This window comes from Pseudomonas sp. SDT291_1_S447 (assembly GCF_054070155.1).
Genome location: NZ_JBSVXS010000003.1, coordinates 1 through 57,671, shown reverse-complemented (window position 1 = coordinate 57,671; position 57,671 = coordinate 1). Strand labels below are relative to the sequence as shown.

The window sequence follows — 57,671 nt, the reverse complement described above, 5'->3', positions numbered from 1 at the left end:
TTGAACGGGGAGAGGACCTGTTGCGCCAGCTGCGCCGGGACACTTTCGACCTGCTGATCCTCGACTGGCAACTGCCCGACCTGACCGGCTTGGCGCTACTGCGCTGGACCCGCGAACACATGGAGTCGCCGCCCGCCGCGATCATGCTGACCAGCCGCGACGGCGAAAGCGACATCGTCCAGGCCCTCAATGCCGGTGCCGACGATTACGTCAGCAAACCGTTCCGCCCCAATGAGCTGAAAGCCCGAGTCGCCGCCGTGCTGCGCCGGCACAGCCAGCCACGTAGTGCCGCCGCCGAAGTGTTGAGTTTCAATGACCTGATCTTCGATGACGCCGAACTGACCGTCACCCGCGACCTTAAACCCATCGTCATGACCGAGCGCGAATACCGCCTCGCTCGCTGCCTGTTCAGTAATCTGGGGCGGCCGTTGTCGCGTGAATACCTATATGAGCGGTTCTGGCCCCACGAAGAGGCGGTCTCTTCGCGACCGCTGGATACGCACATCTACCGTCTGCGCAACAAACTTGGGCTGACGGCGGAGCGGGGCTGGCAACTGCTGACCATTTACGGGTATGGATATCGGCTGGAGAGTGTCACGGCAACGAGCGAGTGAAGAGGGCAGGCCAACGGCATTGCGTTGGCCCTGGCTGGCACCAGTGATCAATGAAAGGTCAATGCCAGCAATCCAATCGCCAGTTTGCGGATGTCTTCTCCCCAGCCGAGATCATGCGGACTGACTGCCAGCGGAAAATGCAGCTGGATACGCAGCACACCTTGTTGCGCGACGAGGGCCTGCACCTCGGCAGGCAGGTTGATATTGATTGTGTTGCTGGTGGCGTTGGTCAGGCTGGCAGAGATTACCGGCACGTTATTGATGCTGATATCCACCGTTTGGCGCGGCGTTCTCTCAGACAGGAACGCGTTGGTTTCAAGCGTCAGTGAACTCACGCCAGCCTTGGGGCGCAGGATGATCTCGGCATCCGGCCCGACCGATCCGGTGCCCCAGGCCTCGGCAAACCACCAGCCTTTTCCAAGTGCAGCCGTGCCCCGACTCCCCTCCACAAACTGCAGCTTTTCGCCGGCGTCGAATGAAGGGATCAAATCCCGGGGGGCACCGGCCATGAGTGGCAGACAGTCAGTGCAGCGCTTCCAGCCCGGGGCCAGCACATGGAAGCCGTCAATCCTGGCCAGCATATCGCTGTCGTCATCCACGTTGAGCGCCGCTTGCAGCGCTGACCGCTGCTCAAGCACGTAGAGGGTATCGCGCTCATACTTGCCGGAGTCGATGGTTCTGGCGGCAGTACGCTGCAGATCCTCCTGCGCTTGCGCACTCACTCGGCCCAGGTACACCGCATCGGTGGCGAGATGATTCCGGCCCGCGTAATCGGAGAGGGTCATCCAATGAGTCGTCAGGTTCTGCGGAATCACGTAGCGGACCTTCTGATAGTGCGCTGCCGCGCTTTGCCAGAACGGATTGACCATCGGGGTTTTCCAGGTCGCAGCAGGTGTGACCATCTGCTGCCGGCGTATGCCTGCCCAACCGGCACGGGTGTCGAAGACCTGTACCAGAAGGGCTGTCACCAGCAGCAACAGCGCAGTCCGTGGCGCCGCGTTACGCGCGATCAGGAACACCACCGCAAAGATCGCCGCGTACATGACCGGCCAGATCATCCGCCCCGAAGCGCGGAAAATACCGGCCATGGAAATGACGGGGTCAGGCAACCAGTAGACGAACTCGAGCGGTCCGACGCCGATCCTGTTGGAGAACGCAAAAAGCATCAGTCCAAACAGTGCCAGCAGCAATAACCAGCGTTTGCGCATCGTTGCAACGATCTGGCCTTCGCCGGAGCAAATGAACCACAGCGCGCAAACGAGCAGAAACATCACCCCCAGCCCCGGGAAAGCCATGCCGGCCGAATCCCCAGGTACGCCAGGTATATCGCCGAGGACGCGAGACCATCCAGCGGGGTCGAAAAACGTCAGCACGTTGGCGCGAAACAATCCGAATCCGAATGAAGCCAGTCCCTCACCTTCAACGGTGAAATAGCCTGCTTGCCAGCAACACACCCCGGTCAGCAACAGCAGGCCAACCAGCTCGACAAACGCCTTTTTCAGCAGCAGCTGCCGCCTCAATGATTGGGCCAGCAAGTCGGCGAGCCAGATCAAGCCAACCATTGCCAACAGATAAGCGTGTATCAAGGCCGCGACCGCCAGCAACGTGCCCCAGGCCGGACAACGCCGCTCGACATGAGGGCGCAGGGCCAGATACAGGGCGGCCAGGATCAGGAAGTGCCCGGCGAGGGATAAATGCTCTGCCATCCGCGAAATCAGCGCCGGGTTGAACAGAAACAGTGCCGCCCCCAGCAAACGCAGCGCAATGTTGGCGGTGGCCAGGCCCATCAGCTTCCAGGCAAACCAGCCCTGCAACACAAAACACAACAACAGCCACAGGCCAAAGTACTGGAAAGGCTCGGGAAGCCATGCGGCAAAGGGTTTGAAGATCAACGCCAGCAGCGGGTTCGAATCCGAGTAGATGATCGCGCTGCTCAGCTCCAATCCATACGAAGGATTGAGCCCCAGCGGCAACGACCAGGGCGAATGCCTGAAAAACACCCAGCCAAGGTAGTGTGTTGCCGGATCACCGCTGCCCAGCCACGCAATGTTTTGCGGGTTTAGCGCCCTTGGACCGATGACGATAAAAAAGGCCAGAACCCCCAACAGCAGGGGCAGCACACTGACCGATAGACGTGTGACGGAATCCTTCCTTACGCATTGATGAGTCAATTGATTGCTCTTTTTTTAGTTGTTTTTCTACAATCTGGCCGCCGCCTGTCTGCGACGAAAGAGCCGCATCGTATCGCGCTTCAAGACGAAATTGAACGCAAAAAAAAGCCCGCTTGCGCGGGCCTTTCCTGTGCGGAGTCGGCAACCTAGAAGTCCAGATTGGATACCGCGAGAGCATTGCTCTCGATGAAGTCACGACGAGGTTCGACCGCATCACCCATCAGGGTGTTGAAGATCTGGTCTGCGCCAATGGCGTCTTCGATAGTGACTTTCAGCATGCGGCGCACGCTTGGGTCCATGGTGGTTTCCCACAGCTGATCCGGGTTCATTTCGCCCAGACCTTTGTATCGCTGGATGGTGTGGCGCTTGGTGCTTTCCGCCATCAGCCAGTCCAGTGCTTCCTTGAACTCGGTGACCGCTTTCTTGCGCTCGCCACGCTGGATGTACGCACCTTCGTCGAGCAGGGTGCTCAGTTGAGCGCCGAGGGTGACGACGGTTTTGTAGTCGTTGCTGCCGAAGAAGTCGCGGTTGAAGGTGACGTAGTTCGACAGACCGTGGGAGATCAGTTCGACCTCTGGCAGCCAGACGCCACGTTCACGGTCTTCACGCAGGCTGGCCTTGTAGACCAGACCGGATTTTTCAACGGTGCGCAGACGCGCTTCGTACTGGGCCAGCCACTCTTGCATTGCTGCGTGGTCGCCAAGCTTTTCCAGGCTCACGGCCGGCAGGTAGATGAAGTGCTCGGTCAGCTCCTGCGGGTACAGGCGCGACAGACGCTTGAGGGTCTTCATCACCATGCGGAAGTCGTTCACCAGACGCTCGAGCGCTTCACCGGAAATGCCCGGGGCTTCTTCGTTCAGGTGCAGGCTCGCATCTTCCAGGGCCGACTGCGTCATGTACTCTTCCATGGCGTCGTCGTCTTTGATGTATTGCTCTTGCTTGCCTTTCTTGACCTTGTACAGCGGTGGCTGAGCGATGTAGATGTAGCCACGCTCGATCAGCTCCGGCAACTGACGGAAGAAGAAGGTCAGCAGCAGGGTACGGATGTGCGAACCGTCAACGTCAGCATCGGTCATGATGATGATGTTGTGATAACGCAGCTTGTCGATGTTGTACTCGTCGCGACCGATACCGCAGCCCAGTGCGGTGATCAAGGTGCCCACTTCCTGGGAAGAGATCATCTTGTCGAAACGCGCTTTCTCGACGTTGAGGATCTTGCCCTTCAACGGCAGGATGGCCTGGGTCTTGCGGTTACGTCCCTGCTTGGCAGAGCCGCCCGCAGAGTCACCTTCCACGAGGTACAGTTCGGACAGCGCCGGATCTTTTTCCTGGCAGTCAGCGAGCTTGCCCGGCAGGCCGGCGATGTCCAGCGCGCCTTTGCGGCGGGTCATCTCACGGGCCTTGCGCGCAGCTTCACGGGCACGCGCAGCGTCGATCATCTTGCCGACGACCAGCTTGGCTTCGTTCGGGTTTTCCAGGAGGAAGTCGGAGAAGTACTTGCCCATCTCCTGCTCGACCGCGGTCTTCACTTCGGAAGACACCAGCTTGTCTTTGGTCTGCGAGCTGAACTTCGGATCCGGCACTTTCACCGAGATGATCGCGGTCAGACCTTCACGGGCATCGTCACCGGTGGTGGCGACTTTGTGCTTCTTCGCCAGACCTTCCTGCTCGATGTAGTTGTTCAGGTTACGCGTCAGTGCAGAACGGAAACCCACCAGGTGAGTACCGCCGTCGCGCTGCGGAATGTTGTTGGTGAAGCACAACAGGTTCTCGTTGAAGCTGTCGTTCCACTGCAGGGCGATTTCCACGCCGATGCCGTCTTCACGCTGGATGTTGAAGTGGAACACCTGGTTGACCGCAGTCTTGTTGGTGTTCAGGTATTCAACGAACGCACGCAGGCCGCCTTCGTACTTGAACAGCTCTTCCTTGCCACTGCGCTCGTCCTTGAGGACGATGCCGACACCGGAGTTGAGGAAGGACAGTTCACGAATACGCTTGGCGAGGATGTCCCAGCTGAAGTGAATGTTCTTGAAGGTTTCGCTGGAAGCCTTGAAGTGGATCTGGGTACCGGTGGTTTCACTATCGCCAACGATGGCCATCGGCGCCTGAGGTACGCCGTGGACGTAGGTCTGTTCCCAGATCTTGCCGCTGCGGCGAACAGTCAGTACCAGCTCTTCGGACAGCGCGTTCACTACCGACACACCTACACCGTGCAGACCGCCGGAAACTTTGTAGGAGTTGTCGTCGAACTTACCGCCAGCGTGGAGGACGGTCATGATGACCTCGGCGGCGGAAACGCCTTCCTCTTTGTGCACGTCTACCGGGATGCCACGGCCGTTGTCTTTAACGGTGATGGACTCATCCGGGTGGATGATGATGCTGATGTCGTCGCAGTGGCCGGCGAGGGCTTCGTCGATCGAGTTGTCGACCACCTCGAACACCATGTGGTGCAGACCGCTGCCATCGTCGGTGTCACCAATGTACATACCGGGACGTTTGCGTACGGCATCCAGGCCTTTCAGCACTTTAATGCTCGTTGAGTCGTACGTATTTTCTTCGCTCAATGCCTTCACTCCCGATGGTCGTGGGTCTGGGTGATACGGCCCTGTTCCACGTGGAACAAAGCGACTGGCGTTTCCGTCTGCCAGCCTTCCCTCAATAATTCGTGATCTACACAGGTGATAAACACCTGGCAGCGTAAGTCTTCCAGCAAGCGGCACAGCGCGCGACGATGGCTCTCGTCCAGCTCGGACGGCAAGTCATCCACCAGATAAATACACTGACCGCGTCGGGCCTGGCTGACCAGATGCCCTTGGGCAATCCGCAGTGCACAGACCACCAACTTCTGCTGACCCCGGGACAAAATGTCCGCGGCGTTGTGTGCGCCCAATCTAAGACGCAAATCAGCCCGTTGTGGTCCTGCCTGGGTATGACCCATTTGCTGGTCCCGTTGCACGGAACCGGCGAGTACGGCGCTCAACTCCCGGTCTTTGTCCCAGCCTCGGTAATAGCTGAGCGTCAAACCTTCGAGCTCAACCAGTTCGCTCAAGGTTTGTTCAAAGACTGGTTTCAAGGCTTTGATGTAAGCGCGGCGGTATTCATCGATTTCAGCGCTGGCCTGGCACAGTTCCCTGTCCCAAACCGCTTGCGAAACGGCGTCAAGTGTACCATGCCGCAGCCATGAGTTTCTCTGGCGCAAGGCCTTCTGCAAACGCTGCCAAGTGGCCATGAAGCGCGGCTCAACGTGGAACACGCCCCAGTCGAGAAACTGCCGGCGAATCTTCGGCGCGCCTTCGAGCAGGCGGAAGCTGTCGGGGTTGATCAACTGCAGCGGCAGGATCTCCGCCAGTTGCGCAGCGCTGCGGGCGTTCTGGCCGTCGATGCGGATCTGGAACTCACCCTGACGATCGCGCGAGATGCCCAAAGCGCTATGCCCACCCTCGGCCAGTTCGACCTGACCGAACACGGTACAGGCGAGCTGCTCATACTGGATGACCGGCAAAAGCCGCGTGCTACGAAACGAACGGGCAAGCCCCAGCAGATGAATGGCTTCCAGAACACTGGTTTTGCCGCTGCCGTTGGCGCCGTAAAGGATGTTGATGCGGGGGGAGGGGGAGAAGGTCACCGGGTGCAGATTGCGCACCGCGGTGACCGAAACACGACTTAAGGACATCCAGGGTCAGCTGATTACAGACGCATCGGCATGACAACGTAAGCCGAATCGTCGTTGTCGGACTCTTGCACCAGCGCACTGCTGTTGGAGTCGGACAAAATCAGGCGAACCTGCTCGGTGGTCATCACGCCCAGCACGTCAAGCAAATAGCTCACGTTGAAGCCGATTTCCAGCGAACCGCCGTTGTATTCAACGCCTACTTCTTCTTCCGCTTCTTCCTGCTCCGGGTTGTTGGCCTGGATCTTCAACTGACCGCTGGCCAGTTGCAGACGGATACCACGGTACTTCTCGTTGGACAGAATAGCGGTACGGCTGAACGCTTCACGCAGAGCCTGGCGATCGCCCAGTACCAGCTTGTCGCCGCCCTTCGGCAGAACTCGCTCGTAGTCCGGGAACTTGCCGTCAACCAGTTTCGAGGTGAAGGTGAATTCACCGGTGGTCGCACGGATGTGATGTTGACCCAGGACGATGCTGACATTACCGTCCGGCTCGGTGAGCAGACGTGCCAGTTCAAGGATACCTTTGCGCGGCACGATCACCTGATGGCGATCAGGCTGGCCGATATCGGCTTTCATCGAGCACATGGCCAGACGGTGACCGTCGGTGGCCACGGCGCGGATGATGCCTTCGGACACTTCCAGCAGCATACCGTTGAGGTAGTAACGCACGTCCTGCTGGGCCATTGCGAAGCTGGTGCGTTCGATCAGGCGACGCAGTTTGCTTTGCTCAAGGCTGCAGGTCAGCGAGCCCGGACCTTCTTCAACGGTCGGGAAATCGTTGGCTGGCAGGGTCGACAGGGTGAAACGGCTACGGCCAGCCTTCACCACCAGCTTCTGCTCGTCGACCTTGATGTCGATCAGCGCATCGTTGGGCAGGCTTTTGCAGATATCCATCAGCTTGCGCGCAGGCACGGTGATGGAACCTGTTTCCGCCGGCTCCTCAAGTTGCACACGACCGACCAGCTCGACTTCCAGGTCGGTACCGGTCAGCGACAGTTGCTGGCCTTCGACTACCAACAGCACGTTGGACAGTACCGGCAAGGTCTGTCGACGCTCGACGACGCCTGCGACCAGTTGCAGGGGTTTCAACAGGGCTTCGCGTTGAATGGTGAAATGCATGGTCTAGTCCCTTGCCTTAATAAGCTGCGCTGGTGTTCATCAAGTGGTCAGTGTACGCAGCAGGTTCTTGTAGTCCTCGCGGATGTCCGCGTCGGATTCCTTAAGTTCGTTGATCTTGCGGCAGGCGTGCAACACGGTGGTGTGGTCACGGCCGCCAAACACATCGCCGATTTCCGGCAGGCTGTGGTTGGTCAGTTCCTTGGACAACGCCATGGCCACCTGACGCGGACGCGCTACCGAGCGCGAACGGCGCTTGGACAACAAGTCCGAGATCTTGATCTTGTAGTACTCGGCGACGGTGCGCTGAATGTTATCCACAGAGACCAGTTTGTCTTGCAGCGCCAACAGGTCTTTCAGGGATTCGCGAATCAGCTCGATAGTGATGTCGCGGCCCATGAAGTGCGAGTGGGCAATCACGCGTTTCAGCGCGCCTTCCAGCTCTCGGACGTTGGAGCGAATACGCTGGGCAATGAAGAACGCAGCGTCATGCGGCAACTCGACTTTGGCCTGGTCGGCCTTCTTCATCAAGATCGCGACGCGGGTTTCCAGTTCCGGCGGCTCGACGGCTACCGTCAGGCCCCAACCGAAGCGGGATTTGAGGCGCTCTTCAAGGCCTTCGATTTCTTTCGGGTAGCGGTCACTGGTGAGAATGACCTGCTGGCCACCTTCAAGCAGGGCGTTGAAGGTGTGGAAAAACTCTTCCTGCGAGCGCTCCTTGCGAGCAAAGAACTGAATGTCGTCGATCAGCAAAGCATCCACCGAACGGTAGAAACGCTTGAACTCGTTGATCGCGTTCAGTTGCAGCGCCTTGACCATGTCGGCGACGAAACGCTCGGAATGCAGGTACACGACCTTGGCATTCGGGTTCTTCTTTAATAGGTGGTTACCCACCGCGTGCATCAAGTGGGTTTTACCCAGGCCGACACCACCATAAAGGAACAGTGGGTTGTAGCCGTGCTTGGGGTTGTCCGCCACTTGCCAGGCCGCCGCGCGGGCGAGCTGGTTGGATTTACCTTCGACGAAGTTTTCAAAGGTAAAGGTGCGGTTCAGATAGCTCGTGTGCTTGAGCGCACCTTCGACCTGCACGGTGCGCTGTTCGGCACGGACCGGGGCCTGTTGCGAAGCAGCCCCGGACATCGGGTCGAAACTGTCGCGAGACGGTTCATCGCTGACTTCAGGGCTTTTCTGCGTTGAACGCTTGGCTGCCGGGGCTGACGTCTGGGTGGGTGCCGGCGTACTCACAGGCGTGGCATTTGCCTGGGCCTGCTGGGAAACCTGCGCGGCTGCAAGCGGCGCGTTCGGTGCGGCACGCGGAGCGGAACTGCGTTTGCTGCCTATCAATAAGGAAAGCGCAGGCGCCATGCCGTTGCCGTGCTCATCCAGCAGTTCAAGGACGCGGCCCAGATACTTTTCGTTGACCCAGTCCAGCACAAAACGGTTCGGTGCGTAGACGCGCAACTCGTCGCCTTCGGCTTCGACCTGTAGTGGACGGATCCAGGTGTTGAATTGTTGGGCAGGCAGCTCCTCGCGCAAAAGCTCCACGCACTGCTGCCAAAGTTCCACTGACACGGATATCCCCTAAGTTGAAAGCCGGTGAGGCAAAAACAAGCGGCCATTGTAGCGGCGAGCCGTCCACTTATCCACATGCAGGTTGCCGGGTGAGCATGATTTATCAATGCGTTAAATCAGAAAAAGGCGACCAACGGTGTGTGAATAAGCTCTGTGGATAACCGCCTCTAAGGGCACTGGACAAGTAGGGGTTGAACTCGGTGGATAACCTGCCTGTGGATAACAGCCCATTCCACGCACAGGTTATCCGATGGCGCAGCACAGGCTGAACACGGTTTTCCACTGTAGTTGTCATTCTCTGTACATCAGGTAAAACATGGGCCGGTGTCACTTATCCACAGAAGAAGGTTTGCCTAGCTTTTATAAGCTTTACAGAAAAGCTTTAAATAATTCCCTTCTTTATTTTTATGTATGGAGAGCAGGTGATCAGGCAAAGAACACCTCGAGATCTATTTATAAGGAAACGTTGGTTGGAAATTGACCTGAAGGCTTGCTTTCTCTAGAATCCCCGGTCTCTTAAAACGGGGGCCATTCCGGCCCGTTGTGGACGAACCAGGTAACACGACAATGAAACGTACTTTCCAACCAAGCACTATCAAACGCGCTCGTACCCACGGTTTCCGTGCTCGCATGGCTACCAAGAACGGCCGCGCAGTCCTGTCGCGTCGTCGCGCCAAAGGTCGTGCGCGTCTGGCAGTTTGATAATCCGGTACTGGAGGTGAGTCAGGACTTCAGTCGGGAAAAGCGTCTGCTTACCCCCCGGCATTTCAAGGCAGTCTTTGACTCCCCTACCGGCAAGGTTCCGGGGAAAAATCTCCTGCTCCTTGCACGCAACAACGATCTTGATCACCCCCGTCTCGGGCTGGTTATCGGGAAAAAGAGCGTAAAGCTCTCCGTTGAGCGCAATCGCCTCAAGCGTTTGATGCGCGAATCGTTCCGTCTGCACCAGGATTCACTGGTCGGCTGGGATATCGTTATCGTCGCGCGCAAAGGTCTGGGCGATGTAGAAAACCCCGAATTGATTCAGCATTTCGGCAAGCTCTGGAAACGCCTGGCACGCAGCAAGCCGGTTCCGGAAGTCAAAACCGAAGCTGTAGGGGTAGACAGTACCGATGCGTAAACTGGCCCTCGTTCCGATCCAGTTTTATCGCTATGCCATTAGTCCTTTGATGGCCAGCCACTGTCGCTTCTACCCCAGTTGTTCCTGCTACGCGTATGAAGCCATTGAAAATCATGGCCTTCTGCGCGGTGGCTGGCTGACCTTTCGTCGTTTAGGTCGCTGTCATCCGTGGAATCCCGGTGGTTATGACCCGGTTCCACCTATCCCTACCTCCCGTTCTTCTTCGATGGCCGAGTAATCATGGATATCAAACGCACGATCCTGATCGTCGCCCTGGCAATCGTGTCCTACGTTATGGTTCTTAAATGGAACCAGGACTATGGCCAGGCTGCCCTGCCGACTCAGAATGTTGCTTCCAGTACGACTACATCCGGTTTGCCGGACACCGCCACTGGCAATAATGCTGCCGCCAGTGACGATATTCCGCGCGCCGCTAGCGATACCAGCGCACCTGCCGAAACTCCGGTAGCCGCCAGCAAGGATCTGATCCAGATCAAAACCGACGTGCTCGATCTCGCGATCGATCCACAAGGTGGCGATGTTGCTCAACTGACCTTGCCTTTGTATCCACGTCGTCAGGATCGTCCTGATGTTCCGTTCCAGCTGTTCGATAACGGCGGCGAACGTGTTTATCTGGCACAAAGCGGTCTGATCGGCACCAATGGTCCTGATGCAAATCCGGCCGGTCGTCCGGTCTACTCCGCGGAGAAGAAGACTTATCAACTGGCTGACGGTCAGGACCAACTGGTCGTCGACCTGAAGTTCAGCAAGGACGGCGTCAATTACATCAAGCGTTTCACTCTGAAACGCGGCCTGTATGACGTAGCCGTTTCCTACATTGTGGATAACCAGAGCGCTCAGCCCTGGAATGGCGCGATGTTCGCGCAGTTGAAGCGCGATGCTAGCGCTGATCCTTCGTCCACAACCGCTACTGGCACCGCGACTTACCTGGGCGCCGCCCTGTGGACAAGTTCGGAGCCTTACAAAAAAGTGTCCATGAAGGACATGGACAAGGCACAGCTGAAAGAAACCGTCACCGGTGGTTGGGTAGCCTGGCTGCAACACTACTTCGTGACTGCGTGGATTCCGGCCAAGGGCGAAAACAACATCGTCCAGACTCGTAAAGACAGCAAAGGCAACTACATCATCGGTTACACCGGTCCAACACTGACCGCTGCTCCGGGTGCCAAAGTTGAAACCAGCGCTGTGCTGTACGCCGGTCCGAAAAGCCAGGCTGTATTGAAAGAGTTGTCCCCAGGTCTGGAACTGACCGTCGACTACGGCATTCTGTGGTTCATTGCCCAGCCAATCTTCTGGCTGCTGCAACACATCCACGCCATTGTCGGTAACTGGGGCTGGTCGATCATCTTCCTGACCATGCTGATCAAGGGTATTTTCTTCCCTCTGTCGGCTGCCAGCTACAAATCGATGGCGCGCATGCGTGCTGTCGCGCCGAAACTGGCTGCTCTGAAAGAGCAACATGGCGATGACCGGCAGAAAATGTCGCAAGCCATGATGGAGCTGTACAAGAAAGAGAAGATCAATCCGCTGGGCGGCTGCTTGCCGATCCTCGTGCAGATGCCGGTTTTCCTTTCGCTGTACTGGGTTCTGCTGGAAAGCGTGGAAATGCGCCAGGCGCCGTTCATGCTGTGGATCACTGACCTGTCGATCAAGGATCCGTTCTTCATCCTGCCGATCATCATGGGCGCAACCATGTTCATCCAGCAGCAGCTGAACCCGACTCCGCCGGATCCGATGCAGGCGAAGGTCATGAAAATGATGCCAATCATCTTCACCTTCTTCTTCCTGTGGTTCCCTGCAGGTCTGGTGCTGTACTGGGTTGTGAACAACTGCCTGTCGATTGCACAACAGTGGTACATCACGCGTAAGATCGAAGCGGCGACGAAAAAAGCCGAGGCGTAACTTGCACTGTGGATAACACCACTCAGAACGCCCCCTCGTGGGGCGTTTTGCTATCTGCCACTTTTGTCTGGATTCCGGTTTATGAGCACACCTCGTGAAACCATCGCCGCCGTCGCCACCGCTCAAGGTCGCGGCGGTGTGGGCATCGTCCGTATTTCCGGACCGCTGGCCAGCGTTGCAGCCAAAGCTATCAGCGGCCGCGAACTGAAACCGCGTTACGCCCATTACGGGCCATTTTTCAGTGACGACCAGCAAGTGCTCGATGAAGGTCTGGCGCTGTATTTCCCGGGACCGAACTCGTTTACCGGCGAAGACGTGCTGGAATTGCAGGGACATGGCGGCCCGATCGTGCTGGACATGCTGCTCAAGCGTTGCCTGGAGTTGGGTTGTCGTTTGGCCCGTCCCGGTGAATTCAGTGAACGAGCCTTCCTCAATGACAAACTCGACCTGGCCCAGGCCGAGGCGATTGCCGATTTGATCGAAGCCAGTTCGGCACAGGCTGCACGCAATGCTCTGCGTTCTTTGCAAGGCGCTTTTTCCCAACGTGTGCATAACTTGACCGAACAACTGATCGGTCTGCGCATCTACGTCGAAGCCGCCATCGACTTTCCGGAAGAAGAAATCGACTTCCTCGCCGATGGCCATGTGTTGAGCATGCTCGACAAAGTGCGCGATGAGTTATCCACAGTACTGCGTGAAGCCGGGCAAGGTGCGTTGTTGCGCGATGGCATGACCGTGGTGATTGCCGGCCGTCCGAATGCCGGCAAGTCCAGTCTGTTGAATGCACTGGCCGGTCGCGAAGCGGCGATCGTGACGGAGATTGCCGGCACCACGCGGGATATCCTGCGCGAACATATCCACATCGACGGCATGCCGTTGCACGTTGTCGATACCGCAGGTTTGCGTGATACCGATGATCATGTGGAAAAGATCGGTGTCGAACGGGCATTGAAGGCAATCGGTGAAGCCGATCGGGTGTTGTTGGTGGTTGATGCGACCGCCCCGGAGGCGCTGGACCCGTTTGCGTTGTGGCCGGAATTCCTCGAAACCCGTCCGGATCCGGCGAAAGTCACCCTGATTCGCAACAAAGCGGATCTGACCGGCGAAGCAATTGCCCTGGAAACCAGTGAAGACGGACATGTGACGATCAGCCTTAGCGCCAAGTCGGCCGGTGAAGGGCTGGACTTGCTGCGTGACCATCTCAAGGCTTGCATGGGTTACGAGCAAACGTCGGAAAGCAGCTTCAGCGCACGCCGCCGCCATCTCGAGGCTCTGCGCCATGCCAGTGCCGCGCTGGAACACGGCCGTGCGCAGCTGACATTGGCGGGTGCCGGTGAATTGCTCGCCGAAGATTTGCGTCAGGCCCAGCATTCTCTGGGTGAAATCACCGGGGCTTTCAGCTCTGATGATCTGCTGGGAAGAATCTTTTCCAGCTTCTGCATCGGCAAATAACAAAAAGGGGGCTGTGAGAATTTATCCACAGCCCCTTTTTCGTTTTACCAGTTGTAAGAAACTGTACCGAGCAAGGTGCGGTCTTCACCCCAGTAGCAGCGGCCGGCATCGTTGCATCCCGACACATACTCCTTGTCGAACAGGTTTTTCGCGTTCAGGTCGACGCTCCAGTGCGTGTCGATCTGATAACCGATGGCCGCATCCACCAACGTGACATCGCCGGCATCCAGCTTCCCGTACAGAGTAGGCGAGGTGTAAGCGAAGGCACTGTCGAAGTAACGCACTCCACCGCCGACGTAGAAGCCTTTCAAGTCACCATCGAGGAATCGATATTTCGCCCAGACCGAAGCCTGATTACGTGGCACGCCAGTCATTTGATGGCCTTTGACCAATGACGTCGCGGCATCCTTGGTAATCCGCGCATCGGTGTAGGTGTAGGCCGCCGTGACATTGAGATTCTGGGTCAGGTTACTGTTCAGTTCCAGTTCCACGCCTTTGGAACGGCTTTCGCCGACCTGGCGATAGGTCGACGTGGTCGAGTCGAAGTAGGTGTCGTCCTTTTTGCGCAGGTCATACACCGACGCAGTGAACGCGGTGTCCCAGCCAATCGGTTCGTACTTCAGGCCCACTTCATATTGGCTGCTGGTTATCGGGTCGAGTGGCGTGCCGGCATTGGAAATCTGCTGCACCGGCACGAATGAGGTGGAATAGCTGACATACGGCGTCATGCCGTTGTCGAACTGGTACATCACCCCGCCTTGATAAGTGAATTTCTTGTCCTCGGAGCTGATGTTGCTGCCCTTGGCCACCTTGTCGCGGAAATCACTGTCGACCCAGTCCTGGCGCCCACCGAGCAAGAACAACCAGTGGTCATATTTACTCTGGATCTGCGCATAAATACCTTTCATCTGCTGCTCGAGCAAAGTGTTTTGCACCGCGATCGGGGTGGTGGGATCACGCAGGTAAACCGGGTTGTAGATATCGATCGGCCCGACGATGCCGGCATTCCAGTCCTGATTGAACGAAGTGCGATCGTAGCTGGCACCAAACAGCACGGTGTTTTCCAATTCGCCGACTTGGAATTTGCCTTCCAGTTGGTTATCCAGCGAGTACACCATCGATTTGTTGAAGCGATCGTAGGCGGTCATGTTCAGGCGCGTGCCGAAGCCCGCATTGTTGAGGTTGCCTGGCCAGGTTTCGTGGCGGGTGATGCGCGACTGCATGTAGCGTGAGTTCTGCCGGAACTGCCAGTCGTCGTTGAAGGAGTGGCTGAACTCGTAACCGCTGCTCCAGGTTTCCCGTTCGAAGGTGTTCCAGTCCGGGTCGCCGAGCATGGTGCCTTTGGATAACTTGCCGTTGGGGTTTGTCAGCAAGGTGCCGGCGGCCGGTAGGCCAAGTTCCATATTGGTGTGATCCTTCTGGTAGTTGGCCAGCAGGGTCAAGGTGTTGAAATCGTCAAAATTCAGGGTCAGCGAAGGGGCGATGTAGAGGCGGTCATCCGGGACGTGATCGGTCTGGGTGTCGGACTTACGGCCGAGCATCACTACACGCCCGAGAATGTTGCCGCTGTCGTTGAGTGGCCCCGACACATCAACACCGATTTGCCGTCGGTTGTTCGAGCCATAGCCGAGTTGCACTTCGCCTTGCGGTGCAGCGGTTGGCCGTTTGCTGACCAGATTGACCAGGCCGCCGGGGGCGTTTTCCCCATACAGCAATGAGGACGGGCCACGGAAAATTTCCACCCGCTCAAGTCCATAAGGTTCGGTACTGGTGTCATAACGGTTGCCTTGCACACGGAGTCCATCGCGCAGCAGGCCGTAGCCGTAATCGGTGGCGTTGAAACCGCGAATGAAAAACAGATCGCCGGCCAGACTGTCGCCGGCGGCAAACGGAGGAGCAAAGATCCCCGGCACGTAGCCAAGCACCTCGGTGAGCGTCTGAGATTTCTGATCCTTCATGCGTTGCGCGGTTACGACTGACACCGAACGGGGCGTTTCCGACAACGGTGTACTGGTTTTCGTACCGATCCGGCTGCTCTGCGCTTTGTAGCCGACGTCGGCGGCGTAATCCAGATTCATCGGATTGGCCAATTGCCCGTTGATGTTGGTCGGGGCCAGTTCCAGCGCGTCACCATTGGGCAACGCCTGCAGAATGTAACTGCCCGGCGCCTGCGGTACGGCTTGCAACCCCGAGCCTTGCAGCAGTTGAGCGAATCCCTGGTCGACGGTGAAATTGCCGTTCAGTGCGGCACTGCGTAAACGGCTGGTCTGTTGCGGCGAGAACGACAGAATCACGTTTGCTGCGGAGGCGAACTGGCTCAAAGCATTATCCAGCGGGCCGGCAGCAATGGTGAAACGCTGGGCGGCCGTCGCCGCGAAGGCGTTGTTGGTCATTACCAGGCAAGGCGCGGCGCTGGTCATCAGTAAGCTGTAGGCAATGCAGTGGTGAGAAAAACGCTGACGGAACGTGGGAAGACGCATGTGTGGATAAGCCCTGGAGGTGGCGAAGAGCCGCGTTTATCGCGATTACCTGTAGGGCCGGGTCAGGGCAAAAAAAGATAACCCTTTTTTCGATTTATTTTTCCCCAGGTGATTTTCGATCAGACATTGTGGCTGATCGAGACCCAGTAACGGGTGAAGTAGCGGACATTGATCGGTAACGAGGCCTGAAGGTTGGCCAGCACGGCATCGGTGGAATCGAGCCGAAAGGTGCCGGATACCCGCAGATCCCGGGCGCGGCTATCGCAGTGCAGAACGCCGCTGCGATAACGCCCCAGCTCTTCGATCACCTCGCCCAACCGCGCATCAAGCACAATCAGCTGGCCGTTCGTCCACGCCACTGCTGAGGATTCAAATGGAAGAAGGCGTCCGATATGCCGACTATCGAAGTCAGCACCTTCGCCTGCCTTCAAGATCATCGCGGCCGTTGATGGATCAGCGGGTTGCACGCTGACCCGATCTTCCAGCACGCCGACCCGCGTCGAGCCCGACAGCTGATGCACCGAAAAACGCGTACCCAACGCTTGAATCCGGCCGTCGCGGGTCTCGACAAAAAACGGCCGCTGATCGCCAAGCTTGCCGGTTTCAATGAGAATCTCACCCGAGCGCAGGCGAATCAGGCGCTGTGCGGCGTCGAAAGACACATCGATGGCGGTATCGGTGTTGAGCTGGATCTGGCTGCCATCCGCCAATGAAAGGCTACGACGCTGGCCAACGCCGGTTTTGTAGTCGGCCCAGACATTCCCCTGGGATGTATGTTGCTGAGCGTTCCAACCGAGGAACCCTGTCCCGGTCGCGAGCAGCAACAGCTTCAGTACCTGACGCCGTTGCTGGCCGGTATTCAGCGCGCGACGTTTCAAATCCTGCGGCAGAGTGCCGAGATGACGCTGCAATTGTTCCATCTGGTTCCACGCCGCCAAGTGCGCTGGATCGCTATCTATCCACAGCTGCCAGGCTTTTTGTTCGGCGAGCGTCGGCGGATCTGCCTGAAACTGCACATACCAAGCGGCAGCGGCTTCGAACACTTTGCGGTTGGGGGCGATGGCCATCAGGGTTGCGCCATGATCAGGGCACATTCCGTCAAAGCGCGGATCATGTGCTTCTTTACTGTGGTCAGGGAAACCTTCAACTGCACAGCGATCTGTTGATAAGTCAGGCCGTCGATCTGCGAGAGCATAAAGATCTGCCGGGTTCGCGCGCCCAGACCGGCCAAGGCTTTATCCACAGCGATCAGGGTTTCGATGATCAGTGCCTTGTCTTCTTCGCTGATGGCGGTGGCTTCCGGTCGAGCAGCCAAGGTCTGCAAGTAGGCGACTTCGATGGCCTGTCTTCTATAGCGATCAATGACGAGGCCGCGTGCAATGGTCGCCAGATAATCCCGCGGTTCGCGAATCTGCGCGGCATTCCGTGCCGCGAGGATCCGCACGAAGGTGTCATGCGCGACATCCGCAGCATCGCAGGCGTTATGCAATTTGCCCCTGAGCCATCCATATAGCCACGAATGGTGTTGCTCGTAGATTTGCTCGATCGCAGCGTGGTGGGCGGGTGGGGACATGGGGAGAAACTGACGAGTTAATGATAATGGCTATTATTAGCCTCTGTTACGTTCTCTCACAATAGCCCTTTCACATCCCTCTATCGGCTTCCTGGTCGTCACCGATCTTTCGATGGCGGTTTTTTTTGCGCCCGGAAAAAGCCATTTGGTCGATTTTCTGTGGATTAAGCCCTGTGAATAACTGCCACTAAGGGCAGTTGATAACAGGGCCTGAAAACTGGATATAACCCCCTCTGTGGATAACCAGCCCTTTCATCCACAGGCTTACACCGGTTATCCAAGGGCCTCATTGGCACATGAGCACAGGGTTTTGAAACTCTGTACATATTGAATATAAAGGCTTGTAGCAATCTATCCACAGAAAGCGTGCTCAGTAAGAATAAACATAAAAACAAAGGTTTTATAAATTTCTCTCTTTTTTATTCTTTTAACCTCGAGTTCTCCACAGCTGGTTAAATTTTGTGCAAAGGGTTCTTTAGGAAGGGCGAAGTCCCTATACTTGTCGACCAGGTCCAGAAACCTGATCTCAAACTATTCCTGAATTACCTACTTAAGCAGGCACGAGGTGCGTGGTGGATTTCCCTTCCCGTTTTGAAGTGATCGTCATCGGCGGCGGTCATGCCGGTACCGAGGCAGCACTGGCCTCAGCACGTATGGGGGCAAAAACCCTGTTGCTGACGCATAACGTGGAAACCCTCGGTGCCATGAGTTGCAACCCGGCCATCGGTGGCATTGGCAAAAGCCATCTGGTCAAGGAAATCGACGCCCTCGGCGGCGCGATGGCCATGGCTACCGATAAGGGCGGCATCCAGTTTCGCGTGTTGAATAGCCGCAAAGGCCCAGCGGTACGGGCAACCCGTGCACAAGCCGACCGGATTCTGTACAAAGCCGCTGTCCGCGAAATCCTCGAAAACCAGCCGAACCTGTGGATATTTCAACAAGCTGCTGACGACCTGATCGTTGAGCAGGAACAAGTCCGTGGTGTTGTCACGCAAATGGGTCTGCGCTTCTTCGCCGATTCCGTGGTGTTGACCACCGGTACCTTCCTTGGTGGACTTATCCACATCGGTTTGCAGAATTTCTCCGGTGGCCGCGCCGGTGATCCGCCGTCGATTGCCCTGGCTCACCGTTTGCGTGAACTGCCACTGCGTGTCGGTCGCCTGAAAACCGGTACACCGCCGCGTATCGACGGCAAGTCTGTGGATTTCTCGGTGATGACCGAGCAACCAGGCGATACGCCGATCCCGGTGATGTCGTTCATGGGCAACAAAGAACAACATCCGCGCCAGGTCAGTTGCTGGATTACTCACACCAACGCCCGCACCCACGAAATCATTGCCGCGAACCTCGATCGTTCGCCGATGTATTCCGCTGCCGGTGAAATCGAAGGCATCGGCCCGCGCTATTGCCCGTCGATCGAAGACAAGATCCACCGCTTTGCCGACAAGGAAAGCCATCAGGTGTTTATCGAACCGGAAGGATTGACCACCCATGAGCTGTACCCGAACGGGATATCCACAAGCTTGCCGTTCGACGTGCAATTGCAGATCGTGCAATCGATCCGCGGCATGGAAAACGCGCACATCGTGCGTCCGGGTTATGCGATCGAGTATGACTACTTCGATCCGCGCGACCTGAAGTACAGCCTGGAAACCAAAGTCATCGGCGGTCTGTTCTTCGCCGGGCAAATCAACGGCACTACCGGCTACGAAGAAGCCGGCGCCCAAGGTTTGCTCGCTGGCGCCAACGCCGCTCTGCGCGCCAAGGGCAAAGAAGCCTGGTGTCCGCGTCGCGATGAAGCGTACATCGGCGTGTTGGTCGACGACCTGATCACCCTCGGTACCCAAGAGCCGTACCGCATGTTCACTTCCCGTGCCGAGTACCGCCTGATCCTGCGTGAAGACAATGCGGACCTGCGTCTGACCGAAAAAGGTCGCGAGCTGGGTCTGGTCGATGATGCGCGTTGGGCGGCCTTCTGCAAGAAACGCGAAAGCATCGAACTCGAAGAGCAGCGCCTGAAAAGCACCTGGGTTCGCCCGAATACGCAGCAGGGCGATGCGATTGCCGAGAAATTCGGCACGCCGCTGACCCACGAATACAACTTGCTCAACCTCTTGAGTCGTCCGGAAATCGACTACGCTGGTCTGGTCGAGGTGACCGGCAACGGTGCCGAAGATCCACAGGTCGCCGAACAGGTTGAAATCAAGACCAAATACGCCGGTTACATTGATCGTCAACAGGACGAAATCGCCCGTCTGCGCGCCAGTGAAGACACGAAATTGCCTGTGGATATCGATTACACCAACATTTCCGGTCTCTCCAAGGAGATCCAGAGCAAGCTCGGCGCGACTCGTCCAGAGACGCTGGGTCAGGCTTCGCGGATCCCGGGCGTGACCCCGGCAGCGATTTCGCTGTTGATGATTCATTTGAAAAAACGCGGCGCGGGCCGTCAGTTGGAGCAAAGCGCTTGAGTTCTAAGGTCACTTCGCAACACGCCGAAGAGTTATCCACAGGAGCCCGCGAGCTCGGTGTCAATCTCACTGAAGCCCAGCATGAATTACTGCTGGGTTATCTGGCCCTATTGATCAAATGGAACCAGGCTTACAACCTGACCGCCGTGCGTGATCCGGACGAAATGGTCTCGCGGCACTTGCTCGATAGTCTCAGCGTCATGTCGTTCATCGAAAACGGTCGCTGGCTCGACGTCGGCAGCGGCGGCGGCATGCCGGGGATTCCTTTGGCGATCCTCTATCCGGACTCGCAAGTGACCTGCCTGGACAGCAACGGCAAGAAAACCCGCTTCCTGACCCAGGTCAAACTCGAACTCAAACTGGATAACCTGCAAGTTATCCACAGTCGTGTCGAAGCTTTCCAGCCTGCGCAGCCGTTCAACGGGATCATTTCCCGGGCGTTCAGCAGCATGGAGAACTTCACTAATTGGACTCGCCACTTAGGCGATGCCGATACACGCTGGCTGGCAATGAAGGGCGTTCATCCGGCCGATGAGCTGGTAGCATTGCCGGCAGACTTCAAACTCGATAGCGAACACGCCCTGGCCGTACCCGGTTGCCAAGGCCAACGCCATCTGCTGATACTGCGCCGCACGGCATGATTGGGAACACAAGCAAGAATGGCTAAGGTATTCGCGATAGCGAACCAGAAGGGTGGTGTGGGCAAGACCACCACCTGCATCAACCTCGCAGCATCCCTGGTCGCAACCAAGCGCCGGGTGTTGTTGATCGATCTCGATCCACAGGGCAACGCCACCATGGGTAGCGGTGTGGATAAACACGGCCTGGAAAATTCGGTCTATGACCTGCTGATCGGCGAGTGCGATCTGGCCCAGGCCATGCACTATTCCGAACATGGCGGTTACCAACTGCTGCCGGCCAACCGCGATTTGACGGCGGCCGAAGTCGTGCTGCTGGAAATGCAGATGAAGGAAAGCCGTCTGCGCAGCGCGCTGGCGCCGATCCGTGAAAACTACGATTACATTTTGATCGACTGCCCGCCGTCGCTGTCGATGCTCACGCTGAACGCACTGGTCGCCGCCGATGGGGTCATTATCCCCATGCAGTGCGAGTACTTTGCGCTCGAAGGCTTGAGCGACCTTGTGGATAACATCAAGCGCATCGCTGAACTGCTGAATCCGAACCTGAAAGTCGAAGGGTTGCTGCGGACCATGTATGACCCGCGCCTGAGCCTGATGAATGACGTTTCGGCGCAGCTCAAGGAACACTTCGGCGAGCAACTCTACGACACGGTGATCCCGCGCAACATCCGTCTGGCCGAAGCGCCGAGCTACGGCATGCCGGCGCTGGCCTACGACAAGCAATCGCGCGGCGCCTTGGCTTATCTGGCCCTGGCCGGCGAGATGGTTCGTCGTCAGCGCAAAAACTCACGCATTGCCGCCGCTCAGGCAACTTAAGGAATCCCCATGGCCGTCAAGAAACGAGGTCTCGGACGTGGACTGGATGCACTGCTGAGTGGTCCGACCGTCAGCGCGCTGGAAGAACAAGCGGCGCAAGCTGACACCCGCGAGCTGCAGCACTTGCCGTTGGATCTGCTGCAGCGCGGCAAATACCAGCCGCGCCGCGACATGGATCCGCAGGCGCTGGAAGAACTGGCAGCGTCGATCAAGGCGCAAGGCGTGATGCAGCCGATCGTGGTGCGCCCAATTGGCGGTGGCCGCTTCGAGATCATCGCCGGTGAACGTCGCTGGCGCGCGAGCCAGCAAGCCGGGCAGGAAACCATCCCGGCGATGGTCCGCGATGTGCCGGATGAAACCGCAATCGCCATTGCGCTGATCGAGAACATCCAGCGCGAAGACCTCAATCCGATCGAAGAAGCGGTGGCCCTGCAGCGTTTGCAGCAGGAATTCCAACTGACTCAGCAGCAAGTTGCCGAGGCTGTGGGTAAGTCCCGCGTCACTGTGGCTAACCTGTTGCGGCTTATTGCACTGCCGGAAGTCATCAAGACCATGTTGTCTCACGGCGACCTGGAAATGGGTCATGCCCGTGCTTTGCTCGGTCTGCCGGACAATCAGCAGGTGGAAGGGGCGCGACATGTTGTCGCACGCGGTCTCACCGTGCGCCAAACTGAGGCACTGGTTCGCCAGTGGTTGAGTGGCAAACCGGAGCCTGTGGAAGCGACCAAACCCGACCCGGATATCGCCCGTCTCGAACAGCGTCTGGCCGAGCGCCTAGGCTCTGCGGTGCAGATTCGCCACGGCAAGAAGGGAAAGGGGCAGTTGGTGATCGGTTATAACTCCCTCGATGAGCTTCAAGGTGTGCTCGCGCACATCCGCTGAAACATTTCCTCATGTAGCGCGCAGTCGGAAATCACTACCTGACAGTTGAATAGGGGCAGAACCGCCCCTATACTCTGCGCGCATTTTGTCGGCACAAATTATGCCAAGTTATTGAATTCTGGCAGCCGACCATTGGAGAGCAAACGTGATGGAAACCCGCAAGCCAAACCGCCTGCCGTTCCATCGCCTGGCGGTTTTTCCGGTGTTGATGGCTCAATTTGTCATTTTGCTCATTGCCGCTTTGGCGCTTTGGCAATGGCACGGAGTCGTTGCCGGATACTCGGGACTTTGCGGAGGCCTGATAGCCTTGCTGCCCAATGTTTATTTTGCTCACAAGGCATTTCGGTTTTCCGGCGCCCGAGCAGCCCAGTCCATCGTCCGGTCATTTTATGCCGGCGAGGCAGGCAAACTGATTTTGACGGCAGTGCTCTTTGCACTGGTGTTTGCAGGTGTGAAGCCACTGGCGCCGATAGCAGTATTCGGCGTGTTCGTGCTGACTCAGTCGGTCAGCTGGTTCGCTCCCCTGCTGATGAGAACAAGACTTTCGAGACCTTAGGGCGTTTGAGGCAACCATGGCAGAAACAACCGCTTCGGGCTATATCCAGCACCACTTGCAGAACCTGACCTTCGGTCAGCTACCTAACGGCGGCTGGGGCTTTGCCCATACCGCAGCAGAAGCCAAAGAAATGGGTTTCTGGGCTTTCCACGTCGATACTCTCGGCTGGTCGGTCGCGTTGGGTCTGATCTTCGTGCTTCTTTTCCGCATGGCGGCAAAGAAAGCGACTTCGGGTCAGCCGGGTGCTTTGCAGAACTTCGTTGAAGTATTGGTCGAATTCGTCGATGGCAGCGTGAAAGACAGCTTCCATGGCCGTAGCCCGGTGATTGCACCGTTGGCACTGACCATCTTCGTCTGGGTGTTCCTGATGAACGCCGTCGACCTGGTACCGGTCGACTGGATTCCTCAGCTGGCCATCCTGATCTCCGGTGACCACCACATCCCGTTCCGCGCCGTGTCGACTACCGACCCGAACGCGACCCTGGGCATGGCGTTCTCGGTTTTCGCACTGATCATTTTCTACAGCATCAAGGTCAAGGGCTTCGGCGGCTTCATCGGCGAACTGACCCTGCACCCGTTCGGCAGCAAGAACATTTTCGTTCAAGCCCTGCTGATCCCGGTGAACTTCCTGCTGGAATTCGTGACCCTGATCGCTAAACCGATCTCTCTGGCTCTGCGACTGTTCGGCAACATGTATGCCGGCGAGCTGGTGTTCATTCTGATCGCTGTGATGTTCGGCAGCGGTCTGCTCTGGCTGAGCGGCCTGGGCGTTGTTCTGCAGTGGGCGTGGGCTGTGTTCCACATCCTGATCATCACGCTGCAGGCGTTCATCTTCATGATGCTGACCATCGTCTACCTGTCGATGGCGCACGAAGAAAACCATTAAGGCCAGTCTCGACTAGTCTGATGTCCTTCCCGGTCAAACGGGAAGGGGCTCTTCACAGGGCACCTGAAACGATTTGTTTTACCGCTTTAATCTAAAAAACCTAAACCATACGACGTAAAAGTCGGGAGGAAAGATGGAAACTGTAGTTGGTCTAACCGCTATCGCTGTTGCACTGTTGATCGGCCTGGGCGCACTGGGTACCGCAATTGGTTTCGGCCTGCTGGGCGGCAAGTTCCTGGAAGGCGCAGCGCGTCAGCCAGAAATGGTTCCAATGCTGCAAGTTAAAATGTTCATCGTTGCCGGTCTGCTCGACGCCGTAACCATGATCGGTGTTGGTATCGCTCTGTTCTTCACCTTTGCGAACCCGTTCGTTGGTCAGATCGCTGGCTAATTACCCGGATTCTTCCGAGTAATTTGATGTGATGGACAACGTAACTGCGAGGTGTTGGCGTGAACATTAATGCGACCCTGATTGGCCAGTCCGTTGCGTTCCTGATTTTTGTACTGTTCTGCATGAAGTATGTATGGCCTCCGGTCATCGCTGCTCTGCACGAACGTCAAAAGAAGATCGCTGATGGTCTGGACGCTGCCAGCCGTGCAGCTCGCGACCTGGAGTTGGCCCAAGAAAAAGCGGGTCAGCAACTGCGCGAAGCGAAAGCTCAGGCAGCTGAAATCATCGAGCAAGCCAAGAAACGCGGTAACCAGATTGTCGAAGAGGCCGTTGAAAAGGCCCGTGTCGACGCTGACCGTGTGAAGGTTCAGGCTCAAGCCGAGATCGAACAGGAACTGAACAGTGTCAAAGACAAGCTGCGCGCCCAAGTGGGTTTGCTGGCTGTCGGCGGCGCCGAGAAGATCCTGGGTGCCACAATCGATCAAAACGCGCACGCAGAGCTGGTTAACCAACTGGCTGCTGAAATCTAAGCGAGGGCGATCATGGCAGAACTGACCACGTTGGCCCGACCTTACGCTAAGGCGGCCTTCGAGCACGCTCAGGCCCACCAGCAACTGGCCAATTGGTCAGCCATGCTCGGCCTGGCTGCAGCGGTGTCGCAAGACGACACCATGCAGCGCGTGCTCAAGGCCCCGCGACTGACGAGCGCAGAAAAGGCCGCCACGTTTATTGACGTGTGCGGCGACAAGTTTGATGCCAAGGCACAGAACTTCATCAATGTCGTTGCCGAAAACGACCGTCTCCCGCTTCTGCCGGAGATTGCCGCTCTTTTCGACCTGTACAAGGCCGAACAAGAGAAGTCGGTAGACGTTGAAGTGACCAGTGCTTTTGCATTGAACCAAGAACAGCAAGACAAACTCGCCAAGGTTCTCAGTGCACGACTCAACCGGGAAGTGCGCCTGCAAGTTGCGGAGGATGCTGCCCTTATAGGTGGTGTCGTTATCCGCGCCGGCGACCTGGTTATCGATGGCTCGATTCGCGGCAAAATCGCGAAACTTGCCGAAGCATTGAAATCTTGAGTTTGAAGGGGCAGCAGAGCAATGCAGCAACTCAATCCTTCCGAAATAAGTGAAATTATCAAGGGCCGCATCGACAAGCTCGATGTGACCTCCCAAGCCCGTAACGAAGGCACTGTCGTCAGCGTATCTGACGGCATCGTGCGGATTCACGGTCTGGCCGACGTAATGTACGGCGAGATGATCGAGTTTCCGGGCGGCGTCTACGGTATGGCCCTCAACCTGGAGCAAGACTCCGTAGGTGCCGTTGTACTGGGCGCTTACCAGTCTCTGGCTGAAGGCATGAGCGCCAAGTGCACCGGCCGCATCCTTGAAGTTCCTGTTGGTAAGGAACTGCTGGGTCGCGTAGTCGACGCACTGGGTAACCCTGTTGACGGCAAAGGTCCACTGGGCAACACCGAGACCGACGCGGTCGAGAAAGTTGCTCCGGGCGTGATCTGGCGTAAGTCGGTAGACCAGCCTGTACAGACTGGCTACAAGGCTGTCGATGCCATGATCCCTGTCGGCCGTGGCCAGCGTGAGCTGATCATCGGTGACCGTCAGATCGGTAAAACCGCTCTGGCGATCGACGCGATCATCAACCAGAAAGACAGCGGCATTTTCTGCGTCTACGTAGCTATTGGTCAGAAACAATCGACCATCGCCAACGTGGTTCGCAAGCTGGAAGAAAACGGCGCCCTGGCCAACACGATCATCGTGGCTGCCAGTGCTTCGGAATCTCCTGCGCTGCAATTCCTGGCACCGTACTCCGGTTGCACCATGGGTGAATTCTTCCGCGACCGCGGTGAAGACGCGCTGATCGTTTATGACGATCTGTCCAAGCAAGCAGTGGCTTACCGCCAGATTTCCCTGCTGCTGCGCCGTCCACCAGGCCGTGAAGCTTACCCAGGCGACGTGTTCTATCTCCACTCCCGTCTGCTGGAGCGCGCATCCCGCGTTTCGGAAGAATACGTAGAGAAGTTCACCAACGGCGCAGTGACCGGCAAAACCGGTTCCCTGACCGCACTGCCGATCATCGAAACCCAGGCTGGCGACGTTTCCGCGTTCGTTCCGACCAACGTGATTTCCATCACCGACGGTCAGATCTTCCTGGAATCGGCCATGTTCAACTCGGGCATCCGCCCTGCAGTGAACGCCGGTGTTTCGGTATCCCGTGTGGGTGGTGCCGCTCAGACCAAGATCATCAAGAAGCTGTCCGGTGGTATCCGTACCGCTCTGGCTCAGTACCGTGAACTGGCGGCATTCGCCCAGTTCGCTTCTGACCTGGACGAAGCGACCCGTAAGCAACTTGAGCATGGTCAGCGCGTTACCGAGCTGATGAAGCAGAAGCAATACGCACCAATGTCGATCGCTGACATGGCGCTGTCGCTGTATGCCGCTGAGCGTGGGTTCCTGACTGACATTGAAATCGCCAAGATCGGCAGCTTCGAACAAGCGCTGATTGCTTACTTCAACCGCGATCACGCCGATTTGATGGCCAAGATCAACGTTAAAGGTGACTTCAATGACGAAATCGACGCTGGCATGAAAGCCGGTATCGAGAAGTTCAAGGCCACCCAAACCTGGTAAGCCGCAGCGGGAGCCGCGAGGCTCCCGCTTGCTAACCTGATAGGTGTTACATGGCAGGCGCAAAAGAGATTCGCAGTAAGATTGCGAGCATCAAAAGCACGCAAAAGATTACCAGCGCCATGGAAAAAGTGGCGGTCAGCAAAATGCGCAAGGCACAAATGCGCATGGCTGCTAGCCGTCCTTATGCGGAGCGTATCCGCCAGGTAATTGGGCATCTGGCCAACGCCAACCCGGAATACCGCCACCCGTTCATGATCGACCGCGCCATCAAGCGTGTCGGTTATGTCGTTGTGAGCAGTGACCGTGGTTTGTGCGGTGGCTTGAACACCAACCTGTTCAAGGCCCTGGTCAAGGACATGGCGGTAAACCGCGAAAACGGCGTCGAGATTGATCTGTGTGTTGTTGGTAGCAAGGGTGCGGCCTTTTTCCGCAACTTCGGCGGTAACGTCGTTGCAGCTATCAGCCACCTGGGGGAAGAGCCGTCGATCAATGATCTGATCGGCAGCGTCAAGGTGATGCTGGATGCCTACCTGGACGGCCGTATTGACCGCCTGTCCGTGGTGTCCAACAAGTTCATCAACACCATGACGCAGCAGCCTACCGTGGAGCAGTTGATTCCACTGGTGGCGACCCCGGATCAGGATCTCAAGCACCACTGGGACTACCTCTACGAACCGGATGCCAAAGAGCTGCTTGACGGCTTGATGGTCCGCTACGTTGAGTCGCAGGTCTACCAGGCGGTGGTCGAGAACAACGCGGCTGAACAAGCTGCGCGGATGATCGCGATGAAGAACGCTACCGACAACGCCGGTGATTTGATCAGCGATTTGCAGCTGATCTACAACAAGGCGCGTCAGGCTGCGATCACCCAAGAGATCTCGGAAATCGTCGGCGGCGCTGCCGCGGTTTAACGGTTCAAATATTCAGAGGATCCAGCTATGAGTAGCGGACGTATCGTTCAAATCATCGGCGCCGTTATCGACGTGGAATTTCCACGCGACAGCGTACCGAGCATCTACAACGCGCTGAAAGTAGTGAGCGCGGCTGAAACCACCCTGGAAGTTCAGCAGCAGCTGGGCGACGGCGTGGTTCGCACCATTGCGATGGGTTCCACCGAAGGCTTGAAGCGCGGTCTGGAAGTTACCGACTCTGGCGCAGCCATCTCCGTACCGGTCGGTAAAGCGACCCTGGGCCGGATCATGGACGTCCTCGGTAACCCGATCGACGAAGCTGGCCCGATCGACACCGAAGAGCGCTGGGGCATTCACCGTCCAGCACCTTCGTTCGCTGAACAGGCAGGCGGCAACGACCTGCTGGAAACCGGCATCAAGGTTATCGACCTGGTTTGCCCGTTTGCCAAAGGCGGTAAAGTCGGTCTGTTCGGTGGTGCCGGTGTAGGCAAAACCGTAAACATGATGGAACTGATCCGTAACATCGCCATCGAGCACAGCGGTTATTCCGTGTTCGCCGGTGTGGGTGAGCGTACTCGTGAGGGTAACGACTTCTACCACGAGATGAAGGATTCCAACGTTCTGGACAAAGTGGCACTGGTTTACGGTCAGATGAACGAGCCGCCGGGTAACCGTCTGCGCGTAGCACTGACCGGTCTGACCATGGCCGAGAAGTTCCGTGACGAAGGTAACGACGTTCTGCTGTTCGTCGACAACATCTATCGTTACACCCTGGCCGGTACTGAAGTATCCGCACTGCTGGGCCGTATGCCTTCGGCAGTAGGTTACCAGCCGACCCTGGCTGAAGAGATGGGCGTTCTGCAAGAACGTATCACTTCGACCAAGGAAGGTTCGATCACTTCGATCCAAGCGGTATACGTACCTGCGGATGACTTGACCGACCCGTCGCCAGCGACCACCTTCGCCCACTTGGACGCCACCGTCGTTCTGTCCCGTGACATCGCTTCCCTGGGTATCTACCCAGCGGTAGATCCACTGGATTCGACTTCGCGCCAGCTGGACCCGAACGTAATCGGCCAGGACCACTACGACACCGCTCGCGGCGTTCAGTACGTTCTGCAACGTTACAAAGAGCTGAAGGACATCATCGCGATCCTGGGTATGGACGAGCTGTCGGAAGCCGACAAGCAGTTGGTAAACCGTGCTCGTAAGATCCAGCGCTTCTTGTCGCAGCCGTTCTTCGTGGCTGAAGTCTTCACTGGTGCTTCGGGTAAATACGTTTCCCTGAAAGACACCATTGCTGGCTTCAAAGGCATCCTCAACGGTGACTACGACCACCTGCCAGAACAAGCGTTCTACATGGTTGGCGGCATCGAAGAAGCGATCGAGAAAGCCAAGAAACTGTAATCCCGGCGCCCGGCAACGGGCGCTCATTTAGGTTGAGGCAATCAGATGGCTATGACAGTCCATTGCGATATCGTCAGCGCGGAAGGGGAAATCTTTTCCGGCCTGGTCGAGATGGTGATTGCGCACGGTGCACTGGGTGATCTTGGTATCGCTCTGGGTCACGCGCCGCTGATCACTAATCTGAAGCCAGGTCCGATCCGCCTGATCAAGCAAGGCGGGGAAGCCGAGGTGTTTTACATCTCCGGTGGTTTCCTCGAGGTTCAGCCGAACATGGTCAAGGTGCTTGCCGATACCGTGCAACGCGCCGCCGACCTGGATGAAGCTCAAGCTCAAGCAGCTCTCAAGGCTGCCGAAGCTGCTCTGCACGAGAAGAGCGCAGATTTCGACTACGGAGCTGCGTCCGCACGTCTGGCCGAGGCTGCAGCTCAGCTGCGCACCGTCCAGCAGATCCGCAAGAAGTTTGGCGGTTAATCCGTCAGCCCGCTTGTTGTGCGATTGATAAAAAAGGGTAGCCTCGGCTACCCTTTTTTCTTTTCCGAATTCCCGAAACCCGGTCGCAGTTGCTGACCACCCAGGATTGGTAGCCAGTCATGTCTCTTGAAATCGTTATCCTCGCGGCCGGTCAAGGCACCCGTATGCGTTCGGCGCTGCCGAAAGTGCTGCATCCGATTGCCGGCAACTCCATGCTGGGTCATGTTATCCACAGCGCCCGGCAACTTGATCCACAGCGCATTCATGTGGTGATCGGCCATGGCGCCGATGTGGTGCGTGAACGTCTGGCCGCTGATGATCTGAATTTCGTCCTGCAAGACAAGCAACTGGGCACCGGCCACGCCACTGCGCAAGCGGTGCCGTTCATTACTGCCGACACCGTGCTCATTCTTTACGGCGATGTGCCGCTGATCGAAGTCGAGACCCTGCAACGCCTGCTCAAGCATGTTGTGCCAGGGCAAATGGGCTTGCTGACCGTCGAGCTGGATGACCCGACAGGTTACGGCCGCATCGTGCGCGATGCAGACGGTAAGGTCGCAGCCATCGTTGAACACAAAGACGCCAGCGAAGCGCAGCGCGCGATCACCGAAGGCAACACCGGCATTCTCGCCGTGCCGGCCAATCGTCTGGCCGACTGGATGAGTCGTCTGTCAAACAACAATGCCCAGGGCGAGTACTACCTGACCGATGTGATCGAAATGGCGGTCAGCGATGGCCTGGTTGTCGCCACCGAACAACCGCATGATCCAATGGAAGTGCAGGGCGCCAACGATCGCAAGCAATTGTCAGAGCTGGAGCGCCATTACCAGTTGCGCGCCGGTCGGCGGTTGATGGCGCAAGGCGTTACCTTGCGGGATCCGGCACGTTTCGATGTGCGTGGCGAAGTGACTGTGGGTCGTGACGTGCTGATCGACATCAACGTGATCCTCGAAGGCAACGTGGTCATCGAAGATGATGTGGAGATCGGTCCGAACTGTGTGATCAAGGACAGCACCTTGCGCAAAGGTGTGGTGATCAAGGCCAACTCGCACATTGAAGGTGCCGTTCTGGGCGAGGGCAGCGATGCCGGCCCGTTCGCGCGTCTGCGTCCAGGCACCGTGCTCGAAGCGCGCGCACATGTGGGTAACTTTGTTGAATTGAAAAACGCCCACATGGGCGAAGGCGCCAAGGCCGGACACCTGACATATCTGGGCGATGCCGAGATCGGAGCGCGCACCAACATCGGCGCGGGCACCATTACCTGCAACTACGACGGCGCCAACAAGTGGAAAACCGTGTTAGGTGCAGACGTGTTCATCGGCTCCAATAATTCGCTGGTCGCGCCTGTGGATATCTCTGCCGGTGCGACCACGGCAGCCGGTTCGACCATTACGCAGAATGTGGACAACGCGCAGTTGGCCGTGGGCCGAGCGCGGCAGAGAAATATCGACGGTTGGAAACGGCCGGAGAAGATCAAGAAGAGCTGAGTTATCCACAGCGGCTTTTTGAAGATCAAAAGATCGCAGCCTTCGGCAGCTCCTACGGGGACTGTTGGGGTTGCGATTTTTTTTGGGCGACCGCTTGACGATTTAGAGCCGATAGGTTTTGATTGCTTACGTTATCTTTCGAAACGAAACTTAAGCCGCCATGTCGAAACGCAACACGCCGCAACGCCGCCACAACATCCTCGCCTTGCTCAACGAGCAGGGCGAAGTCAGTGTGGATGAACTGGCCAAGCGCTTCGAAACCTCCGAAGTTACGATTCGCAAGGATCTCGCCGCACTGGAAAGCCACGGTCTGTTGCTGCGCCGCTACGGCGGGGCGATCACCATGCCGCAGGAACTGGTCGCGGAAACGGCGCAGAGCGTTTCCAAGTACAAACAGGCCATCGCCCGTGCAGCGGTGAAACGCATCCGCGAACACGCGCGCATCATCATCGACAGCGGCAGCACCACCGCCGCGATGATCCCCGAACTTGGCCAGCAGCCAGGTCTGGTGGTGATGACCAACTCCCTGCACGTCGCCAGCGCCCTGAGCGAACTCGAGCACGAACCGGTGCTGTTGATGACCGGCGGCACCTGGGATCCGCATTCGGAATCCTTTCAGGGCCAGGTTGCCGAGCAGGTACTACGCTCTTACGACTTCGATCAGTTGTTCATCGGCGCCGATGGCATCGATCTGGTGCGTGGCACCACCACCTTCAATGAGCTGCTCGGTTTGAGCCGGGTCATGGCTGAAGTGGCGCGGGAAGTCATCGTCATGGTTGAGGCCGACAAGATCGGTCGCAAGATCCCCAATCTGGAGCTGCCGTGGAGCAGCGTCCATACCCTAATTACCGATGATCGCCTGCCTAGCGAGGCACGCGATCAGATTCAGGCCCGCGGTATCACCGTGATTTGCGCGGCTGTCAGTCAGGAGAAATAAGCATGTGTGGAATTGTCGGCGCAGTTGCTGAACGTAATATCACCGCCATCCTGCTCGAAGGCCTCAAGCGCCTTGAATACCGCGGCTATGACAGTGCCGGTGTCGCGGTGTATACCAACGACGAAACCCTCGAGCGCATGCGCCGTCCGGGTAAAGTCAGCGAGCTTGAAGCGGCGCTGGCCGAACACCCGCTGGTGGGCCGTCTGGGCATTGCCCACACCCGTTGGGCGACTCACGGCGCACCCTGCGAACGCAACGCACACCCGCATTTCTCTGGCGACATCGCGGTGGTGCACAACGGCATCATCGAAAACCACGAAGCCCTGCGCGACCAACTGAAAGCGCTGGGTTACGTGTTTACTTCGGACACCGACACCGAAGTCATCGCCCACCTGCTCAACCACAAGCTCAAGGACCAGCCAGACCTGAGCGTTGCGCTAAAAGCGACGGTCAAGGAATTGCACGGTGCTTACGGTCTGGCGGTGATCAATGCCAAACAACCGGATCGTCTGGTCGCCGCACGCAGTGGTAGCCCGTTGGTGATCGGTCTGGGTCTGGGCGAGAATTTCCTCGCGTCTGACCAGTTGGCGCTGCGTCAGGTCACCGACCGCTTCATGTACCTGGAAGAAGGCGATATCGCCGAAATTCGCCGCGATAACGTGCAGATCTGGGACATCAACGGCAATGCCGTCGAGCGCCTGACCGTGCAGTACAGCGACGGTGCCGAAGCCGCCGACAAAGGTGAGTACCGCCACTACATGCTCAAGGAAATCCACGAGCAACCAGCCGTTGTGCAGCGCACCCTTGAAGGTCGCTTGAGCAATGATCAGGTGCTGGTGCAAGCGTTCGGCCCACAAGCGGCCGAGTTGTTCGCCAAAGTGCGTAACGTACAGATCGTCGCCTGTGGCACCAGCTATCACGCCGGTATGGTCGCGCGTTACTGGCTTGAAGAGCTGGCCGGCATTCCGTGCCAGGTCGAAGTCGCCAGCGAATTCCGCTATCGCAAAGTGGTGGTGCAGCCGGACACCCTGTTCGTGACCATCTCGCAATCCGGTGAAACCGCCGACACCCTGGCGGCCCTGCGCAACGCCAAAGAGCTGGGTTTCCTCGCCAGCCTGGCGATCTGCAACGTCGGCATCAGTTCGCTGGTACGCGAATCCGATCTGACCCTGCTGACCCAGGCCGGCCGCGAAATTGGTGTGGCCTCCACCAAAGCCTTCACCACGCAATTGGTCGGCCTGTTGCTGCTGACGCTGTCGCTCGGCCAAGTGCGCGGTACCTTGGCCGACGGCGTTGAAGCGCGTCTGGTCGAAGAACTGCGTCGCCTGCCAACCCGTCTCGGCGAAGCACTGGCCATGGACAGCACCGTGGAAAAAATCGCCGAGCTGTTCGCCGAGAAGAACCACACCCTGTTCCTCGGTCGCGGTGCGCAGTTCCCGGTGGCGATGGAAGGTGCCCTGAAACTCAAGGAAATCTCCTACATCCACGCCGAAGCCTACCCGGCCGGCGAGCTGAAACACGGCCCGCTGGCGCTTGTGGATAACGACATGCCGGTGGTTACCGTGGCGCCGAACAACGAACTGCTGGAAAAACTCAAGTCCAACCTGCAGGAAGTCCGCGCCCGTGGCGGCGAACTGATCGTGTTCGCCGACGAAAAAGCCGGTATGACCAACGGCGAAGGCACCCACGTGGTGCAGATGCCGCACATCCACGACATCCTCTCGCCGATCCTCTACACGGTTCCGCTGCAGTTGCTGTCGTACTACGTTGCGGTGCTCAAGGGCACGGACGTCGATCAGCCGCGTAACCTGGCGAAGTCGGTGACGGTGGAATAAGTTATCCACAGCTGACCTACGCACAAAAAAATCGCAGCTTCGGCTGCGATTTTTTTTGCGAAGAACAATTTGATGCAGTCGGTTTTTGTGAGCTTTAGGATCTATATGATCTTTTAATTGTTTTATCTGCTTGATTTATCATCCTATAAATCATAGATTGCTGATGAATGGTGATTTTCGTGATAATTTGGAGATGATGTGGCGATATTGATTGATGGACCGAATGCGGACTTTGCCAGTCGTCTGATCGGTAAGCGTGGAGAAAAAGGCCTTACTCAACAGGATTTGGGCGCATTGGTTGGTATAGATAAGCGAACCATTTCACAATATGAAAACGGCCATAGCTTCCCACGGGCAGAGACCATCCGGCGCCTTGCAGCGAGCCTGGAAGTAGATGCAACTTGGCTCGCAACGGGAAACACGGTAGATGACCACAAGTTTTTTGCTGAGCGACGGCGTAATGTTCGCGATCAAGGTTTGAAGGTTGACGTATCGCTAGTGTTCATTGAGGACTGGAAAACACTTTCGTCGGGATCGGTTGGAATGCCAATCTTCAATGCAGAGGGTAAGTACGGACCGAAAAGTGCAGACATTCATGCCTTCGTTCCTGTGATCAAGACTTTTTTTGATCAGCACAGGGCAACCGTTTTTCCCGGCGCGTTGCCATACCTCACCCAGTACCCTGGCGGATCTGTGTTGATTTTCGACGCAGCACTCACGGCGGTCGAAGATATTGATAGTGGAAGTGATGTGATCTACCGGTATCGTGGCGAGGAAAATGCGCCTGGGCTGCGGCGTTTAGCCAAGGAACCCGGTCAGAGTGAGGCTGTCTTGATGCCTCTTGACCCTGCGATGCCCCAAGGCCCAATTGCTCTGGATCCGCTGGACATCGAGATTCTGGGCACTGTAATCAGTCATATCATTCGTCGATCTCCTGATATCCCTGCGTCTTGAATAATTGGTAAAGCCAGAACTAATTCCATAAATGGAAGAACGGCATTTCCTTTTTGATCGAGGTCTCTTCCATGGATCGCTTCCAGGAAATGCACATCTTCACCACCGTCGCCCAGGAGCAAGGTTTCTCCGCCGCCGCGCGGCGTCTGGGTTTGTCAGCGGCGAGCGTCACGCGGGCGGTGGCGGCGCTGGAGTTGCGCATCGGCACGCAGTTGTTGATCCGCACCACGCGCAGTGTGCATTTGAGCGAAGCGGGGCAGCGTTATCTGGAAGACTGTCGGCGGATTCTCGCCGAGGTGCAGGAAGCCGAGGATTCGGCGGCGGGCAGTCATGCCGAGCCGCGTGGGCAATTGACGGTGACGGCGCCGGTGTTGTTCGGTGATTTGTTTGTGACGCCGGTGATGGCGCGTTATCTCGCGCAGTATCCGGATGTCACGATCAATGCCGTACTGGTTGATCGGATCGTCAACATGGTCGAGGAGGGCATCGATGTGGCGGTGCGCATCGGTGATCTGCCGGACAGCAGTCAGCATGCTGTTCGCGTGGGTGAGGTGCGTAGGGTCATTTGCGGCTCGCCGGACTACTTTGCCAAATATGGCCGACCGGCTCATCCCCACGCATTGGCGGGCGCGCCAGTGGTGGCGACTTCAGCGATTGGCCAGCAACGCAGTTGGCCGTTTCTCGACGCGGGCGAACCGCTCAGTGTGCGTCCTGAGCCGCGTCTGATCGTGACCGCCAATCAGGCTGCGATTACAGCAGCTTGCACGGGCTTGGGTTTGACCCGGGTGTTGTCCTATCAAGTGGCGAGTCAGGTTGCCGCCGGCACACTGGAAATAGTGCTCGCCGAATTTGAACTGCCGCCGCTGCCGATCCACGTCGTGTATCAGGGCGGGCGCAAGGCGCCAGCGCGGATCCGCAGTTTTGTCGATTTCACGGCAGAGGCTTTGCGCGAACATCCGGCCTTGAAAAATGCTGCGTTATTTCACTCGGTGAAATAATCGATTGCAGTTGCTGGTGATTCTGTTCTTTTCGCGATAAGTGGAAGATGGCCTGCATCGGCGCTCTCATCCCCGCAGTGGCGCCCCTGTTCAGCGGAGTCGACCATGCAAGCGATCAAACTCTACAACTTTCCACGTTCCGGCCACGCCCACCGTGTCGAGCTGATGTTGTCCCTGCTGCAATTGCCGACCGAGCTGATCTTCGTCGATCTGGCCAAAGGTGAGCACAAGCAGCCGGCGTACCTTGCTATCAATAGTTTCGGCCAAGTGCCGGCCATCGACGACGACGGCGTGGTGCTGGCCGACTCCAACGCAATTCTGGTTTATCTCGCGCAGAAATACGGCGACGGTCGTTGGCTGCCAACGGATCCGGTCGGTGCGGCACGTGTGCAGCGCTGGTTGTCGGCTGCCGCCGGACCGATTGCTTTCGGCCCCGCCGCTGCGCGATTGGTCACGGTGTTTGGTGCCCAACTGAATGCAGAAGAAGCGATTACCCGTGCGCACAACCTGCTCAAGGTGATGGACATCGAGTTGGGCAAAACGCCGTATCTGGCCGGCGCCGAACCGACTATTGCCGACGTTTCGGCCTACAGTTACATCGCCCACGCACCGGAAGGCAATGTGTCGCTGGACGACTACGGCAACGTCCGCGCCTGGCTGGCCCGGGTTGAAGCCTTGCCTGGTTTCGTCGGCATGCCGCGCACCGTCGCCGGTCTGCAAACCACCGCCTGATTTTCGCAATCCACACTGTGCCGACGGTGCAGGGGAGAGGTCGTGATGGAACGTTCACCGTGGCACGCTGGCGAGCAACAGTTACAGGCCTATGTCGGCGTTGCCGAACGCATGGAAGCCTTCGGGCGCAAGGTGATTCGCACCTGGATGCCGGATCAGCACCGTGAGTTCTATCAGCAACTGCCCTTCATGCTGTACGGCGCAGTCGATGCAGATGGGCGGCCGTGGGCCAGTGTGCTCGAAGGCGCGCCGGGGTTCGCCCATTCGCCCGATCCTGAGCATCTGCATTTCGCCAGCCAGCCTGCTGCCGATGACCCGGCGCAACTGCGTAATGGCGAACCGATCGGTTTGCTCGGTATCGAATTGCACACCCGCCGGCGCAATCGCCTCAACGGCCATGTCGGTAATCTGAGCGCTGATGGTTTTGACGTGAACGTGGATCAGGCCTTCGGCAATTGCCCGCAGTACATTCAGTTGCGCCAGTTTCAACGTGTGCCGCTGACGGATCCGAATACTCGTCCGGCTCAGCATCTGAACGGCCTCGATGACGCGGCCATCGCGCTGATCAATGGCGCCGACACGTTCTTCGTCGCCAGTTATGTCGATGTCGACGGCCTGCGCGCGGTGGATGTTTCTCACCGTGGTGGCCAGGCCGGTTTCGTGCGGGTGGAAGGCAATCGTCTGACCATCCCCGATTTCGCCGGCAATCTGCATTTCAACACCTTGGGCAATCTGCTGCTCAATCCCAAAGCTGGCTTGCTGTTCATCGACTTTTCCACAGGTGATCTGTTGCAACTCAGCGGGCGTACCGAGATCCTTCTCGATGACCCGCAGATCGAGGCCTTTCAAGGCGCGGAACGCCTGTGGACGTTTGAAGTGGAAAAACTGGTGCGGCGCCCGGCCGCATTGGCCTTGCGCTGGCGCTTCGACGGCATGTCGCCGACCAGCCTGTTGACCGGTAACTGGGCCGAAGCCGATGCGCGTTTGCAGGCGCAGGCGCTGGGCAATCAATGGCGGCCGTTGCGCGTGGCGAAGATCGAGGCGGAAAGCCGCAGTATCCGCTCGATCTATCTGGAGCCAACCGATGGCGCCGGTTTGCCGGTGTTTCTCGCTGGCCAGCATTTGCCGCTGCGTTTCACCATTGATGGCGAGGTGCATATCCGTACCTACAGTCTTTCGAGTGCACCATCGGATGGGTTCTACCGGATCAGCGTCAAGCGCGAAGGGCTGATTTCGTCGCACCTGCATGAGCAGATCCGCGTTGGCGATGTGCTTGAGGCGCGGGCGCCGCAGGGGCATTTCACCGTGGCACCGCTGGAGCAGCGACCGTTGGTGCTGCTGGCCGCCGGTGTGGGCATCACGCCGTTGCTGTCGATGCTGCGCGAGGTGGTCTACCAAGGTCTACGGACGCGAGGGATTCGTCCGACGCTGTTGCTGCAGAGTTCGCGCAGTCTGGCGGACCAGCCGTTTCGCCAGGAGCTGGATCGTTTGCTGGAAACCGCAGGCGACTCTGTGCGAATCCTGCGCTTGCTCAGCCAGCCGGAAGCCGATCTGCAAGAGGGCGAAGATTTTGATGTGCGTGGGCGCATCGACGGCAGCGTGCTGAGAAACCTGCTGGATGTCGAAGATTTCGACCAGCTCGACTTTGTGCTTTGCGGCCCCGGTGGTTTTACCCAAGGGTTGTACGACACCCTGCGCGAGCTGGATGTACGTGACGCGCAGATTCATGCGGAAACCTTTGGCCCGTCTACCCTGAAACGTCAGGCCGATGCGGATGCGATCGTGATCGAACAACCGCCCGCAGCGACCACTTCGGTGCCGGTGGTGTTCGAGCGCTCGGCAAAAGAGGCGCGCTGGCAGCCCGATGGCGGCAGTTTGCTGGAGCTGGCGGAAAGTCGGGGGTTACGTCCGGAGTTCAGTTGCCGCGGTGGCTCGTGCGGTACGTGCAAGACCCGGCTGGTCAGTGGTGCGGTGAATTATCCACAGGTGCCGGCGGATATTCCGGAAGCGGGGCATGTGCTGATTTGCTGTGCCGTTCCGGCGCAAAGCAATCAGCCACTGGTCTTGGACCTGTAACCCGAACCCGTGTAGGAGCTGCCGAAGGCTCGGGCCGCGATTGGACGATCTTTTGATTTTGATTTTTAAAAACAAGATCAAAAGATCGCAGCCTTCGGCAGCTCCTACAGGGGATCGGTATTCAACCCACGCTCAGGCGTAGGACAGCGATTTCTCTTCCAGCAATTCCTGATACAGCTCTGTCCACTTGCGGCCCATGTCATCAGCGGTGAATAGCTGCCGGTAACGCGCTTCGGCTTTCACCCCCATGGCGGCCGCGCGCACCGGATCTTCCCAAAGTGTGCGCATCGCCTCGCGAAATGCCAGTGGATTACTGGGGGGCACCACCAGTCCGGTTTCGTTATGGATATTGATGTAACTGGTGCCAGTGCCGATTTCGCTGGAGATCATCGGTTTGCCGTACATAGCGCCTTCCAGCAAAGAAATGCCGAACGCTTCCGAGCGCAGGTGCGACGGGAACACAATCGCGTAGCTCAGTTGCAGCAGCGCGACTTTGTCCTCATCACCCAGGCGTCCGAGGAAATGAATATTGCGCAGGCCCAGCGCTTGCGCTTGAGCGTGCAGTTCCAGTTCCAGCGGCCCGGCGCCGACAATGACCACGGGATAATCCACATCTTTCAGGGCCTCCAGCAAAATGTGCAGGCCTTTGTAGTAACGCATCACGCCGACAAACAGAAAAAACTTATCCCCAACCTGCTGGCGCCAGCGATTCATTCGTTCGGGATCGGGCTGTGGATAACCGGCCTTGTTCAAACCGTAGGGAATCACTCGCGTCTTGTCCTGAAACTGCTGCAGCACATCGCTGGTGTGCAGGTAGTTCGGCGAAGCGGCAACAATGCGGTCGGCGCTGGCGAGGAAGCGGTTCATCAACGGGCGATAGAGTTTGAGCAGGTGCTTCTGGCGAATGATGTCCGAGTGGTAGGTCACCACGCTCGGTTTATTCATCGCACTGGCGAAATGCACCAGGTCCATGAACGGCCACGGGAAGTGATAGTTGACCACGTCGGCTTCGGCCGCCAGTTCGCGAAACTGTTTGAACACGCTCCAGGAAAAACCGGTGGAGGCGAATTGAATATCGAGTTTCGCGCGGTGCACTTCGTGCTGGCCCAATTTCACCACGGCCGGTGTCGGGTCAGCACTGAGCGTCAGCACCTGGCCGTCGATACCGTGCTGGGCGCCGCTCTCGCACAGCTGGAAGATCACTTGCTCAATGCCGCCGACCGAGTCAGGCAGGTACGTCTTGAAAAAATGAAGAACTCGCATTCAACCTCCCATGGCCTGACGGTAGGCACCGGCGGTGGCCTGTGCACAACGCTCCCAGGAAAAAAGCCGTGACTGCTGCAACCCGGCTTCTTGGCATGCCTGCCAATGCGCTTGATCGTCGATCAGTCGGCTCAGCGCATCACGCAGGCCTTCTGCATCGTCAGCTTCAATATAGTTGCCCGCTGCACCGGCGACTTCCGGCATCGCCGAAGATCGCGTGAGCAGCACCGGTGTGGCGCTGGCCATGGCCTCCAGTACCGGCAGACCAAAACCCTCATACAACGATGGAAAAATCAGCGCCCGAGCGCCAGCCAACAGCTGCGCCACTTGTTCGTCGGGCAGATAGCCGAGCAGGCACACATGCCCGCTGGCCAGTGCCTGACGCAAAGGTTCGCTGAACTGCTCGCGCTCCCACCCGGCCATGCCGACGATCAGCAATGGAAAGCGCTGACGTACCGCCTCCGGCAGCAGGGCATGGGCGCGCAGGGCCAGGCCAAGGTTCTTGCGCGGCTCCAGCGTGCCCACGCAGAGAAAATACTCCCGCGCCTCGACCGCGTGCGCCTTGAGTACCGCGTCAATGGCGCTCGCCTCACGCGGATGAAAGCGCGCAGCGACCCCCAGTGGAGCCACCACAAAACGCTCGGCAGGCAGCCCGAAATACGCTTGAGCTTCGTCGGCAATCGCTTGCGAGTCGGTGAGAATCACCTGCGCCTGTTGCACCCCGACAGCCAATCGACGCTCGATTTCCTTGAGCCGTGCCGGTGGCTGAGTCTCAGGGAAATGCAGGTGGGTCAGGTCATGCAGGGTGATCACGGTCGGGCCGTCGAAGGCCAGCGGCCACAGGCTCGGTTCGTGATAGAGGTCGATGCCTTGCGCGCGGCCCTGATCGAAGCGTTTCTGCTCCAGCCAGCGACGCGCCTGATAGGCCCCGGGAATCTGCCGCAGCAGCGGTGTCAGACGCGAGTAACCGGGCATGGCCGCTTCCGGCAGTGCCGAGCTCCAGCCCCAGCCATGGAACAACGTCACGTCAACCTCCGGCTCGCTGCGCAAGGCGTTGACCAGTTCGGCAACGTAATGGCCGATGCCGGTACGCGGTGCCTGGAGAATGCGCGCGTTAAGAGCAATGCGCATGCTGGCTCTCAGGGGCAGGCAACGATGCATGCAAGTTGCGCTCAATACGCTCGACCAATTGGGCGCTCGCTTCGCGCCAACTCAGCCAGCGCCATTGTTCGAGGCCCAGCGCTGCCGGAAACTCGCCGGAGCGCTCCATGCCGGTCACCAGATCGCTCAGACTCTGTGGATTCGCCAGGTCGAAATACGCCATGTAGTCGCCGCCGATCTCGCGGAACACCGGAATATCGCTGGCCATTGCCGGTAACTTGCGTTGCATGGCTTCCACCAGTGGCAAGCCGAAACCTTCGACATGGGACGGAAACACCAGCGCCGTGGCGTGGGAGTAGGCGTGTTCGAGACTTTTGTCCGAGAGCGAGTTGTACATGAACAAACGTCGGTTCAGCTCGGGATGCTGGCGGATTCGTTCGATCAGTGCGTCGCACTTCCAGCCAATCTTGCCGACGATGCATAACCGCGCTTTCGATCCTGTTGCCCAGGCGAGCTCAAACGCCTCGAGCAGGTACGCATGGTTTTTGCGCGGCTCGATGGTGCTGACCATGAGAAACACCGGGTCCGTCGTCTGGAACATGTCCAGCAGGCCACGGTCGACCTTGGCATCAGCCTCGCTCAAGTCCAGCTCGGAGCCGAGGTGGAAGTAATCGAACCAGCGCTGCGCGACCTGTTGCGTGCCGATCCGGCGCAGCATTTCCTCGCGCACCTGATCGCGGATAGTGGTCGAGATCGCGACATAGCCGTCGGCGGTGCGCGCGATCCAGTCGAACCAGTCGTTGAACACTTTGACCAGCCCGGCATCGCAAAACTGCGGGTGGGTCAGGGGGATCAGGTCGTAAATCACTGAAATGATGCCCACACCCTCACGCTTGAGTTGCTCGGCGAGGGGGAAAAAGTTGGCGTGCCAGGATGAATCGAGCAGCACCAATTGATCGCCTGCCCGGTGGGCCAGCGGTACGCAGCGCTCGGGAATATGTTGGCCCTTGAGGACTCGTTCAAGCAGGCGCATGGGCAAGCTCAAACAAGCGAATGCCGTGAGCCGGCAGCCGACGTATAGCACCCGACGGGTGAAATGCGACCGGTTGAACGGCCAGCGCCGTTCCACGGCCCGGTGACGTAGCCAGAAGGCGTTGGCCCACTGTTCCAGTTTCACCCGCAGGCCCATCAGGTCGAGCTTCGTGGACTTCAGCGGCGCCAGACTTTTAACTTCGTACAAACCGCCATTGATCATCACCACCGGGATGCATTCGACGGTTTCATCGGCCGCCGGCAACTGCTGAATGACGTTGCGTACAACACGTTGAATGCCCGAGTTGGCGGAGGGATGTTCGAATACGTAGGTGCACTCCACCAACAATCGTGTCATCGCAAGATCTCCGTATCAGGCGCTTCTACAAGGATTTCACTGGAGCGGCTGATTTCGGTCCGGGCTTGCAACCAGGAACAGCCGACAAAGTCTTCCTGGCGATTGTTGATCACGTGGAAGATCAAACCATAGTCGCGCCACTCGAAGTTGCGATCCAGGTGCGAGTCCAGACGTGACAGGCTCAACGCCACCGAGTAGTTACCCTTGCCCAGACGCATGTCGAAAGCGAAGCGAAAGGTCACGCGCTCGCCGGCACTCAGCTCGGTAATCGCTTTGTCGAGGCGATGGGTGTTGATGCCATAAATGGCCTGGCCCAGACGATCCTTGATCATGAAGCCGAGAATCAGCCGCTCGATGTCTTCACGAATTTCGGTCTGCACTTCCAGCACCACAGGTTGACCGACCTCCGCGACTTCAAGGCTGCGGCCCTGCGCATCGAGCAGGCGCACGCTGAGAATCCCAGCTTCACCGGTGCCGGAAATGGTCTGTACCTGGCCATTGGCGAGCATCTCCTGGCGCACGGTCTGGCCTTCGCGCTGAGCGAGCATGGCGTTGTAGTAGTCCATGACTTCTTCGGGCTTGCCACGCATGGCCAGACGGCCGTTCTCCAGGAGAATCGCGGTGTCGCAGATTGATTGAATGGCCGAGCGGTCATGGGACACGATCAGCAGGGTAGTGCCGGCTTTGCGGAAACTGCGGATGCGCTCGAAACTTTTATGCTGGAAATACGCATCGCCCACTGACAGCGCTTCGTCGACGATCAGGATATCCGGACGCCGCGCAGTCGCGACGCTGAAGGCCAGGCGCATCTGCATGCCGCTGGAATAGGTGCGCACCGGTTGATCGATGGCTTCGCCGATTTCGGCAAAACTTTCGATTTGCGGCATCAACGCTTCGATCTCTTCGACCTGCATGCCCAGCAGCTGACCGGCCATGACAGCGTTCTGCCGACCGGTAAAGTCCGGGTGAAAACCCATGCCCAATTCCAGCAACGCGGCCACGCGGCCTTGCAGATGGATCTGTCCACAGGTCGGTTGGGTGGTGCCGGTGATCATCTTCAGCAGGGTGCTTTTGCCCGCGCCGTTGACGCCGACGATGCCAACGGCTTCACCGGGGCTGATCTCGAAATCGACGTCTTGCAAGACCCAGTGCAGGTGGTGGCGGTTCGGGGAGAACGGCACCAGCCATTCCAGCAGGCGACTCCAGCGATTCGGGTACTGTTTATAGGCTTTGGCCAGGCCAGTGACGCGTATGTGTCCCATCAGAGTTCGTCCACCATTTCACCGACACGCTGACGGAACAGACGCAGCGCCATGGCGCAGAGCAGCACGCCGATGATCAGCAGCGGTGTCAGTGACGACCACTGCGGCCATTGGTTGTAGAGGAACACGTTCTGGTAGCTGGTCATCAGCGCCGTCATCGGGTTCAGGCTGATGACGTGCTGGATGCCTGACGGCAGGATCGACAGCGGGTAAACGATGGGCGTCAGCCAGAACCAGAACTGCAAGCAGATACCGAACATCTGCCCGACATCGCGAAAGAACACATTGAGAATGCCGAGCAACATGCCCAGCCCGGCGGCAAAGATCACCTGCAGGATCAGCAGCGGGATCAGTGCCAGCAGGGCCATACCGGGCAGGCGCCCGCTGATCAGCAGAAAGCCGAAAAACAGCGCCAGAATGATCGCAAAGTTGATCCCGGCGTTGAGCAGGGTAATCACCGGCAGGCAAATGCGCGGGAAGCTGATTTTCTTCAGCAGGTTGGCGTTTTCCAGAAACATGCTCTGGCTGCGCGAGGTGATTTCGGCGAACAGTCCCCAGGTCAGCAGGCCTGCACACAGGTAGACGCTATAGGCCAGGCCGTCATCAACACCCGGCAGCCGCGCGCGCATGATCTGGGAAAAGATCACCGTGTACACAACGATCATCGACAACGGGTTGAGTACCGTCCACAGCGCACCGAACAGCGAGTTGCGATAACGTGATTGAAACTCCCGCTTGACGCTACCGAGGATGAATCCGCGATAACTGCGCATTGAGCGGTACAGGGAAAGCAGCATTCAAACCGTCCTGCCATATTGGTCTTCGAAGCGAACGATGTCGTCCTCTCCCAGGTATTCGCCGCTTTGTACTTCGATGATCACCAGATCGATCACGCCGGGGTTTTCCAGGCGATGGCGGTGACCGGCAGCGATGAACGTCGATTCGTTTTTCGCCACCAGATGGGTGCCGGTACCGTTGTTGGTGACCTTGGCCATGCCTTCGACCACCACCCAGTGTTCGTTGCGGTGATGGTGCATTTGCAGAGAGAGCTTGCCGCCGGGTTTGACCACGATGCGCTTGATCTTGAAGCGCGGGCCTTCCTCAAGCACGGTGTAGGTGCCCCATGGCCGACTCACCGTACGGTGCAGGCGGTAGGCTTCGTGGGATTTGTCCTTGAGCTGCTTGGCCACCCGTCGCACGTCCTGCGCGCGATCAGCGTGAGCGACCAGTACGGCGTCAGCGGTGTCGATGACGATCAGGTTGTCGACGCCGACGGCAGCTACCAGCCGACCTTCGCTTTGGACGAAGTTATTGTGGCTGTCGATGAAAATCGCTTCGCCGCTGGCACGGTTGTTATCGGCATCGGCCGGTACCAGAGCCGCGACGGCGCCCCAGGAACCGATATCGCTCCAGTCGAAACCTGCGGGTACCACGACGACTTTTTCCGAGCGCTCCATCAACGCGTAGTCGATGGAGATGTCGGTGATCTCGGCGAACAGCGCTGGCGACAGTTCCTGTTGCAGGCAGCCGACAGTTTCCAGCGGGGCGCTTGCCGCCATGCAGGCGCGGGTCTGTTCCAGCAACTGCGGCGCATGCAGTTGCAACTCGGCCAGCACACTTGCGGTGGTGAAGCAGAACATCCCTGAGTTCCACAGGAAATTGCCGCTTTCCAGATAATGCGTGGCGGTTTGCAGGTCGGGTTTCTCGACGAAACGCTGCACTTTCGCCGCGCCTTTGGCATCCAGCGGGGCGCCGGTCTCGATGTAGCCGAAGCCGGTTTCCGGGGCGGTCGGCGTCACACCGAAGGTCACCAGATAACCGTCTTTGGCCAGATTGACCGCGTGCTCGACGGCGGTTTTCAGCGCGTCCTGGTTGACGATCAAATGGTCGGCGGGCATCACCACCATGATCGCGTCATCACCATGCAATGCTTGCAACGACAACGCGGCAGCAGCGATGGCCGGGGCGGTGTTGCGGCCAGTCGGCTCGAGCAGGAAGTGCCCGCGATGGCGCGACACGTGCGCGGCGCAATAGTGATCCTTGCTCTGGAAGTAGTACTCGCGGTTGGTCACCGTGACGATATCGCCCCAGCCGTCCAGCAACGCGGCAGCACGCTGATAGGTCTTGCCCAGCAGCGACTGGCCGTCGGGCAGGGTCATGAACGGCTTGGGATGGCCCTCGCGGGACACCGGCCATAAACGGGTGCCGGCACCGCCGGACAGAATCACGGGGATCAGCATGGCCTACTCCTTGGCGACGCGTTTCATGTCCGCATCCATCATCATGCGGATCAAGGTATCCAGGTCAGTTTTCGGCTTCCAGCCCAGCACGCGCTGAGCCTTGGCCGGATTGCCGAGCAGCACTTCGACTTCGGCCGGGCGGAAGAATGCCGGGTCGATTTTCACGTAGTCACGGTAGTTGAGGCCGACGTGATCGAAGGCGATGCGGCACATCTCGCGCACCGTGGTGGTGACGCCGGTGGCGACCACAAAATCGTCAGGCTTGTCCTGTTGCAGCATCAGCCACATGGCTTCGACGTAGTCGCCGGCAAAACCCCAGTCGCGTTTCGCATCGATGTTGCCCAAGGCCAGCTCCTGCTGTTTGCCTTGCTTGATGCGTGCGGCGGCATCGGTGACCTTGCGCGTCACGAACTCGATGCCACGCAGCGGCGATTCGTGGTTGAAGAGAATGCCGCTGCTGGCGTGCAGGTTGAAGCTTTCGCGGTAGTTGACAGTGATCCAGTGACCGTAGAGCTTGGCCACGCCGTAAGGGCTGCGCGGGTAGAACGGGGTGTTTTCATCCTGCTGCTCAGCCTGGATCAAGCCGAACATTTCGCTGGTCGAGGCCTGATAAAAGCGTGTGTGCGGACTGAACTGACGGATGGCTTCGAGCAAGTGAGTAACGCCCAGGCCATCGACGATACCGGTGGTCACCGGTTGATCCCACGAGGCGGCGACGAAGCTTTGCGCGGCGAGGTTATAGACCTCGTCCGGCGCCGACTTGATGACTGCACGCTGTACCGAGCAGGCGTCGGCCATGTCACCGTCCAGATAGACGATGTCGGCTTCGACGCCCATCTCGCGCAGGCGCCAGCGCGAATCGCTGCTGCGCCGTGCGACGAGGCCGTGAACCTTGTAGCCCTTGTCGAGCAACAGCTTGGCCAGATACGCGCCGTCCTGGCCGGTGATCCCTGTGATCAGTGCACTTTTTGTCATTCTTGTCGTACTCGCGTCTCCCAGTCGGACAGGATCGCCCGCAGGGATTGTTGTGTGGTGATTTCAGGCGTCCATCCTGTGGTCTGGGTCAGCCTGTTGTGGCTGCCACAAACGCGACGCTGATCGGCGCGGCGCATGCGCGCGGGGTCTTGCACCAGTTGCATCTCGACTTCAGCCAGATCGCCGAGCTGCTCGATCAGGCTGCGGATGCTTTGCTCGCGGCCCGAGCAGATGTTGTAGACCTGTCCGGGTGTGCCTTTTTCAAGCAACGCGAAATAGGCCGAAATCACATCGCCGACATCGAGGAAATCTCGCGTCACGTCGATGTCGCCAACCTCCAGTTGCGGCGCTTGACGGCCCTGTTTGATGCGACTTATCTGGCGGGCGGCACTGGCGATGACAAAGCTTTCTTTCTGGCCGCTGCCGATGTGGTTGAACGGACGCGCCACCAACACCGGCCAGCCTTCACTCAGGCCCCATTGCAGGCTGAGAAACTCTGCCGAGAGTTTGCTCACCGCGTAAGGATTGCGCGGGCAGGGCGGCTGTTGTTCGCTGATCGGCAGATCGCTTTCGCCGACTTGCCCGTAGACATCGCCGGAGCTGACGTAGAGGAAGGTGCCGGCGAAGCCACGTGTCTTGAGTGCTTGCAGCAGATTGAGGGTGCCGAAAAGATTGATGTCGAAGGTGCGCGCCGGATCACGGAAGGCTTCCGGGACGAAGGTCTGCCCGGCCAAGTGAATCACCGCGTCGGGCATTTGCGGCCACAGGCCGGTGAGGCTGTCAGCCTTCGTGAGGTCGTAGGGCGAGGCGGCAGGCAGCAGCTCCCACGACGAATCAGGCAATGCCAGACGCGACTGAATATGTTGTCCCACGAATCCACTGAGACCCGTGACGAACAGACGCTTTTTCAAACAGCGACCCCTTGGTCTTGAACTTGCGCCACTTTCTCACAGGCTTTAAGGAGAGGTCTGTCAGACCGAAGGAAAAACCGGTTGAAAGACGGGCGAAGTCAGTTGTTGTAGTTGTTTGTTACCAATCTGTGCCAATTGCGCAGCAATTTCAACAGGCCAAACCGTGACCGGTCAGTTCTCGTCAGCGTAGTCCGATTTATTCTCGTCGGGCGGTTCCCGGATCCTTGAAGGATGTGTTTAGAATGGCCCTCGTCGCCATTCCCCCAGGTCCGCCGTGGGTGTAGCGCAACAGGGTGAAACCAACCACTAAAACAAGAACGAAGACGTGCCTGAGGATGATGGACAAGCAGCGGCGATGCCGACTTGATCCAACGCCCGGTCGTCATAGCATGAGGTTGCCGGGACGGCTGCTTCATCGTGGGATGCCATGAATTTCATTCTTTACTCGGACGTCAACGAGCGCTCCATCAGCCAGAGCCTCGGGCGTGCCGAATACAGCTATTACTTTGTGCTCAAGGCGTATCGCCCGGTGCTGGAAAGCCTCGGCCGAGTGCATGTTGTGGCGTCGGTCGCTGAAGTTGACCCGCTGTATCTGCAGTTGCTTCAGGACGGTCAGGAATGTCTGTTCCTTTCGTTTGCGCCGCCACATAAAACCCCGATCGGCCTGCAATGCCCGATGGTGTGTGTGATTGCCTGGGAATATGACTCGATCCCCTCCGAATACGCTGAGCACGATGTGCGCCAGGACTGGCGCCAGACACTGGCGCGCCATGGCCGGGTGATTACGTTGTCGACCCACACGGCGCAGGCGATACGTCGCAGCCTGGGTGAAGACTTCCCCGTATTGGTATTGCCCACACCGCTGTGGGAACGCTTTGCTCAGGTACGGCGAGACTACCCGAGTGTCCCGGTAAACCCCGGCACCACGTTGCAGATCAAGGGCTGCATCATCGACAGCCGCGCGCTGGGACTGTCGGCTGATGGCTTGATCGCACCGATACTCAATGAACAGGAAGCGCTGACGCCGAGCCCTGTCGAGGAAGTACCGGAGCCGACGCCAGAACCGCCACCGCCACTGACCTTGCGTCGGCGTGCGTTCATCACCAAGCATTACTTGTACGAAGGCTACAAAGCCGTCGCGACGCCTTCGCAGCATCGAACGCTGTTTTTGCTCAAGCACAACCTGCGGCTGTGGTATCGCGAAGCCGTCAGTGATTTGCTGCCGGCTGCCAGCCGCGAGAACCGCCCCGAGTTGTCCGAGCCAGTGCCATCGGCTGCAGCCGAGAGTGAGGTGCCGGAGCTGACTGAGCATCCGCAAGCGTTGTTGCCGGACACCCGTGAAAACGCCCGGATCGACGTCAGTGGCGTGGTATACGTCAGCGTGTTCAACCCCGAGGACGGGCGCAAGAACTGGCACCACCTGATCACCGCGTTCTGTTGGGCCATGCGTGATGTCGAAGACGCGACACTGGTGCTGAAAATCACCCAGAACGACCTGTCGAGCTACTACGTTCATCTCATTACGTTGCTCTCGCAGCTATCGCCCTTTGCCTGTCGGGTCGTGGTCCTGCATGGCTACCTGGAAGACGAGGAGTTTGCCCGGCTGTATGGCGCCGCCAGTTTCTACGTCAACGCGTCACGCTGCGAAGGTTTGTGCCTGCCGCTGATGGAGTTCATGTCGTGCGCTCGGCCGGTGATCGCGCCGGATCACACGGCAATGCGCGATTACATCGACGAACGTGTCGGCTTCATCGTCAAGTCCAGTCGCGAGCCGACCATCTGGCCGGAAGATGTGCGGATCCTCTACCGCACCCTGCGCCATCGCCCTGACTGGGGCTCGTTGAAAGCCGCCTATGAGGACAGCTACGCCATGGCCAAAAACCACCCGCAGGCTTACCAGGCGATGGCCATTGCCGCCAATGAACGCATGCGTGAGTACTGTGGATTCGCGCCGCTGCAGCAGCGAGTGGCGGCGTTTTTCGGCCTGGAGGCCAATCGCGCGATCACCTCGCTGGCGGTCGAGACCGGAGCGGCCTCATGCTGATCATCATTCATTCGGAAACCAACAAGAGCAACATCCAGCAGAACCTCGGACGCCCCGAGTACAGCTATTACTTCGTGCTCAAGGAATTCCGCCCGGTGCTGGAGCGACTCGGTCAGGTCATCGAAGTCAGCCACCCTGACGAGCTGGTTGATCGCTTGTATTTCGACTGCTTGAGCCGGGGCGAGGATTGCGTCTTCCTGTCGTTCTCGCCGCCGCATCGCACGCCCATCCATTACGCATGCCCGACCATCCCGGTGTTCGCCTGGGAATTCAGCACCATCCCGACTGAAAGCTGGCAGGGCGAATCCCGTCACGATTGGCGTGTGGTGTTGCAGGCGTGTGGCCGGGCGATTACGCATTCGACATTCACGGTGAACGCGGTGCGCGACGTGATGGGGGCGGACTATCCGATCTGCGCGATCCCGGCTCCGGTGTGGGATCGCTTTGCCGCTCGCGGCGAGCAATTGGCCAAGCGTCCGGTGGTTGACCTTGTGACGCTGAACCTGCGTGGATTGCTGATCGACAGTCGTCGCACGGACTTGCGGCCGTATGGCCCACCACGATTGCGCGAAGGCACGCCGATGTCCTTCGCAGGACCGCCGCAGGATTGCCAATTGCAACTGGAGGGCGTGGTCTACACCTCGGTGTTCAATCCTTACGACGGCCGCAAGAATTGGCAGGATATGGTCAGCGCGTTCTGCACCACGTTTCGCGACATCAGCGATGTGACCCTGGTGCTCAAGCTGACCCACCATGACATCGCCGATGCGCTGAGCGACATGCTGCATCACTTGTACAAGAACCAGTCGTTCCAGTGCCGGATCGTGCTGATCCATGGCTATCTGGCGGATGCCGATTACGAAGCCCTGGTGCAGGCCACCAGCTACGTGGTCAACAGTTCTTACGGTGAAGGACAGTGCCTGCCCCTGATGGAGTTCATGTCTTGCGGCAAACCGGCGATTGCGCCGTTGAACACCGCAATGGCCGATTATGTGAGCAGCGATAATGCATTTATCGTCGACTTCACCGAAGAGCTCACCGCCTGGCCTCATGACCCGCGTGCGGCCTATCGCACGATGCGTTACATCACCGACTGGGATTCGCTGTGTCTGGCGTATCGCGCCAGCTATGACGTGGCAAAAACCGATGAGCAGCGTTACGCCGCGATGTCCGCCGAGGCGATTCGCAGTCTGCAGCGATTCTGCAGCCAGGCCAGCACCGAGCAGAGATTGCGCGATTTTTTTGCGCAGCCACTGCAAGCCCGCGGATCGTTGCCTGCGCAAGTCACGCTCGCATGATCCGTCGTCTGCTCGCACGATGGCGTCCGGCGCGTGCCGCGCAACCGCTGTCGGCACCGTTGGCCAAGGTGTCGCCTCGCGACGTCGGTTTACATGACGCCGTGCTCGACGGTTGGTTCTTGAATGACAGCGGCGAGTTGCTCAAGGGCTTTGCGATCACCGCTGACGATACGTTGCTGGATGTCGGTTGCGGCGAAGGCGTGGCGACACTGTTTGCTGTGCGTCAGGGCGCTTCGGTGATTTTTACCGACAGCGAACACGCCAAGGTGCGCGAGCTCGCACGGCAGGTCGAAGCGCAAAGCGGCAAAGCCAGTCTGGGGCTGGTCAGCAATAGCCTGCCGCTGCCACTGGCTGACGGCTGCGCCAGTAAAGTGGTGTGCATGGAAGTGCTGGAGCACATTGACCAGCCGCAACCGTTCATGGCCGAACTGGTGCGCATGGGGCGCCCGGGTGCGCAGTATCTGTTCAGCGTGCCGGCACCGACGGGCGAACACCTGCAAAAAGGCATCGCCCCGGACAGTTACTATCAGTCGCCCAATCATGTGCAGATTTTCACCCCGGAGCGCTTCGCTGCGCTGGTAGAAGATGCCGGTCTGGTGATCGAACATCGTCAGGCCAGCGGATTCTTCTGGGTGATGGGCATGATCTTTTTCTGGGCCGGCGAACGGGCTGCCGGGCGTGACCCGGGCGGTGCGGTACGTGACCGGATTCAGGAGCCCTTCATGCCATTGATGGAGAGCTGGGCCAAGACCTGGCAGGACCTGCTCGCTCAGCCGGGCGGGCTGGCGATCAAGCAGACGCTTGACCGCTTCATGCCCAAGAGCCAGGTGATCATCGCCCGCAAGCCAGCGGTTGTGGGGGAGGTACCATGAGCGGCAAACGGATCATGGACATTGAAGTGCTGCGCGCAGTTGCCGTAATGGGCGTGCTGTTCCATCACCTGCAGGGGAGCCTGTTCACCGATGTCGTGCCGTCGCTGGAAAAGATCCATGCCTGGGCGCAGCCGTGGTGGGGCGTCGATCTGTTTTTCGCCATCTCCGGGTTTGTCATTGCCCGAAGCCTGATCCCGGCGCTGCAAGGCTGTACAACCCGCCAGGAATACTGGCAGCAGACGCGCAATTTCTGGCTTCGCCGGGTTTTCCGGTTATTGCCGTCGGCCTGGCTATGGCTGGCGCTGATGTTGCTGGCGTGCGTGTTTCTCAATCGTTCTGGGGCGTTCGGTACGTTGTCGGCCAACCTGCAAGCGACGCTGGCCGGGGTGTTGCAGTACGCCAACTTCCGTTTTGCCGACAGCTTCTTTCGCTACGAGTACGGCAGCAGTTTCGTCTACTGGAGCCTGGCACTGGAGGAGCAGTTCTATCTGCTGTTCCCGCTGCTGATCCTGCTCTTTCGCAAACATCTGGTCTGGGCATTGCTGGCGCTGGTCGCGGTGCAGATTTTCACCCTGCGCACGCCGTTGCTGATGGTGGTGCGTACGGATGCGCTGGCCCTCGGTGTGTTGCTGGCGATGTGGAGTGCGCAGCCGAGTTATCAGCGTTGGCGGCCGAATTTTCTCGATCGGCCATGGGTCGGGATTTCGGCGTTGATGCTGATCGGCGCACTGTTGAGTTTCATGGCCACCGATCGCTTCACGTTTGCCTGGTACCGCATCGGTTCAATCGCTGTACTGAGCGCAATACTGGTGTGGATCGCATCGTATAACTGCAATTACCTGATGCCCGCTGGCGCGATGCAGCGGCTGCTGGGGTGGGTCGGCAGCCGGTCCTACGGCATCTACCTGATTCACATACCCGCTTATCAATTGGTGCGTGAGCTGATCTTTCGCCTGCAGGGCGCCGGTCTGTCCAGTCCTGCCGGCCACCCGGTGCTGACGCTGCTGATCGCTTTCGGCCTGATCGTGTTGCTCAGCGAACTCAATTACCGCTTGGTCGAAATGCCCATGCGCGACCGTGGTGCCGCGCTCGTGCGACGCCTCGGTACGTCCCGATCCACCGTCCCATCCTCCGGAGCCACCTCATGCTGAGCCTACTGAAGAAACTCACGGCGGCGACGCCAGCACCGGCGCCCACGCAGGCAGTGGAACCGGTCGCCAGCAAGGTCGATCCGTACATGCTCGGCCTGTACGATGCCAAGCTCAGCGGCTGGTTCAACCAGGAAACCAACGAGCTGTTCAAAGGCTTTGTGGTGTCTGCCGATGACACCCTGCTTGATGTCGGCTGCGGTGATGGCGGCAACGTGCATTTTTGCGGCATGCGCGGGGCGAAGATCATCATCGCCGACATCGACGGCGCCAAGGTCGAAGCGACTCGTCAGCGCCTGAGCGATACGCCGGCACGGGACATCGAATGCCACGTCACCGATTGCAATCCGTTGCCGATCGCCGACGGCACCGCAACGCGCGTGGTCTCCACCGAAGTCATCGAGCACGTCGATGATCCGGCGCAGTTCCTCGCCGAACTGGTGCGTGTCGGCAAACCGGGTGCCTTGTACTTGCTGAGCGTGCCGCACCCAAGCTCCGAAGACCTGCAGAAAGACATCGCCGCGGCCGAGTATTTCCAGAAGCCCAATCACATTCGCATCATCAGCGAAGAGCAGTTCAAGGCGCTGGTCAGTGAGGCCGGGCTGGAGATAATCAGCCACAGTCAGTACGGTTTTTACTGGTCGATGTGGATGCTGCTGTTCTGGGAAGCCAAGGTCGATTTCAGCAACCCGGATCATCCGCTGCTCAATCACTGGGCCGACACCTGGCAAGCCGTGCTGGACTCTCCGCGCGGTGCGCAGATCAAACAGGCGCTGGATGCGGTGGTTGCGAAGAGCCAAGTCATCATCGCCCGCAAACCCGCCGCACCCCTGTAGGAGCTGCGGCACGCTGCGATCTTTTGATCTTGATCCTGAAAAACAAGGTCAAAAGATCGCAGCCTCGTTTCACTCGACAGCTCCTACAGGGTTTTTGTGTACCCTTGCAGCCTTGTGGTGTCAGGGGGTTGGAAGGTATGCGATTTATTGTGGGTCTGTTCTTGGGCATCTTGCTTGTGGGTTGCAAGCAGCAAGACGCGCCACCCCTCGACCAACAATTTTACATCTGGCAACGCCAATGGACGCCGGCCCACGAGGCGGCGCTGCATGACAGTCGCCAGGATTTCTCGACGTTACGCGTCCTCGCACTGCAAGCCTTTCCCAATGCAGGATGGAGCCGCGCGCGGATCGATGCGCAATTATTGAAAGCCGATGGCCGTCCATTGATAGCCGTGATTCGTCTCGACGGCCAGCTCAAGTCGCTGGATCAGGATCAGGTCACCGCGCAGATTCTGCAGGTGCTCGCCGATTGGCAAACACAAGGCCTGACATTGAACGGCGTCGAAATCGATCACGACGCGGGCAATGCGCGGTTACCGGCGTACGCTGTATTTCTCAAACATCTGCGCTCGGCCTTACCGAAGAATCTGCCCTTGAGTATCACTGCGCTGCCAGCCTGGCTCGGCAGTGCGCAATTGCCCGAACTCCTGCAAACCGTCGACAGCAGCGTGCTGCAAGTGCACGCCGTCAGTGATCCGCGTCGCGGTTTGTTCGATCCTGATCAGGCGTTGAAGTGGGCCAAGGCTTGGGCAGGTATCACTGACAAGCCGTTCTATCTGGCGCTGCCGGCTTACGGCGTTGCGCTGTTGCCCGATGACGGCGGGGCGCCGGTGGTGGAAAGCGAAGTGCAACTTGAGCGAGCCGGGCAACGCCGGGAGCTGCTGGCTGATCCGCTGCAACTGAGCCAGCTCGGTCAGGCATTGCGTGCAGACCCGCCCGCGCATCTGACCGGGCTGATCTGGTTTCGCCTGCCGCTGGCCAATGACCGCCGCGCCTGGAGTCTGACCACCCTGCGTGCGGTGGCCCGGGGTGATCAGCTCAGCAGTCAGCTCGGCGTGACGTTGAGCGAACACGACGGTCTCTACGACATCAGACTCGACAACCCCGGCAACCTCGACAGTGCCTGGCCTGCGCGAATCACCCTCAAGGCGCAAAGTTGTGAAGGCGCCGATGCGCTCGCCGGTTACTCGTTGCAACAAAGCCAGGATCTGCTTACCTTCACCCGCCTGCGCGACGGCCGATTGCCGGCGGGCGGACAACGCGCCATCGGTTGGGCGCGTTGCGCAAATATTGATCAAGGAGGTTCGCATGTTGACCCGTAACTGGCCCCGCCATCTGCTCTGCCTGAGCCTCTGCCTGCCGCTGGGTTCGGCGTTCGCCTGCGGGCCGGATTTCCCCATGCGCCTGCTCGACAATCGTGGGCAGACCCTCGCGGATCTGCCTGAGGGCAACTTCAACTTCGAACTCAGCCGCCTCGGCAAAACCATCGCCGGGCTGAAGAACGTCACCGCGGCGACGCACAATCCCAACGATATGTACGGCGAGGAAAACGCGGCGGCCGAGGCTCGGGAAAAGGCTGAACAGGCCGGACTGAGCGCCGAGCAGCAAGCGTTGGTCAAACAACTGCGCGGCCTGACCGATGCCCATCAGGTCGAGGCGCAGGGCGCCAGCCTGCCGGCGGAAATCCGTTTGTACGTGGCCGGTGCGGTGGCGTTTGCCACGGGCGATCATCAACTCGCGGTCGAGTATTTCAACAAGCTGCTGACGCTGCCGGCAGATCAGCGTCCGTTGCGCAGCACGTGGGCGGCGTATTCGATGGGCCGTACCTGGTTTGCCATGAGCAGTGAAGGCGGGGATGCGGTCGAGGCGCTGGAGCAATCGCGTGATGCGTTCCGCCAGGCCCGGCAACTGAGCATCGACGGTTTCAGCGATCCGCTGGAGTTGGGTGTTGCCAGCCTCGGTGAAGAGGCGCGGGTGTTGCGCTCGGCGGGCGACTGGAGCGGCGCCATCGAATTGTATGAAGCACAGAACCTGCACGGCTCGGCCGTGGGTTACACCTCGCTCAAGCAATTGATGAATGAACTGGCGGAGTTGCCCGAAGCCGAACTGGCCGAGCTGCTGCAGCACAAAGCCGTGCAGCAACTGGTCACGGCATCGCTGGTCAGCCGCCAGGGCTGGTCGTTTGGCGATGAGCCGCCGAACGAGAAGAAACTGGTCAAGCTGCTGCAAAACAGCACCCGTGGCAGCCTCGACAATGCTGATCGTCTGGCGGCGATGAGTTATCAACAGGGCGATTACGCTGGCGCCAAAGCCTTCCTTGAAAATGCCGGTGACGGCGGCCTGGCGTGGTGGCTACGGGCGAAGCTGGCGGTGCGTGACGGCGATAAAAATGCCGCGGCCGCCGCCTATTCGAAAGCCGCGCAGGCCTTCCCGCAGAGCGAAGACTGGGGTTACCGGCGCACACCGGACTGGGCGTATGAAGCCGTTCAGCCGAAGTGCCGGGTCGAGGGTGAAAGTGCGATTCTCGCCTTGCAGCGCGGCGAGTATCTGCAAGCGTTCGTGCAGTTGTATCGCAGCAACAGTGTCTACTGGTTCGATGCCGCGAGCGTGGCCGAGCGCGTGCTGACGGTCGAAGAACTGCAAAAGTACGTCGATGACAACGTCCCGGCGCCGCCGGCGTTGACCCAGCAGGAGCGCGACAACTACGTGCCGCTGCCGGTTGCCGCCAGCCTGCGCAATCTGCTCGGTCGGCGCTTGCTGCGCGAAGGGCATTACGCCGACGCGGTCGCTTACTTCGACAATCCCGACCTGCAAAACAAGGCTCGCCTCTACGGCGAACAACGGCTGAAGGCCGAGGCCGCGTGGTGGCCGACCAAACGCGCCAGTGCGTTGTATAACGCCGCGTGGACGGCGCGTGAGTGGGGCATGGATATTCTCGGTTACGAAATGGCGCCGGACTACGCCACGTTCGGTGGCAACTACAGCCTGGAAAGTGTTGAGTTGAAAGTCGGCCCGCTGGTCAGCGAAGCCGAAGTGCAGCGTCAGGTCGCCAGTGAAGCGAAACCGGATCAGCGCTATCACTACCGTTTCGTCGCCACCGAGCTGGCCGGGCGCGCTGCTGACAACCTGCCGCACACCAGTCAGGCGTTTGCCGCTGTGCTGTGCAACGCTGCTGGCTGGAACAGCAGCCTGGAAGATCAGAGCGCGCTGTATCAGCGCTACATCAAGGAAGGGCCGTTCGTCCCGTGGGCGGTGGATTTCGGCAATCAGTGCCCGTACCCGGATTTCGAAAACGCTGACAAGCGTTACGTTACCCAGGTCACGGATGCCGTGCGCTCGTCGCTGCGGCCGTACAAATGGCCGGTGCAGATCGGCGCGATTGTGCTGGTCGCGGGTGCTGCGTTGCTGTTGATCAGTCGTCGCCAGCGCAAGGCCCGCAAAGGCTAAGCCTGCTGGACGAACGTCAGGCGCACGGCGAAACCGATCAACAGGCTGCCGAACAGCCATTGTTGTACGCGCTGGGCCGTTGGACTGTGTTGCAG

General features: G+C 58.6%; 49 protein-coding genes and 1 pseudogene (1 of these 50 running past the window's edge). 33 read left to right on the top strand and 17 right to left on the bottom strand.

Annotated features, from left to right (window positions below; translation table 11 throughout):
• Positions 1 to 614, top strand: the 3' portion of a protein-coding gene (locus tag ACW9IR_RS02080) for a response regulator transcription factor (protein ID WP_102902528.1). It extends 106 nt beyond the left edge of the window; the window shows 614 of its 720 coding nt (coding positions 107-720); its start codon lies beyond the left edge, outside the window; it ends in the stop codon at positions 612 to 614.
• A 47-nt stretch (positions 615 to 661) separates the two neighbouring features.
• Here ACW9IR_RS02080 and ACW9IR_RS02075 read toward each other — a convergent pair whose 3' ends face one another.
• From ACW9IR_RS02075 to dnaA, 5 genes are all read right to left on the bottom strand, one after another.
• The gene (locus ACW9IR_RS02075) at positions 662 to 2,734 is read right to left on the bottom strand and encodes a DUF6311 domain-containing protein (protein WP_457461428.1); all 2,073 of its coding nucleotides are present in this window, start codon (positions 2,732 to 2,734) and stop codon (positions 662 to 664) included.
• Positions 2,735 to 2,931: 197 nt separating this feature from the next.
• Entirely contained in the window at positions 2,932 to 5,349 is a 2,418-nt protein-coding gene (gyrB, locus tag ACW9IR_RS02070) for a DNA topoisomerase (ATP-hydrolyzing) subunit B (protein ID WP_007911885.1), read from the bottom strand.
• Positions 5,350 to 5,354: 5 nt separating this feature from the next.
• Positions 5,355 to 6,458 (bottom strand): DNA replication/repair protein RecF, encoded by a 1,104-nt coding sequence (gene recF / locus ACW9IR_RS02065; RefSeq protein ID WP_003220208.1) that lies wholly within the window; start codon positions 6,456 to 6,458, stop codon positions 5,355 to 5,357.
• Between the two features lie 14 nt (positions 6,459 to 6,472).
• Entirely contained in the window at positions 6,473 to 7,576 is a 1,104-nt protein-coding gene (gene dnaN / locus ACW9IR_RS02060; protein ID WP_007911887.1) for a DNA polymerase III subunit beta, read from the bottom strand.
• Between the two features lie 39 nt (positions 7,577 to 7,615).
• Entirely contained in the window at positions 7,616 to 9,145 is a 1,530-nt protein-coding gene (gene dnaA, locus ACW9IR_RS02055; RefSeq protein WP_034152191.1) for a chromosomal replication initiator protein DnaA, read from the bottom strand.
• Between the two features lie 567 nt (positions 9,146 to 9,712).
• Here dnaA and rpmH point away from each other — a divergent pair.
• The 5 genes from rpmH to mnmE all read left to right on the top strand — a co-directional run bounded on the left by rpmH (position 9,713) and on the right by mnmE (position 13,640).
• Positions 9,713 to 9,847, top strand: a complete 135-nt coding sequence (rpmH, locus tag ACW9IR_RS02050) for a 50S ribosomal protein L34 (RefSeq protein WP_003213577.1) — start codon at positions 9,713 to 9,715, stop codon at positions 9,845 to 9,847.
• A 16-nt stretch (positions 9,848 to 9,863) separates the two neighbouring features.
• Positions 9,864 to 10,265, top strand: a complete 402-nt coding sequence (gene rnpA / locus ACW9IR_RS02045; protein ID WP_457461483.1) for a ribonuclease P protein component — start codon at positions 9,864 to 9,866, stop codon at positions 10,263 to 10,265.
• The gene (gene yidD / locus ACW9IR_RS02040; protein ID WP_010465488.1) at positions 10,258 to 10,503 is read left to right on the top strand and encodes a membrane protein insertion efficiency factor YidD; all 246 of its coding nucleotides are present in this window, start codon (positions 10,258 to 10,260) and stop codon (positions 10,501 to 10,503) included. Before rnpA ends, yidD begins: the two co-directional genes overlap by 8 nt.
• A 2-nt stretch (positions 10,504 to 10,505) precedes the next feature.
• On the top strand, positions 10,506 to 12,188 hold the full coding sequence (yidC, locus tag ACW9IR_RS02035; RefSeq protein WP_102902525.1) for a membrane protein insertase YidC: 1,683 nt from the start codon (positions 10,506 to 10,508) through the stop codon (positions 12,186 to 12,188).
• An 81-nt stretch (positions 12,189 to 12,269) separates the two neighbouring features.
• Complete coding sequence (gene mnmE / locus ACW9IR_RS02030) at positions 12,270 to 13,640, top strand: tRNA uridine-5-carboxymethylaminomethyl(34) synthesis GTPase MnmE (RefSeq protein ID WP_186613184.1); 1,371 nt, start codon at positions 12,270 to 12,272, stop codon at positions 13,638 to 13,640.
• A gap of 44 nt (positions 13,641 to 13,684) precedes the next feature.
• On the opposite strand, the gene ACW9IR_RS02025 is transcribed toward mnmE, so the two are convergent.
• The 3 genes from ACW9IR_RS02025 to ACW9IR_RS02015 form a co-directional block, all read right to left on the bottom strand.
• Complete coding sequence (locus ACW9IR_RS02025) at positions 13,685 to 16,120, bottom strand: TonB-dependent siderophore receptor (RefSeq protein ID WP_457461424.1); 2,436 nt, start codon at positions 16,118 to 16,120, stop codon at positions 13,685 to 13,687.
• 119 nt (positions 16,121 to 16,239) lie between these two features.
• The gene (locus ACW9IR_RS02020) at positions 16,240 to 17,187 is read right to left on the bottom strand and encodes a FecR domain-containing protein (RefSeq protein ID WP_110718205.1); all 948 of its coding nucleotides are present in this window, start codon (positions 17,185 to 17,187) and stop codon (positions 16,240 to 16,242) included.
• Positions 17,187 to 17,693, bottom strand: coding sequence for a sigma-70 family RNA polymerase sigma factor (locus ACW9IR_RS02015; protein ID WP_457461422.1), 507 nt, complete (start codon positions 17,691 to 17,693; stop codon positions 17,187 to 17,189). The genes ACW9IR_RS02020 and ACW9IR_RS02015 overlap by 1 nt, the downstream gene beginning before the upstream one ends.
• 572 nt (positions 17,694 to 18,265) lie before the next feature.
• On the opposite strand from ACW9IR_RS02015, the gene mnmG reads away from it, so the two are divergent.
• From mnmG to ACW9IR_RS01915, 20 genes are all read left to right on the top strand, one after another.
• Complete coding sequence (gene mnmG, locus ACW9IR_RS02010) at positions 18,266 to 20,164, top strand: tRNA uridine-5-carboxymethylaminomethyl(34) synthesis enzyme MnmG (RefSeq protein WP_110718203.1); 1,899 nt, start codon at positions 18,266 to 18,268, stop codon at positions 20,162 to 20,164.
• Positions 20,161 to 20,805, top strand: coding sequence for a 16S rRNA (guanine(527)-N(7))-methyltransferase RsmG (rsmG, locus tag ACW9IR_RS02005; RefSeq protein ID WP_038359549.1), 645 nt, complete (start codon positions 20,161 to 20,163; stop codon positions 20,803 to 20,805). The genes mnmG and rsmG overlap by 4 nt, the downstream gene beginning before the upstream one ends.
• Before the next feature lie 18 nt (positions 20,806 to 20,823).
• Positions 20,824 to 21,621 carry a ParA family protein gene (locus ACW9IR_RS02000; RefSeq protein ID WP_007911909.1) on the top strand — a complete coding sequence of 266 codons (798 nt, stop codon included), beginning with the start codon at positions 20,824 to 20,826 and terminating at the stop codon, positions 21,619 to 21,621.
• Positions 21,622 to 21,630: 9 nt separating this feature from the next.
• Positions 21,631 to 22,503 carry a ParB/RepB/Spo0J family partition protein gene (locus tag ACW9IR_RS01995; protein WP_034152184.1) on the top strand — a complete coding sequence of 291 codons (873 nt, stop codon included), beginning with the start codon at positions 21,631 to 21,633 and terminating at the stop codon, positions 22,501 to 22,503.
• A 148-nt stretch (positions 22,504 to 22,651) separates the two neighbouring features.
• On the top strand, positions 22,652 to 23,059 hold the full coding sequence (locus ACW9IR_RS01990; RefSeq protein WP_008084411.1) for a F0F1 ATP synthase subunit I: 408 nt from the start codon (positions 22,652 to 22,654) through the stop codon (positions 23,057 to 23,059).
• 16 nt (positions 23,060 to 23,075) lie between these two features.
• Complete coding sequence (gene atpB / locus ACW9IR_RS01985) at positions 23,076 to 23,945, top strand: F0F1 ATP synthase subunit A (RefSeq protein ID WP_007911917.1); 870 nt, start codon at positions 23,076 to 23,078, stop codon at positions 23,943 to 23,945.
• 133 nt (positions 23,946 to 24,078) lie between these two features.
• Positions 24,079 to 24,336 carry a F0F1 ATP synthase subunit C gene (gene atpE, locus ACW9IR_RS01980; protein ID WP_003097235.1) on the top strand — a complete coding sequence of 86 codons (258 nt, stop codon included), beginning with the start codon at positions 24,079 to 24,081 and terminating at the stop codon, positions 24,334 to 24,336.
• 59 nt (positions 24,337 to 24,395) lie between these two features.
• Positions 24,396 to 24,866 carry a F0F1 ATP synthase subunit B gene (locus ACW9IR_RS01975; RefSeq protein WP_003229781.1) on the top strand — a complete coding sequence of 157 codons (471 nt, stop codon included), beginning with the start codon at positions 24,396 to 24,398 and terminating at the stop codon, positions 24,864 to 24,866.
• 12 nt (positions 24,867 to 24,878) lie between these two features.
• The gene (locus ACW9IR_RS01970) at positions 24,879 to 25,415 is read left to right on the top strand and encodes a F0F1 ATP synthase subunit delta (protein ID WP_007911956.1); all 537 of its coding nucleotides are present in this window, start codon (positions 24,879 to 24,881) and stop codon (positions 25,413 to 25,415) included.
• 21 nt (positions 25,416 to 25,436) lie between these two features.
• Positions 25,437 to 26,981, top strand: coding sequence for a F0F1 ATP synthase subunit alpha (atpA, locus tag ACW9IR_RS01965; RefSeq protein ID WP_095119696.1), 1,545 nt, complete (start codon positions 25,437 to 25,439; stop codon positions 26,979 to 26,981).
• 50 nt (positions 26,982 to 27,031) lie between these two features.
• Positions 27,032 to 27,892, top strand: a complete 861-nt coding sequence (atpG, locus tag ACW9IR_RS01960; RefSeq protein WP_008084419.1) for a F0F1 ATP synthase subunit gamma — start codon at positions 27,032 to 27,034, stop codon at positions 27,890 to 27,892.
• A 27-nt stretch (positions 27,893 to 27,919) separates the two neighbouring features.
• On the top strand, positions 27,920 to 29,299 hold the full coding sequence (gene atpD / locus ACW9IR_RS01955) for a F0F1 ATP synthase subunit beta (protein WP_007911961.1): 1,380 nt from the start codon (positions 27,920 to 27,922) through the stop codon (positions 29,297 to 29,299).
• Positions 29,300 to 29,344: 45 nt separating this feature from the next.
• Complete coding sequence (locus ACW9IR_RS01950) at positions 29,345 to 29,770, top strand: F0F1 ATP synthase subunit epsilon (RefSeq protein WP_007954164.1); 426 nt, start codon at positions 29,345 to 29,347, stop codon at positions 29,768 to 29,770.
• Between the two features lie 119 nt (positions 29,771 to 29,889).
• The gene (gene glmU, locus ACW9IR_RS01945; protein ID WP_110718202.1) at positions 29,890 to 31,257 is read left to right on the top strand and encodes a bifunctional UDP-N-acetylglucosamine diphosphorylase/glucosamine-1-phosphate N-acetyltransferase GlmU; all 1,368 of its coding nucleotides are present in this window, start codon (positions 29,890 to 29,892) and stop codon (positions 31,255 to 31,257) included.
• 160 nt (positions 31,258 to 31,417) lie between these two features.
• Positions 31,418 to 32,194 carry a DeoR/GlpR family DNA-binding transcription regulator gene (locus tag ACW9IR_RS01940; protein WP_150749915.1) on the top strand — a complete coding sequence of 259 codons (777 nt, stop codon included), beginning with the start codon at positions 31,418 to 31,420 and terminating at the stop codon, positions 32,192 to 32,194.
• Positions 32,195 to 32,196: 2 nt separating this feature from the next.
• Positions 32,197 to 34,029: a glutamine--fructose-6-phosphate transaminase (isomerizing) gene (glmS, locus tag ACW9IR_RS01935; RefSeq protein WP_457461415.1), complete on the top strand. Its 1,833-nt coding sequence runs from the start codon at positions 32,197 to 32,199 to the stop codon at positions 34,027 to 34,029.
• Positions 34,030 to 34,227: 198 nt separating this feature from the next.
• Positions 34,228 to 34,983 carry a LexA family transcriptional regulator gene (locus tag ACW9IR_RS01930; protein ID WP_102902521.1) on the top strand — a complete coding sequence of 252 codons (756 nt, stop codon included), beginning with the start codon at positions 34,228 to 34,230 and terminating at the stop codon, positions 34,981 to 34,983.
• 71 nt (positions 34,984 to 35,054) lie between these two features.
• A complete protein-coding gene (locus ACW9IR_RS01925; protein WP_102902520.1) occupies positions 35,055 to 35,981 on the top strand; it encodes a LysR family transcriptional regulator in 927 nt (308 codons plus the stop codon).
• A 105-nt stretch (positions 35,982 to 36,086) separates the two neighbouring features.
• On the top strand, positions 36,087 to 36,713 hold the full coding sequence (locus tag ACW9IR_RS01920; protein WP_457461412.1) for a glutathione S-transferase family protein: 627 nt from the start codon (positions 36,087 to 36,089) through the stop codon (positions 36,711 to 36,713).
• 45 nt (positions 36,714 to 36,758) lie between these two features.
• Complete coding sequence (locus ACW9IR_RS01915; RefSeq protein ID WP_457461410.1) at positions 36,759 to 38,789, top strand: pyridoxamine 5'-phosphate oxidase family protein; 2,031 nt, start codon at positions 36,759 to 36,761, stop codon at positions 38,787 to 38,789.
• 132 nt (positions 38,790 to 38,921) lie between these two features.
• On the opposite strand, the gene ACW9IR_RS01910 is transcribed toward ACW9IR_RS01915, so the two are convergent.
• The 8 genes from ACW9IR_RS01910 to ACW9IR_RS01875 are packed head-to-tail and all read right to left on the bottom strand — an operon-like array spanning position 38,922 to position 47,931.
• A complete protein-coding gene (locus tag ACW9IR_RS01910; protein WP_102902518.1) occupies positions 38,922 to 40,052 on the bottom strand; it encodes a glycosyltransferase family 4 protein in 1,131 nt (376 codons plus the stop codon).
• A complete protein-coding gene (locus ACW9IR_RS01905; protein ID WP_457461408.1) occupies positions 40,053 to 41,183 on the bottom strand; it encodes a glycosyltransferase family 4 protein in 1,131 nt (376 codons plus the stop codon).
• On the bottom strand, positions 41,167 to 42,543 hold the full coding sequence (locus tag ACW9IR_RS01900; protein WP_457461406.1) for a glycosyltransferase family 4 protein: 1,377 nt from the start codon (positions 42,541 to 42,543) through the stop codon (positions 41,167 to 41,169). Before ACW9IR_RS01900 ends, ACW9IR_RS01905 begins: the two co-directional genes overlap by 17 nt.
• Positions 42,540 to 43,805, bottom strand: coding sequence for an ABC transporter ATP-binding protein (locus ACW9IR_RS01895; RefSeq protein WP_102902515.1), 1,266 nt, complete (start codon positions 43,803 to 43,805; stop codon positions 42,540 to 42,542). Before ACW9IR_RS01895 ends, ACW9IR_RS01900 begins: the two co-directional genes overlap by 4 nt.
• Positions 43,805 to 44,602 carry an ABC transporter permease gene (locus ACW9IR_RS01890; RefSeq protein ID WP_102902514.1) on the bottom strand — a complete coding sequence of 266 codons (798 nt, stop codon included), beginning with the start codon at positions 44,600 to 44,602 and terminating at the stop codon, positions 43,805 to 43,807. The genes ACW9IR_RS01895 and ACW9IR_RS01890 overlap by 1 nt, the downstream gene beginning before the upstream one ends.
• On the bottom strand, positions 44,603 to 46,045 hold the full coding sequence (locus tag ACW9IR_RS01885; RefSeq protein ID WP_457461403.1) for a mannose-1-phosphate guanylyltransferase/mannose-6-phosphate isomerase: 1,443 nt from the start codon (positions 46,043 to 46,045) through the stop codon (positions 44,603 to 44,605).
• A gap of 3 nt (positions 46,046 to 46,048) precedes the next feature.
• On the bottom strand, positions 46,049 to 47,020 hold the full coding sequence (gene gmd, locus ACW9IR_RS01880) for a GDP-mannose 4,6-dehydratase (protein WP_011336673.1): 972 nt from the start codon (positions 47,018 to 47,020) through the stop codon (positions 46,049 to 46,051).
• Positions 47,017 to 47,931: a GDP-mannose 4,6-dehydratase gene (locus tag ACW9IR_RS01875; protein WP_457461400.1), complete on the bottom strand. Its 915-nt coding sequence runs from the start codon at positions 47,929 to 47,931 to the stop codon at positions 47,017 to 47,019. The genes gmd and ACW9IR_RS01875 overlap by 4 nt, the downstream gene beginning before the upstream one ends.
• A 427-nt stretch (positions 47,932 to 48,358) precedes the next feature.
• Here ACW9IR_RS01875 and ACW9IR_RS01870 point away from each other — a divergent pair, with 427 nt between their 5' ends.
• The 7 genes from ACW9IR_RS01870 (at position 48,359) to ACW9IR_RS01840 (ending at position 57,576) form a co-directional block, all read left to right on the top strand.
• Complete coding sequence (locus ACW9IR_RS01870; RefSeq protein ID WP_457461398.1) at positions 48,359 to 49,975, top strand: glycosyltransferase; 1,617 nt, start codon at positions 48,359 to 48,361, stop codon at positions 49,973 to 49,975.
• A complete protein-coding gene (locus tag ACW9IR_RS01865; protein WP_223026565.1) occupies positions 49,969 to 51,273 on the top strand; it encodes a glycosyltransferase in 1,305 nt (434 codons plus the stop codon). The genes ACW9IR_RS01870 and ACW9IR_RS01865 overlap by 7 nt, the downstream gene beginning before the upstream one ends.
• Positions 51,270 to 52,145, top strand: coding sequence for a class I SAM-dependent methyltransferase (locus tag ACW9IR_RS01860; protein ID WP_102902510.1), 876 nt, complete (start codon positions 51,270 to 51,272; stop codon positions 52,143 to 52,145). The genes ACW9IR_RS01865 and ACW9IR_RS01860 overlap by 4 nt, the downstream gene beginning before the upstream one ends.
• Positions 52,142 to 53,296 carry an acyltransferase family protein gene (locus tag ACW9IR_RS01855; RefSeq protein WP_457461395.1) on the top strand — a complete coding sequence of 385 codons (1,155 nt, stop codon included), beginning with the start codon at positions 52,142 to 52,144 and terminating at the stop codon, positions 53,294 to 53,296. The genes ACW9IR_RS01860 and ACW9IR_RS01855 overlap by 4 nt, the downstream gene beginning before the upstream one ends.
• Positions 53,290 to 54,129 carry a class I SAM-dependent methyltransferase gene (locus ACW9IR_RS01850; protein ID WP_102902508.1) on the top strand — a complete coding sequence of 280 codons (840 nt, stop codon included), beginning with the start codon at positions 53,290 to 53,292 and terminating at the stop codon, positions 54,127 to 54,129. The genes ACW9IR_RS01855 and ACW9IR_RS01850 overlap by 7 nt, the downstream gene beginning before the upstream one ends.
• A 137-nt stretch (positions 54,130 to 54,266) precedes the next feature.
• Positions 54,267 to 55,451 carry a DUF3142 domain-containing protein gene (locus ACW9IR_RS01845; RefSeq protein ID WP_102902507.1) on the top strand — a complete coding sequence of 395 codons (1,185 nt, stop codon included), beginning with the start codon at positions 54,267 to 54,269 and terminating at the stop codon, positions 55,449 to 55,451.
• On the top strand, positions 55,438 to 57,576 hold the full coding sequence (locus ACW9IR_RS01840; protein WP_457461393.1) for a hypothetical protein: 2,139 nt from the start codon (positions 55,438 to 55,440) through the stop codon (positions 57,574 to 57,576). The genes ACW9IR_RS01845 and ACW9IR_RS01840 overlap by 14 nt, the downstream gene beginning before the upstream one ends.
• Here ACW9IR_RS01840 and ACW9IR_RS01835 read toward each other — a convergent pair.
• Positions 57,573 to 57,671 (bottom strand): annotated as a pseudogene (locus ACW9IR_RS01835) (LysE family translocator); the annotation flags it as partial. The gene ACW9IR_RS01840 and the pseudogene ACW9IR_RS01835 overlap by 4 nt on opposite strands.

Coding starts and splice junctions, on each gene's coding strand:
- recF (WP_003220208.1), bottom strand. CDS start 6,458: ATGTCCTTAAGTCGTGTTTCGGTCACCGCGGTGCGCAATCTGCACCCG.
- dnaN (WP_007911887.1), bottom strand. CDS start 7,576: ATGCATTTCACCATTCAACGCGAAGCCCTGTTGAAACCCCTGCAACTG.
- rpmH (WP_003213577.1), top strand. CDS start 9,713: ATGAAACGTACTTTCCAACCAAGCACTATCAAACGCGCTCGTACCCAC.
- yidD (WP_010465488.1), top strand. CDS start 10,258: ATGCGTAAACTGGCCCTCGTTCCGATCCAGTTTTATCGCTATGCCATT.
- yidC (WP_102902525.1), top strand. CDS start 10,506: ATGGATATCAAACGCACGATCCTGATCGTCGCCCTGGCAATCGTGTCC.
- mnmE (WP_186613184.1), top strand. CDS start 12,270: ATGAGCACACCTCGTGAAACCATCGCCGCCGTCGCCACCGCTCAAGGT.
- ACW9IR_RS02025 (WP_457461424.1), bottom strand. CDS start 16,120: ATGCGTCTTCCCACGTTCCGTCAGCGTTTTTCTCACCACTGCATTGCC.
- ACW9IR_RS02020 (WP_110718205.1), bottom strand. CDS start 17,187: ATGGCCATCGCCCCCAACCGCAAAGTGTTCGAAGCCGCTGCCGCTTGG.
- ACW9IR_RS02015 (WP_457461422.1), bottom strand. CDS start 17,693: ATGTCCCCACCCGCCCACCACGCTGCGATCGAGCAAATCTACGAGCAA.
- ACW9IR_RS02000 (WP_007911909.1), top strand. CDS start 20,824: ATGGCTAAGGTATTCGCGATAGCGAACCAGAAGGGTGGTGTGGGCAAG.
- ACW9IR_RS01995 (WP_034152184.1), top strand. CDS start 21,631: ATGGCCGTCAAGAAACGAGGTCTCGGACGTGGACTGGATGCACTGCTG.
- ACW9IR_RS01990 (WP_008084411.1), top strand. CDS start 22,652: ATGGAAACCCGCAAGCCAAACCGCCTGCCGTTCCATCGCCTGGCGGTT.
- atpB (WP_007911917.1), top strand. CDS start 23,076: ATGGCAGAAACAACCGCTTCGGGCTATATCCAGCACCACTTGCAGAAC.
- atpE (WP_003097235.1), top strand. CDS start 24,079: ATGGAAACTGTAGTTGGTCTAACCGCTATCGCTGTTGCACTGTTGATC.
- ACW9IR_RS01970 (WP_007911956.1), top strand. CDS start 24,879: ATGGCAGAACTGACCACGTTGGCCCGACCTTACGCTAAGGCGGCCTTC.
- atpA (WP_095119696.1), top strand. CDS start 25,437: ATGCAGCAACTCAATCCTTCCGAAATAAGTGAAATTATCAAGGGCCGC.
- atpG (WP_008084419.1), top strand. CDS start 27,032: ATGGCAGGCGCAAAAGAGATTCGCAGTAAGATTGCGAGCATCAAAAGC.
- atpD (WP_007911961.1), top strand. CDS start 27,920: ATGAGTAGCGGACGTATCGTTCAAATCATCGGCGCCGTTATCGACGTG.
- ACW9IR_RS01950 (WP_007954164.1), top strand. CDS start 29,345: ATGGCTATGACAGTCCATTGCGATATCGTCAGCGCGGAAGGGGAAATC.
- glmU (WP_110718202.1), top strand. CDS start 29,890: ATGTCTCTTGAAATCGTTATCCTCGCGGCCGGTCAAGGCACCCGTATG.
- ACW9IR_RS01940 (WP_150749915.1), top strand. CDS start 31,418: ATGTCGAAACGCAACACGCCGCAACGCCGCCACAACATCCTCGCCTTG.
- glmS (WP_457461415.1), top strand. CDS start 32,197: ATGTGTGGAATTGTCGGCGCAGTTGCTGAACGTAATATCACCGCCATC.
- ACW9IR_RS01925 (WP_102902520.1), top strand. CDS start 35,055: ATGGATCGCTTCCAGGAAATGCACATCTTCACCACCGTCGCCCAGGAG.
- ACW9IR_RS01920 (WP_457461412.1), top strand. CDS start 36,087: ATGCAAGCGATCAAACTCTACAACTTTCCACGTTCCGGCCACGCCCAC.
- ACW9IR_RS01915 (WP_457461410.1), top strand. CDS start 36,759: ATGGAACGTTCACCGTGGCACGCTGGCGAGCAACAGTTACAGGCCTAT.
- ACW9IR_RS01910 (WP_102902518.1), bottom strand. CDS start 40,052: ATGCGAGTTCTTCATTTTTTCAAGACGTACCTGCCTGACTCGGTCGGC.
- ACW9IR_RS01905 (WP_457461408.1), bottom strand. CDS start 41,183: ATGCGCATTGCTCTTAACGCGCGCATTCTCCAGGCACCGCGTACCGGC.
- ACW9IR_RS01900 (WP_457461406.1), bottom strand. CDS start 42,543: ATGACACGATTGTTGGTGGAGTGCACCTACGTATTCGAACATCCCTCC.
- ACW9IR_RS01895 (WP_102902515.1), bottom strand. CDS start 43,805: ATGGGACACATACGCGTCACTGGCCTGGCCAAAGCCTATAAACAGTAC.
- ACW9IR_RS01890 (WP_102902514.1), bottom strand. CDS start 44,602: ATGCTGCTTTCCCTGTACCGCTCAATGCGCAGTTATCGCGGATTCATC.
- ACW9IR_RS01885 (WP_457461403.1), bottom strand. CDS start 46,045: ATGCTGATCCCCGTGATTCTGTCCGGCGGTGCCGGCACCCGTTTATGG.
- gmd (WP_011336673.1), bottom strand. CDS start 47,020: ATGACAAAAAGTGCACTGATCACAGGGATCACCGGCCAGGACGGCGCG.
- ACW9IR_RS01870 (WP_457461398.1), top strand. CDS start 48,359: ATGAATTTCATTCTTTACTCGGACGTCAACGAGCGCTCCATCAGCCAG.
- ACW9IR_RS01865 (WP_223026565.1), top strand. CDS start 49,969: ATGCTGATCATCATTCATTCGGAAACCAACAAGAGCAACATCCAGCAG.
- ACW9IR_RS01860 (WP_102902510.1), top strand. CDS start 51,270: ATGATCCGTCGTCTGCTCGCACGATGGCGTCCGGCGCGTGCCGCGCAA.
- ACW9IR_RS01855 (WP_457461395.1), top strand. CDS start 52,142: ATGAGCGGCAAACGGATCATGGACATTGAAGTGCTGCGCGCAGTTGCC.
- ACW9IR_RS01850 (WP_102902508.1), top strand. CDS start 53,290: ATGCTGAGCCTACTGAAGAAACTCACGGCGGCGACGCCAGCACCGGCG.
- ACW9IR_RS01845 (WP_102902507.1), top strand. CDS start 54,267: ATGCGATTTATTGTGGGTCTGTTCTTGGGCATCTTGCTTGTGGGTTGC.
- ACW9IR_RS01840 (WP_457461393.1), top strand. CDS start 55,438: ATGTTGACCCGTAACTGGCCCCGCCATCTGCTCTGCCTGAGCCTCTGC.